Genomic DNA, 55450 nt, shown 5'->3' on the forward strand with positions numbered 1-55450 from the left:
GGACCTCCGGATGGGCCTTGCGGACGATCTCGGCACGCGCACCCAGGCAACCCGTCACGATGACGCGACCGTTGGCGTGCAACGCCTCGCCGATCGCGTCGAGCGACTCCTCGACCGCATCGTCGATAAAGCCGCAGGTGTTGACGATGACGAGATCGGCATCCTCGTAGCTCGGCGGGATGCCGTAGCCCTCCGCACGCAGCTGCGTGAGGATCCGCTCGGAATCCACCGTCGCCTTGGGACAGCCGAGGCTGATGAATCCGATCTTGGGGGTTTGCGTCATCGACATAGGGTCAACCGGGATCTAAACCGCGCCAAGCGCGATATGCGATGTTTTTGGATGGGATCGGCCCCGGCAGACTTGACGGCCGTTGGAGCCGGCGCGGTTTAAGATATTTAAAAGCATATTATCTTAAACCGCGTCTCCGCTAAGGGTCGTGGATGCACCAAACGTCGAGCGCACTCGAACATGAGCATCTCGCTCTGGACGCGGTTTAAAACGTCCAAAGAAAACCGACACGCGTCAAGGATGCCCGAATTGGATGACGGCGAAGATGGCACCCTGCGGATCGCCGAGAAAGGCGAATCGGCCGACATTCTCGACCTCCTTCGGATCCATGACGATGCTGCCGCCGAGGCGTTTGGTTGTCGCCAAGGCACGATCGCAGTCCTCGACGCCGAAATAGATCGACCAGTTCGGCGGCATCGAGCCCCATTCGGCGTCGAGCTCGATCATGCCGCCGACCTCCTTGCCGTCGAGCTCGAACAGCGTGTAACGCCCGTCCAACAAGCTCTTGCTGGTGCGTGCGGTCCAGCCGAAGAGGTCTTCGTAGAAGCGCGAGGCGGCCTTGGTGTTGCGGGTCTGCAGCTCGCTCCAGCTGCGTGCGCCGTAGGTGTTGTCCAGCTCGGCGCCGAACAGCGAGCCCGGCTCCCAGAGTCCGAGCACGGCGCCGGTGGGATCCTGAATGAAGGCCATGCGCCCGAGCTGCATCACATCGACCGCAGGCATCACCAAGCGTCCGCCCAGCTCGACGGCCTGCTCCGCGCTCGCCTGAACGTCCATCACTCGGACATAGCTCGCCCAGTAGGGAAAGGCGCCTTGCTCGGGCGCCATCTCGTAGAGTGCTGCGGCTCGCTTGCCGTCGCGTTTCAGGATGCTGTAAGGCACCTCGTAGTCGGTCGGGAGATCCTCGGAGGTCCAGCCGAAGATCTCGCCGTAAAAGGTCTTCGCGGCCTCGGGGGCATTGGTCGCCAGATCGACCCAGCAGAAGGTCCCGGGTGGATAGCTTGTCATCTCGGCCATGGAGCCTTCCTCGGTTCGGATCCTTGATTCGGATCGTTAAGGTTGAATGCTGCGGGATCAGTCGACATCCGAATCGGCACGCCGGCCTTTACGACCCGTCAAACGGCGCGGCGGCGGGTCGCCGTCCATCATCATGAGCATGCGCTCCTCCTCGGCGAGACGCTTGGCGGCGAGATGCTTCTCCTGTCGCACCCGGGCGGTGTAGCCGAGCGCAGCACCTCCGGCCGTCGTCAGGGTCAGCAGCCCGAGGGTGACGAACTGAGCCAGCATCATGGCCACGCCGAGACCCACGGCACCGCCGACGACGACGCCGGTCTTGAGGTTGGCACCCATCGAGCCGCGATGCCGGACCTTGGCCTGGAGGACCGCGTTGTCGCGTCCGACCTTCGCACGAATCTGCTCGGCCTTGACGCGGATCTTCTCGCGTTCCTTGGAGAAACGCTCGCTGACCCGCGAGACGGTGCGATGGCGATCAGCCGCAACGATGGTATTGAACCAAAAGGCGACCAGCGTGCCGATCGAGCCGCCCAACAACAGAAAGAGCGGCCAAGTCGTTTGCCAGTCGGTACTCAAGGCGGTGTAGACCAAGAGCCCCGTGACACCCTGGAGCAGAAAGATCCCGATCAGGAAACGAACCAAGCTGCCCACACCGGTTGGAATGATATTCATCGTCTTCGTCTGCACTCCCTGGCGTCGAGCGCGTCAGGCACTCGGCGGCTCGTTCTTCAAGAGGGCCGCAACGCCGAGCATCAAACGACCGATCGCCGCTCCTGCTCCGGCTCCGGATTCGCCCGGCCCCCCCAGCATAAAAAACCATACCGGCTCTGCGGTCGCCACCGTCCCCGCATTGCCGGATTGTGGCCCGCGCACGCCGCGGAGTCGATCGCGGATCGCCGCCAGACTCTCCGGGCGGCCGGCGAGCTCGGGGCCGATACCGCGATCGAAGGCATCGACGACACCGTACAGGTGCTCGATTTCGAGGCCGGAGAGATCCGCGACGAGTCTGTAAGCGCCGGCTCCGCCGGACAGGAGATCCGGCTCGAGGGCAGCAACGAGGAAGGGACCGGAGCCCTTTTGCAGAGGCGCCGCGATGTCCGCCTCGCCCTGCCCGCGCAGATCCTCGATCAACTGCTTGCGCATGCGATCCGAGAGATCCGCGGCGACCTGGTTGAACAAGGGCATCCCGCCGAGCTCTGCATCGACCGGGATGAGAAAGACGTGGGCGTCGGGGCGCGGCGCGGCCTCGGCATCGCCGCCGGACGCTGCGTAGGTCTCGACGAGTCGAAACAGCTCGCGGTGACGCGCCTGATCCGGCTGCGCAAGACGCTCGACGTTCGGGCCGACCATGATGAAGGTGTAGACGCCGAAACCAGGCACCGCACGTCGGTACAGACGATCGATGCCGTTTGAGGTCTCGATGCGCACCGCCGACCCCTCCGACGGGAAATAGGCCATCGCGTGGTCGCGCGCGAGACGCGTCGGACCGCTGCCCGAGCCGTTCAACTCAAGATTCCGCGTGAGCCCGTCGGCCGCCGCCGTCTCGATCGCGCGTCGCGCCCGAGGTGCGCTCAGTGCGCGCGCCCTCTCCGCGACGGGGGTCAGGACCTGCTCGCCCCCCTTTGCGACCATCTCGCGTACGATGTCCGTCGGCGGCGCGCAGTTGCCGAGGATCAGTGCCTCGGTGCCTTCGGCCGGATCGATCACGGACGAATAGAGACTCGCCACCAAGGCATCGAGCCCGTCCCGGATCGAGATCGACATGGATCGTGCAGACAGACACTCGGCCGCCACCTCGGCCCGCAGAATCTCGGGATCCTGGCTGAAAAGCACTGGCGGCGCGCCGGGATCGTTGAACAGGACGCCCCCGGACGGACGCGCCTCCGCCGGAGACGAACCCTCCGGAAGTACGTCGGAAGGCCGCGCGTCGTCCGCAAGGGTCTCGTCCACGCCCTGCCATCGCGGAGGTTCCGCCGCACGCACGACACTTGGAGCCGGCTCGGACTCGGCGCCGACCGGGAGATCCGGACGAACACCCGCACAACCGGCGACCGAGACGGCGAGCCCGAGCAGCCAACCCGCAGCGACGACGCCTACTCGCCCGCCCGCGCGAAAACGGCGAGGTCGCCGCACGGGTCCGGCAAGGATGTGGTGCAAAGGTGTCTCCACGATGTAACCGTCTCCCGGTATCGCGTCAGTAGAAGTCGATTCGGTGCCGACCTGCGCACCGGCGGCGCCCTTTTCGGAGGTCTGCGTTGCGCAGTCGGCGCGGTACCCAGCATAACGGATCGCGCGGACCGATCCGATGCCATTTCGTCCCGTTGCGTCGCGAAGCCGGTTGTCGATCGACCCGCGTGCCCCGACGTCCGGGATGACGCAATGGGCGACACCGCGTCCAACATGGCCCGAACATGCGAGCATCGGGATCCCGATCGATCCCCGACCCGAGTCATCCCCAACGGCGAAGACCATGTATCCGATCGATAAACCCTACTCGGAAGCCTGCGAAGAAAACAAGCGGCCGATTCTCGACGTGATCGGCCCGCTCTTTCAAGAGGCCCGTTGCCTCCTCGAGATCGGAAGCGGCACCGGTCAACACGCGGTCTTCTTCGCTGCCGCCCTGCCCCATCTGGTGTGGCAAACCAGCGACTGCGCGCACTATCTCCCCGGAATCCGTGCCTGGCTGGACGATGCCGCCCTGCCCAATCTACCGCCCGTGCGCGTGCTCGACGTCACCGGCAGCTGGCCCGACGAACGGTTCGATGCCGTGTTCAGCGCCAACACTGCCCACATCATGTCCGAGGCGCAGGTCGAGGCCATGTTCGAAGGGGTCGGCCGCGTCCTGGTCGACGGTGGTTGCTTCGTCCTTTACGGCCCCTTCAACATCGGCGGTCGCTACACCAGCGAGAGCAATGCACGCTTCGACGCCATGCTGCGCTCGCGTGACCCCGCGATGGGCATCCGGGATCTCGACCTCCTCGTCCGGATGGCCCGCGACAACGGCATGGAGTTGATCGCGGATCACCCGATGCCGGTGAACAACCGTACCCTGGTGTGGCAGAGTATCTCCTGAGGACAGCCCGTACCCGAGATGCCGAAAGACGACCCCCGAATTGCCCGCGCCCGCGCCGCCTGGCGCTTTCGCGGGCAGACACGACCCGACTTCGCCGTCGAGCCCGGTCCCAGGCAGGAGTCGGTGTGGGACTACCCTCGCCCGCCCGTGATCCTCCCGGAACCGCGCCCCGTCAGGGTCCTCGCCGGAACTCTGACCCTGGCCGAGTCGCACCGTGCGGTTCGAGTCTGCGAGACCGGAAGCCCGCCGACACTCTATGTCCCGCCGCAAGACGTCGCGATGCACCTCCTGACGGTCTCGCCGATGCGCAGCTTCTGCGAGTGGAAAGGTCAGGCACGCTATTTCCGGCTTGAGGATTCCGCCACACCAGCGACCGACGTCGCCTGGTGCTATCCGGAACCGCTCGCGGGCTTCGAGCACTCTGCCGGCTGGATCTGTTTCTATCCCGGACGCGTCGCCTGTTTTCTCGGCGGAGAGCGCGTTCGTGCACAGCCCGGCGGCTATTACGGCGGCTGGATCACCGCCGATATCGTGGGCCCCTTCAAAGGCGAGCCCGGGACATCCCACTGGTAATGGTAACGGCCTCGCGACATTCGGGATCCCGTCATAACAAGCCTGTAGAGGCGACTTAAGTCGCCCCTACACATCGGCAGAAGCCTTCTCGGAAGTCACCGAAGCTTCTGAACTAATATCCTGATCCGCGTCGACGCCGAGAGGCTTGGTACGCTCGACAGACTGGGCTACCTTAGAGAGCGATATTCACTCTGAACGCGGTTCGGCATGAAAGGCTCGAAAGCTCCCGTCACGCAAGCCATCCGCGCGCTGCGCGCCGCCAAGGTGGCCTTCGAAGACCACCCCTATACCTACATCGACGGGGGCGGAACGGCGCAGTTCGCGCGTGAGCATGGTGTCGACGAGTATCTGGTCGTCAAAACCCTGATCATGGAGGACGAGCGGGGCAACCCCATGATCGTCCTGATGCACGGCGACCGGCAGGTCTCCACCCAAGCGCTGGCGCGAACGATCGGCGTCAAGCGCATCCAGCCCTGCGCGCCCGCGATCGCGGACAAGCATTCGGGCTATCAGGTCGGCGGCACTTCACCCTTCGGCACACGTCGCGCTATGCCGGTCTACTGCGAAAGCGGGATCGCCGCGCTGCCGCGGATCTACATCAACGGGGGCAAGCGCGGCTACATCATCTCGCTCGCGACCGCCGATGCACTCGCTCTGCTCAAACCCACACTCGTCGCGATGGCAACCTGAACGCCTTTGCGTTCTTTGCGTTCTTTGCGGTTCAACAGCTGGGTCCGGTCTCAAGCGCGCCGCACCAGGCTCTGTATCGATCCGGCGCGACGCCAAAAGCGCCGAGCCGTCGATCGCGTCAGCCGATAAGCACTGCCAGCGCAGGGGTCGAGCAGGAGCTCGTCGAGACCTCCGCCTTTGAGCTGCGCTTCGAGCACGGCGATCGTCGCATCCAATGCGACCAACGCCGTCGACCAAGCCGCGAGATCCCGCTCCAGGAGCGCCGCACCGAGCCGGTTCCAGAGCACGAGATGGCGGCGTCCGGGAAGCGAATCCTGCGGCGACCATCCCTCCAGCGCGCGATGCGCAACGCTGCACCAGCACGCCAGACCCGCGGACAGCGGATCATCCCCGACCACCGCGTCCGGCGGTTCGCCAGAGCGCTCCGGCAGCCTACCGCCGCCCCAGGTCCAGATGCCATTGATCGCCGGACGCCGGGCCTGCTCGCGGAGACGGTTGACCTCGCTCCCGTAGAAGAGCATCTGGACCTCGTTCATCAGGCCGCGCCAGCGCCGGGCATCCGCACCGCTGGGGACATCGAGCGGGACAGGCCCGTCCATCACACGCTCGAGCGGCTCCGTGCGCAGGACCAAGTCCCGATCCGATCGCAGATACCAGCGGCTCGGGTGCGGCGCCGTCAGCCTCAGCCCATCGACGGCGAAATGGCTGTTGAAGAGCGCGACCAGGGCATCCGCCTCCGCCCGATCGGGCGCGACACTGGCGCCCGCGAAAAGCAGTAGACGGTCGCGATCCGGGCGCAGATGCACCGGATCGGCATGCATCCAATAGCCGTCGCAACGAACGTCCGCTGCCTCGCCCAAGAGACTGATCGAGGCCGTCGGGGTATCGTGTTCGGGGTCGGTCGAGACGCCGAAGTGACTCAGAAGGGCCGTCGCAGCGTCATGGCCGCCGGTCGGGATGGGATCCGCGCGCGCGAGCAGCCGATCGATGGCCGAGGCCTTCGGGAGTGTCTCCGGAGCCGCCGGGATCGGGCCGAGCAGACCGGGGCAGATGAGGGTCAGCATGATGATTCCGGAACAGCGGAGACGGACATGGTTTGGGCTGCGAGGGCGTGAACGGCGATAACGCGTCCCTCAGGGCCGCTCCGAGAGCCTCACCGACACCCAGCCCAGACCAAGCAGAATGGCGGCCAGCAACACCGGGAGCGGCCGCTCCAGCGCGAGGAACAGCAGACTCGCCAGACTGACCAGGATAAACACCAGCGGCGGCAGCGGATACCAGGGCACCCGAAAGGGTCGCGACAGGTCCGGCTCGCGCCGACGCAGACGGATGACACCGGCGACAGTAATGACCGCGAAGAGTGTGAGCGTGAAGCCGGCAAAGCTCAAGACGCCCTCGAACGAGCCGGTCAGGATCATCCCGAGCGCCAGACCCTGTTGCAGCAGCACCGCCCGGGTCGGTGCACCGCGCCGATTGCGGACACTGAGCGATCGGAAGAACGGGAGATCCTCGCCGATACGCTCCAGGACACGCGGTCCGGCGAGCACCATGGCGCTGACGGTCGAGACCAACAAGAGGGTCAGCACCAGGCTCATGAGATACCCGCCGACGGCACCGAAGATGGTCTCGGCGGAGAGCGCACCGACCTCGACGCGACCGACCAAGGCATCATATTCGACGGTGCGCAGGAAGGTCAGATTCAGCAGAAGATACAACAGCGTGACGATCAGCGTGCCGAGCAGCAGTGCGCGCGGGACCGCTCGGTGCGGGTCCTGGACCTCGTCCACCACATAGGCTGCGGCGTTCCATCCCGAGTAGGCATAGGCGACATAGATCAAAGACACGGCAAAGGGCGCACTCCAGACCGCCTCGAGCGTGGTCGCGGAGGGCAAGACCGAGAGGCTGCCCGAGGTCGCCGGCAACGCGAGCCCCACGGCGCAGAACAGCAGGATGACGACGATCTTCAACCAGGTCGCGGCGACCTGCACGCGCCGGCCCAGATCCAGGTCGAAGGCGTGCACGGCGGTGACCATGACCAAGGCCGTCACCGCAATCGCCGTGGGCGGCGCCGGGAGAACGGTCGCGGCATAGTGCCCCATCGCCATCGCCGCCAAGGCCACCGGGGCCGCGAACCCGACCGTCACGGAGACCCAGCCGGCCAACTGACCGAGCAGGGGATGGTAGATGCGCGACAGGAAGTGATACTCGCCGCCCGAGCGCGGCAGGGCAGCGGCCAGCTCCGCATAGGAGAGTGCGCCGCAGAGCGCGATGAGACCGCCGATCAGCCAGAGCAACAGCAAGGCCGCGCCGTCCGGGATGCCGGCCGCTTGGATGCCGAGTGTCGTGAAGACACCCGTGCCGATCATGTTGGCGACCACGATGAGGATCGCGGTGCGCTGGTCGATGAACCGGGGTCTGCTCATAGTGCCGACATCCGAGGTCGTGTCCCGATCGGCATCCCGCCGATCGCAATCGGATCAACGGACAAGACGCGGATCGAAATCGAAGGGTTGCAGGGTCGCCGTCGCGAACACCTCGGCGCACGCCCCATGAGCGGGATTCAACAGCAGGTTGCGTTGCTGCGGGATCAGGACACTCGGAACCGAGAGTGCGAGCGATTGGCCGCCGGTCAACCAAGCGGTACCGATCGCCGCGGTCGAGTCGGGTGCGGGATCCTCTCGCCAGTCCCCGGGCAGGCCTGCGTCATCCAGAATCAGCACCTCGTCATCGGGAAGATCGAGGGTGACCAGACGATACCGATTGAGCACCTCGCTGCGATGCAGATGCACCAACAGCTCCAGAGCCGCCAGCGCGATGCTGTCCGAGGCGTACACCACAGCATGACCCTTGCGGTTCCAGCGTCCGCCGTAGGCTTTCGCGCCCGAGCCGTCCAACGCCGTATCGGCGAATCGTTCCTTGACGAGCCGATAGATCCGCATCAGCTGTAGACGCCGTGCTCCAGACGTCCGATGAGGTCATGCACCTGCGTGGCACCGGCCTCGGTATCCAGGTGCTCGATCGGCGCCGTCCCGCCGAGCGCCTTCGCCGGCTCGCCGAGCCACCCGGACGCGGCGGAGGCGTCGCCCTCGAAGAGATCCAACGCATCGCTGAACGCGGCCGCGATCCGGTAGACACGGTCACTCTCTTCCGGAGACAGGCGCCCGTCTGGGCTGCGCCGACGCCGGGTCAGGGTGGATGGTGCAATCTTGGCGATCCGCAGCAGGGTCTGCTGCGGCCGATCAAGCACCTCGGCGAGCCGCTCGATCACGGCAACCGGAAAACCACGGCGACTCTCCGCAACCAGTCCCGCCCGATCGGTCGGGAGCCCAAGCCGCAGAAATACCGTCGCCCCCCCTCCGGGAGCGATATCGGCGTCGGCGACTCCGGAAAACACCGGAATCCGGAAAACTCTTGCTTGCGATTCCATGACAAACACTCCAAATGCGATATGGCATTTAGAGTACACCCAAATGGAAATAGCGCAACCGGTGACCCTTCCCGGCCTGACGGCCGGCGGGTCGATTACAGCTCTACGATCCCGGCCGAACCATTCAACCTAGATCCGGCAGTTGACCGCTTCGTGCTTCATTCAAGGTCTCGACGGCCTTGACGATCGCGCTAGTCTGACGGCTCACCGGCTGGGTGAAGGCCGCTACGGCCCCTGGAGCACGCCCCGCGCGGCGCCCGACTGCGTTGCAACTCGTTGGCGTAGAACCACTACGCCGCCTCGTCGCGCCTTGCCGGACACCGCGCGGGACGCACTCCAGGGGCCGTTCAACTGCCGGATCTAGGTTCAACACACCCCAAGCCTGATCGACTCGTCGACTGCGGACGACCACCGACCCCGCAACTCCCAAAAAATCACATAAAACGCGCCGCTCCAAGCTCGCAGAGATCGACAACGCCAAACCCATCCAACAAGATCCCATACTCCCAAGCGCGTTTTATACGGAGAACATCGCCTCGAGGTCATGCCGCGAATACGCCTTGAAGGCCAGCAGTGTATTCGTCTTCTCGATCCCCTCGATTTTGAGCAGATGGTTGGTGACCAGCTCGGCAAGATCGTCGTTGTGCACGACTCGCACGATGGCGATTAGATCGTAGTTGCCGCTGACCGAGAAGACCTCGGAGATTGAGGTCATCCCGGCCAGCTCGTCGGCGATGTCGTTGATCCTGTCGCGTGCGACATTGATGAGAACGATTGCAGTGACCATGACTCACTCCTCGCTAAAGATGTCCGAATCCGATCGAGCCCGAGTGCCCTTGAGTAACGGCTCAGAAACAACGAAGCCATTCCGGTTGATTCTCCCCCTCTCCCCAACCCCTCTCCCTCAAGGGGAGAGGGACTAAGATGGATCACTCAGCGATCGCCGCGGGGCCGACCCCACTTGGGACCGCGCGCGAAGGGGGACTCGCCGCTCGGTTGTTTGGACTGCCAAGGTTTTGCCCCGGGGCGGACCTGCCGGCGCTTGGGCACCGGCGGTGTCAGACCGGCCTGCGCCATCAAGGTCTTTTGCTCGTCCTCAGACAGGGGTCGCCAGTTCCCGGTATAGAGGCGCCGGCCGAGTTCGATATTGCCGTAGCGGATGCGGATCAGGCGACTCACCTGACAACCGGCGGCCTCCCAGAGGCGGCGTACCTCGCGGTTGCGGCCCTCGCGCAGGACGACATGAAACCAGCGGTTCGCGCCCGTGCCGCCGCGCTCGGTGACGGCGTCGAACTTAGCGAGCCCGTCTTCCAGCTCGATGCCGGCGGCGAGGCGCTCGAGCGTTCCCTCGGGCACATCCCCGAGGATGCGCACGGCGTACTCGCGCTCGACCTCGCGCGAGGGATGCATAAGCCGGTTGGCCAGCTCGCCGTCGGTGGTGAAGAGGATGAGCCCGGAGGTGTTGATATCGAGCCGACCGACCGCGATCCAGCGGCCCTCCTTGGGTTTGGGCAGACGCCGAAACACCGTCGGACGCTCCTCGGGATCGCGGCGCGTGACCAGCTCGCCTTCGGGCTTGTGGTAGGCGATGACCTGAGGAAGTTTGTCTCGCCGCCCCTTGAGCTTGACGTCTTGCCCGTCGATGCGGATCCGATCCCGGCTGGTCACCCGATCGCCGAGCTTGGCGAGATCGCCATTGACCCGGATCCGCCCCTCGCTGATCCAGCCCTCGATGGTGCGCCGCGAGCCCAGGCCCGCGTCGGCGAGGGCCTTTTGCAGGCGCACGGGCTCCTCGGCGGGAGGCGGCGGCGGGGATGGGGGCAGGCGTCGGTCGGTTTTCATGAAGGTTCTCGGGTTGGAGGATGGGTTTCGCTGTGCTCTACCCATCCTACGACTGGGTGTGGATGCCTCGCGGCGATCATACACCAGCGTCGTCTCGGGGCTTTTCATCCGCGCCGTCCCGGGTCGGCTCCTCGAGCCTCAACTCCTCGTCGATCAGGAAGTCCGGGGCGCGGATCTCGGCGAGGGTCGGCAGCTCGTTGAGCGAGCGCAGACCGAAATAATCCAGGAACTTGCGCGTTGTGGCGAAGAGTGCGGGGCGACCGGGGACGTCGCGATGGCCGACCACGCGGATCCATTCGCGCTCGGTCAGGGTCTTGACGATCTGGGTGCTGACGGCGACCCCGCGGATGTCCTCGATCTCGCCGCGGGTGATCGGCTGGCGGTAGGCAATCAGCGAGAGTGTTTCGAGCAGTGCGCGGGAGTAGCGCGGCGGACGCTCGTCCCAAAGACGTGCGACCCAGGGGGCGATGCTCGCGCGCACCTGCGTGCGCCAACCGCCGGCGACCTCGACGATCTCCAGACCGCGATCGGCATAGTCCTCCTGCAGCGCGGCGATCACCGCGAGCAGCTCCGCACGCGACGGGCGCTCGTCGTCCAGAAACAGCGCCTGGAGCTGATCCAGCGTCAGTGGCCCGCCCGCGGCGACCAGCGCGGCCTCGACAATCTGTTTAAGCAAGTTCCGCCTCGTCGAGGATTTCGCCCGCCGCGGTCTCGCGCAGGCGCACATGGATGGGCGCGAACGGCTCGGCCTGGACCAGCTCCAAGGTCGCCGCCTTGATCAGCTCCAAAAGCGCAAGAAAGCTCACCACGACCCCGGGGCGCCCCTCGGTGACATCGAAGAGATCCGTGAAGGCGAGGAATCCGCCGTCGCTCAGACGCTCGAGCACCCACGACATGCGCTCGCGCAAGGACAAGGACTCGCGCTCGACGCGGTGGCGTGTGAAGAGATCGGCGCGTGCCATGACCTCGCGCATCGCCAGGAGCAGCTCGCGGAAATCGACATCCGGCGGGACGCGCTGAACATGGCCGTGCGGCACCTCGACCCGGACGGAAAAGACATCGCGCTCGAGCCTGGGAAGTCCATCCAGGTCCTGCGCCGCCTGTTTGAACCGCTCGTACTCTTGGAGCCGACGCACCAGCTCGGCGCGCGGGTCCTCGCCCTCCTCCTCCGCCGCCTGCACACGCGGCAAGAGCATTCGGGATTTGATCTCGGCGAGCATCGCGGCCATGACCAGATACTCCGCCGCCAGCTCCAGGCGCAGCTCGGTCATGAGGTCGACATACTCGATGTACTGGGCTGTGATGGCCGCGATCGGGATGTCCAGGATGTCGAGATTCTGTCGCTTGATCAGATAGAGCAACAGATCCAGCGGTCCCTCGAAGGCATCCAGAAAGATCTCGAGCGCATCCGGCGGGATGTAGAGATCCACGGGCAAGGTCAGAAACGGCAGGCCCCGAACCATTGCGAAGGGCGCCGCCTCGAGCGGCATCTCCTGCTGTTGCCCCGGCGGCGGCTGCCGGTCCGCGCCCTCGTCCGCCATACTCAAAACCCTAATATCATTCGATTTTTAAGGTGATTTTCTGGAATGCACATTCCGACTGCGCATGCCGAAAGACCTGAATGGCTTTGTGTGTGCGAATAAATTCGCACCTACACGCCGGTGTTGCCTTTCCCTGAAATTCCCTAAACCGCGCCCCACCGTCGCCAAACGATGGCTGCAACACCGAGAGCACCTCGCGCCATCGCATGAACGCCAGGCGCGGTTTAGTTCATGACCAACGACATCGCATGCCGCACCTCTTCGAGCGTCTCGTGCGCGACATCGCGGGCACGCTCGCAGCCGTCGTTGATGACGTTGCGCAGCAGCTCCGGCTGAGCCGCGTACTCCCGGGCGCGTTGCTGCATCGGCATCAGCTCTGCGAGCACCCCGTCGATCACCGGCTGCTTGCATTCCAGACAGCCGATGCCGGCGGAGCGGCAGCCCTGCTGCACCCAGTCGCGCACCTGATCGTTCGAATAGACCAGATGGAACTGCCAGACCGGACACTTCTCCGGATCACCCGGATCGGTGCGACGCACGCGCGCCGGGTCGGTCGGCATGGTCCGCAGCGCCTTCTCCACATCGGCAGGCTCGTCGCGCAATGCAATGGTGTTGCCGTAGGACTTGGACATCTTCTGCCCGTCCAGACCCGGCATCTTGGACGCCTTGGTCAGCAGCGGCATAGGCTCGGGCAGGATGACGCGCCCGCCGCCTTCCAGATAGCCGAGCAGCCGCTCGCGATCGGCCAGGGTAATGTTGGCCTGCCCTTCCAAGAGGGCATGGGCCACGCTCAAAGCCTCTTGGTCGCCCTGCTCCTGGTACCGACGCCTCAGTCCATCGAAGAGCTTGGCGTTCTTCTTCCCCATCTTTCGCTTGGCTTCTTCCGCCTTCTCCTCGAAGCCGGACTCGCGACCGTAGATGTGATTGAAGCGCCGCGCGACCTCGCGCGTCAGCTCGACATGGGCAACCTGATCCTCGCCGACCGGCACCTGGCCGGCCTTGTACATGAGGATGTCCGCGCTTTGGAGCAGCGGATAGCCGAGGAAGCCGTAGGTCGCAAGATCGCGCTCCTTGAGCTTCTCCTGCTGGTCCTTGTAGCTCGGCACCCGCTCGAGCCAACCCAAGGGCGTGATCATGGACAGCAGCAGATGCAGCTCGGCGTGTTCGGGGACGCGTGATTGGATAAAGAGTGTCGCCGAGCCCGGATTGATCCCGGCGGCCAGCCAGTCGATCACCATCTCGCGGGTGCTCGTCGGGATGATCGAGGGATCCTCGTAGTGCGTCGTCAGGGCGTGCCAATCGGCGACGAAGAAGAAACACTCGTACTCGTGCTGCAGCTCCAGCCAGTTCTTCAGGACACCGTGATAGTGACCCAGGTGGAGACGACCCGTGGGACGCATCCCGGAGAGGACGCGCGAATGGTGTGCGGAGACGGAAGTCAAGGGTTCGCAGCCTCGTAATCAGACGAAGAAGAGCTCTCTCACGATCGCCGAGCCGGGGAGCAGGCCCACGGTCCCGATCACGATCGGAAGCAGGACGGCACCCAGGAGCCCGGTAATCAGCAGCGCCAGCAGGATGATGAGACCGAAGGGTTCAAGCCGCGAGAAGTGTGCGGCCACCTTCGGCGGAAGCAGGGCATTCAGCACCCGCCCGCCGTCGAGCGGCAGCAGCGGGACCAGATTCAGGACCATCAAGAAGACGTTGATCAGGATTCCGGCGGCGCCCATGTAGACGAGCGGCAGGGCAATCCATTCGCTGACCGGCACCAGCAACACACCCAGCTTGATCATGCCGCCCCAAAAGAGCGCCATCAGCAGGTTCGCGCCGGGACCCGCGATCGCCACCAAGGCCATGTCGCGACGCGGATGTTGCAGGTTGCGCCAGTTGACCGGCACCGGCTTGGCCCAGCCGAACAGGAAACCCACCAAAAAGAAGGTCGCGAGCGGGACGACGATGGTCCCGATCGGATCGATGTGCTTGATGGGATTGAAGGTGACACGCCCGAGCATCAAGGCGGTTTGATCGCCGAGCTTGCTCGCGACCCAGCCGTGCGCGGCCTCGTGCACCGTGATTGCAAACAGCACCGGGATGGCGAGGACGGCCAGCAATTGGTAGGGGTTCAGGGCTTCCATCGCGGCATTATACCCGGCACACCTCGGTGCCGCGGGTCATTCCTCGAAAAGGGTCGCATCGCCCTTGCCGAGCCGTACCAGGCTCGGCGGCTCCGCGGTCATGTCGACCACGGTGGTCGGCTCGAGTCCGCAGAACCCCCCGTCGATGATGAGATCGACCTGCTTGTCGAGCAGCTCGCGCATCTCCTCGGGATCGGTCAGGGGTCGATCGTCGCCCGGCATGATCAGCGTGGTGCTGAGGATAGGTTGGTCGAGCTCGCCGAGCAGAGCACGGCAGATCTCGTTGTCCGGCACCCGGATGCCGATCGCCTTGCGCTTGGGATGAAGCAATCGCCGCGGGACCTGCTTGGTCGCCTCGTGGATGAAGGTGTAGGGGCCCGGCGTCAGACTTTTAAGCAAACGAAATGCCTGGTTGTCGATCTTGGCATAGGTCGTGATCTCGGAAAGATCTCGGCAGACGAGGGTGAAGTTGTGCTTGTCGTCGAGTCTGCGGATGCGGCGGATCCGCTCCATCGCCGATTTCTCGCCAATCTGACAGCCGAGCGCATAGGAGGAGTCTGTCGGGTAGAGGATAACGCCCCCCTCCAACAGGATCTCGACCGAGCGCCGGATCAGGCGCGTCTGCGGGTTCGCAGGATGGATCTGAAAGAACTGCGCCATGGCCCGAAATCAACCGGCTGCGACTCGACGGAGACTCGGCTCCTCGTCGAGCTCGGGCCAGTCGTGCCAGATCGGCGTACAGACGGGCGGCAGGGCGGGCAGACGTCCCAGATCGATCCAAGGATTTTCAGGACCGTGGTAGTCGGAACCGGCGGAGGCAAGCATGCGGTGATCGCGTGCAACGCAACCGAAATTGAAGACCTCGTCCCGACTGTGGCTCCCGGAGACCACCTCCAGACCCACACCGCCGCACTCGCGAAACTCGCCGAGCAGCTTCAGCAAGCGGGTGCGCGTGAGCTTGTAGCGCGCCGGATGCGCGATGACGGCCTGGCCGCCCGCGCCCGTGATCCAATGCGTCGCCTCTTCGAGTGTCGCCCATTCGCCGCTGACATGACCGGGCTTGCCGTTGACCAGATAGCGGTTGAAGACATCCCGAAGGTCGAGCGCATGGCCCTGCGCGACCAGGAAGCGGGCGAAATGGGTGCGGCCGATCAGGCGGCCGTTCGAGAAGGCCTTCGCGCCCTCGTAAGCGCCCTCGATGCCCTGTTTGGCCAGACGGCGCCCGATCTCCTCGGCGCGCCAGCCGCGATAGGCGAGCAGCCGGCTCAGTCCGGTCTGAAGTGCGACATTCTCGGGGTCGATGTTGAGCCCGACCATATGAACGGTGCGGCCGCCCCAGGTCACCGAGATCTCCACCCCCGGGATGAGACGAAGGTCGAGCGCGTCGGCCGCGACTCGCGCCTCGGCCAAGCCCTCGGTGGTATCGTGATCGGTGAGGGCGATGACCCGTACACCGGACGCACACGCGCGCTGCATCAGCGCGCCGGGGGAGAGCGTGCCGTCGGAGGCCGTCGAGTGACTGTGAAGATCGGGGCTTTTTATCATGGCTCTAGTCTAACTGATCCAGCGGGCGCATGCCTCGGGCCGGCGTAGGGTCGCGCACGAGACGGGGATGGACGCTCTTGCTATATTTTCCAGGTAGGGCGGTCGGAGTTCGCTTGCAACAACTCGACGCAGCGCAGCTCCAGGACGCAGGCCGGATCGGTCGATCCGACCTCGGTTATTTCATGTTGCCAGGATGATCAGCCCATGCTCCCGAAGGTCGACCTCAGCGATATCGCAGAAGAGCTCTCGCGACTCGGCGACGAGATCCAGCGCGCCTACGACGACTCGGAGCAGACGGTAGAGCCCGCACCGCAGGTACCGCTGAGCGGACTTGCACAGTTGCTCGACACCGTCCGTGCGAGCGAGGCCGAATCGCGCGGCGAATCGGCGCAGGCGTTGCGCGCGGCGACAGGCGCGGAGCCCGACGCCCTGATCGACCACGGACTCGGCCTGCTGCGACAGATCGCCGAGGTCGCCCGTCGCCTGAACCTCAAGTTGCAGGCGCAAGCCGTCGAGGTCCTCGCCGTGCCTTTCGCGTGCTGGATGCTGCGCCGGGGCTGCGAGCTGCAACACCCGGAGGAGGTGGTCAATGCCTTGGCCACCCTCGCAAACCAATTAGAACAACCGGATGAGCTGGCCGAGCTCTATGGCCTGATGGGGGAGATTGCAGAGGGCATCGGCGCGGACCGCGTCCAAGGTATGGACCCGACCGACCCGACCGACCCCTGGCTCGTCCTCCTGATCAACCGCGGGATCGTCGCCACGCGCAGTCATGAGCCCGTCCTGATGGAAGAGGCGTTCGACGCCATCGGGGAGCAACTGCCCGATCACGCCCCCTATTTCTTCCGCGAGGGCATGGGGCAAATGGAAGCTCTGGATTATCCGCCGCACGTCCGCGAGGTGATGCAGCGGTATTTCGACAAATGGTGCAGCGGTCAGCGACTCCATTGAACCCTGCTGAACCGCGCTGAGCCGCGTCGGCGGTACATGCATCCTTTCGAGCGGTCTCTCGGCGAGGCGCGTTCCGGCATCGCCGGAGAGGACGCGGCTCAGGAATCGAATTTTTCTATTGTTCTATCTCCTAAACCGCGTCCGGCGCCGACTGTCGGGAACCGCTCCAATCGTCGCATCACACAGCAACATCGCCGGAGCACAGCGGGACGCGGTTTAGCCGGTGATCAAGTGTTTTTGGAGCCGATACAAGAGCGTATCCCGAGTCAGCCCGAGCAGGCGTGCGGCCCGGCTCTTGTTCCCGCCGGCCAGCGAGAGGGCTTGGCGGATCAGCTCCGCCTCGAGGTCGTTGAGATCGATCCCGTGCGGCGGGAGCGAGAAGCCGATGTCCGTCTCTGTCTGCGGTGTCCCCCGCACCACCTCGCCGGGCAGGTTCTCGGGACCCACCTCGGTGCCGGGCAGGAGGATAACCAAACGCTCGCACAGGTTGGCAAGCTCGCGAAGATTGCCCGGCCAGGTGTAGCGGCGCAGCAGGCGCTCCGCACCGGACTTCAGCCGCGGCGGGTCGAGACGATGCCGGGCCGCGGCCGTCGCGATGAAGTGCTGCGTCAACGCAGGGATATCGAGCGCCCGTTCACGCAAGGGCGGCACCTCCAGCGGAACGACGCAGAGCCGCAGATAGAGATCGCGCCGAAACGCGCCCTGCTGAACCAAGCGATCCAGATCCAGAGCCGAGGCCGCGATGATACGCAGCCCGGATCCGGAGGGAGCCCCGTCGCGGGCAGCGTCTTGTTCCACGATGAGGTGCAGCAGGTGTGCCTGATCCGCCGCATTCAGATCACCGACCTCGTCCAGAAAGAGTGTTCCCGGAGCGTCCTGCGCAAACGTCGACAAGCACCGATCGAGCGCGTCGGGCGGCGCTCCCGTGCAGGCGAGCACGCCGAATCGGCCATCACGACGGGTGCTGCTCGCATGGATCTCGCGCGCAAGGGTCTCTTTTCCGGTGCCGGGCTCACCCAGCAACAAGACACCCACGTCGGTCGCGGCAACCATCGACAGGGCATTGCGGAGTCGGGTAAAGGCGGGGGAGCGGCCAATCAGTGTCGTCATGAAACCACGTCCGAAATCGCTTGCGTTGTTCTCGTGTGGGCCCGAATGCGCTCGAGGCGCTCTCTCGGGCACGTCCGGTTTTCCGTGCTGATTCTAGGTCACATTCAGGGTCGCGATCAGGGTCAAGAGTCCGAGCAGGATCACACCGAGGCCTGCGATGGCCTGAAAGCGTCGGTCCTGCCCGAACCGAAAGAGCTGCCCGGCAAAAACACCGCCCAGCGCCAAGATCGGCAAGGTTCCCGCGCCGAACAGGGCCATGTAGAGCGCCCCGGCCAGAACCCCGCCTTGCGCAGGCGTGCTCAGAAGCATGCTGTAGACCAGCCCGCAAGGCAACCACCCCCAGACCATACCGAACAGCACGGAGCGCGGCAGCGTGGTCACCGGCAAGAGGCGTCGGCCGAGCGGCTCCAGTCGCCGCCAAAGGGGAACACCGACGCGCTCGATTGTCGTGAATCGCGGAAACCAACCCCCGATATAGAGCCCGATGCCGATCATGATGCCGGCGGCCAGCCAGCGCACGCCCTCGAAGAGCCAAGGAGATGCGCCCGAGCCGAGCAGCGCGGCGCCGAACGCGCCCCAAACCGCTCCGGCTGCGGCATAGCTGGCAATCCGCCCCAGGTTGAAGGCCAGCACGAACAGACCGAGCCGTTTACGATCGTTGCGCGTCTCGGGCGGCAGCGAGTAGCTCAAGGCACCGGTAATCCCGCCGCACATGCCGATACAGTGCATGGCACTGAGCAGCCCGACGACGAATGCGAGCGCGTAAGCTGATCCCGTCATCGTCGAGAAAACCGTCCGACCCGATCAGCCCTCATCCTGCCCGCCTCCATCGCAACACCGCTTGCCCGGATCGCATCCCGGCAAGAGGCCAGGCTAATCGGAAGATTCAGTGCCCGCGATGACATCGATCAGGCACCGAACGCCTCCAACTGGAGATTTCTCTCCCGAACGCCTTATATTGTCGATTCAGTGTCGACTGAAATACTGAAATAACGAGGACGGGACTCATGGCATCACTGAACCTGGACCACATCCGACCCCTGCAGGAACAGCTCAACGCTCATCCGATCTACGGCGCCATCGAGCGCATCGAGGACCTCCAGGTCTTCATGAGTCACCACGTCTTCTCGGTTTGGGACTTCATGTCCTTGATCAAGTACCTGCAGGCACGGGTTGCGCCCGTCACGGTGCCCTGGATGCCGCACGGCGACGCGAGTGTGCGCTATTTCATCAACCAACTGGTCCTCGAAGAGGAGTCCGACAGCATGCCGCTCCCCGGCGGCGGCGTCGAGCACGCCAGCCATTTCGAGCTCTACTGTCGCGCCATGAACGAGATCGGCGCCGACGGCGAGATGCCGAGGCGCTTCCTCGATCTGGTCACCGAGCAGGGTGTCGACAAGGCCCTTTACGCGTCGATGGTCCCGCTGCCGTCGCGCTATTTTTCCGAGACCACCTTCTGCTTCATCCGCGAGGACAAGCCGCATCTGGTCGCAGCCGCACTGGCCCTCGGACGCGAGAAGCTGATCCCCGGCATGTTCCGACAGTTTCTGGAACAGATGCGGATCACCGAGGCGCAGGCGCCCGTCTTCCATTACTACCTGAACCGCCATGTCCATCTCGACGAGGACTTCCACGGCCCCCTGTCGATGAAGCTCCTCGAGCAGCTCTGCGGCGATGACCCGCAACGGATCGACGAGGCCGAGACCGCCGCCGAAGAGGCGATCTGCGCCCGCATCCGGTTCTGGGACGGCGTGCTGGAGGCGATCCAGGCGGGCCGGGCGGGCTGACGAGGCAAGTGACGTAACAACTTGAATCGGGACGCGTCGCCACAATTCTTCTGAAGGTTCCCACATCCTGGCAAGACATAATCCCGGAGCCGTACCCATGACCGAAGCACTGAGCGTCCCACTCGACAACGAAGGTTTTCTCCTCAACCGCGACGACTGGAGCGAGGAGGTCGCCATCGAGCTCGCCAAGGCGGATGACTTCGAGATGACCGATCAGGTCATGGGCTTTATCCGCGAGGCTCGAGCCATGTACGAAGCCGACGGCGTCGTCCCGCCCATCCGCATCTTCGCCAAGAAGCAGAAGGTCTCGACCAAAGACCTCTACGACATCTTCAGAAAGGGACCCATGAAGCTGATCTGCAAATGGGGTGGACTGCCCAAACCGACCGGCTGCGTCTAAGCCGTTTCCGGACAAAGCAACAACCAGGTAGGGGCGACTTCAGTCGCCCAAACCTTACCGCCCGGACCTTGCAGGAATCAGCCCGCGGGAGGTCGAACCCCGCAAATCGCCGCCCGCCGGACCGAGCGCAGCTATCCCCGCCGCCGGCGATTCGCGTTTCAAGCGGTCATGGCAAGCCGCAGGTCCCCTTCGGCATCATTCCCGCTCAAACGCAGATCGAATCGCTCCTGCAGGATCGCGAAGACGTTCGGCGAGACGAAGGCCGGCGCGTTCGGACCCAGCGTGATCCCCTTCACCCCGAGGCTCAGCAAGGTCAGAAGGACAGCGACGGCCTTTTGCTCGAACCAACTAATCACCAGGGTCAGCGGCAGCTCGTTGACGCTGCAGTCGAAGGCTTCGGCCAACGCGGACGCCACCGCGATGGCGCCGTAGGCATCGTTGCACTGCCCCATGTCCATCAAACGCGGGAAGCCCAGATGCTCGCCGTACTCGTGGTCGCGGATCCGATACTTTCCGCAGCCCAAGGTCAGGATGAATGAATCATCCGGCGTGCCCCGCGCGTAATCGCTGAAATAGTTGCGCCCCGGATCCGCGCCGTCGCAGCCGCCGATGACGAAGAAGCGGCTGATCTGCCCGGCCTTGACCGCGTCGACGATCGTCTGCGCGTGATCCAGCAGCACCGTGCGGTGGAAACCGACGGTCGACTCGCCCGTGATCGCCTCCTCGCAGGGCTCGCACCGCAGCGCCTCGGCGATCACCGCGCTGTAATCGCCGTCGGAGATGCACTGGCCGCCGGGCACAGCCGTGCCGCGGGTGGTGAAGAGCCGCCCCTTGTAGCTCTCGGGCGGGATCAGGACGCAGTTGGTGGTCGCCACCACCGGGCCGGGGAAGGCCGCAAACTCCTGCTTCTGATTCTGCCAGGCGCCGCCGTAATGCCCGACCAGGTTCGGATGGTTTTGAAAGAAGGGATACATGTGCGCCGGGAGCATCTCGCCGTGCGTATAGACCTTGATCTCGGTCCCTTCGACCTGTCCGAGCAGATCCCGCAGGTCCGCCAGATCATGACCCGTGACCAGGATCCCGCGTCCCGCCTGCGTGCCTTCCTTCACCTTGGTCGGCGCCGGCTTACCGAAGGCTTCGACATGACCTTCGTCGAGCATCTGCATCACCCGCAGATTCATCCGCCCGCACTCGAGACAGTATTCCAGCAAGCTCTTCACGTCGAAGTTGACGTTGGTCATGGTCGCGAAGAGCGCCTCCTCGATGAAGGCGGACACCGTCTCGTCAGACTTGCCCAAGCGCCGCGCATGGTGGGCGTAAGCAGCCATCCCCTTTAGACCATAGAGCAGCATCTCCTGCAGGGATTGGACATCGGCGCTCTTGCCGCACATCCCGGGCGAGGTAACGCAGGCGGTCTTACGGAAGGTCTGTTCGCATTGGTTGCAGTGCATGGGTGCCTCTGAATCGAATCGGAATCTAAGGTGTCCTTGTCGCGCCGACGGACCGATGGACCGACGTCGATCGTTGGGGCCAATCAAGGGGCCGACAGTCTGGCGAGAGCGCACGGGCGTATCCTTGACTTAGATCAAGGCGCATAGACTCAAAGAACGCTGAGGGCGCCTTCACACATCTCCAAGACTCAGTCGAGCATCGCTTTTCGAGCAGAAACACCGTTATGCTTCGCAGCATCGTCGAGCCGTTTGACGCCGACGCCATCCAAGCCGGCCATCGGCAACCTGGCCGGCGCTCGATTCACCCTTCCATGACGAGACACACCATGAAGCGCACGGCGATCGCGACCTTGACCTTGATCCTCGGCACCGGAGTCGCCTGCGCGGGCGAGGGGCCACACTGGGGCTACTCCGGCGCCCACGGTCCGGAACACTGGGGCGAGATCGACCCGCATTTCAACGCCTGTAAGACCGGCAAGGCGCAGACGCCGATCGACATCGCAAGCCGGATCGACGCCGATCTGCCTCGGATCGGCTTCCACTACAAGCCGGGCGGGCATGACGAGGTCAACAACGGACACACCATCCAGGTGGACTACGACACCGGCAGCACCATCACGCTGGACGGGCGCGAGTTCACCCTGAAGCAGTTCCACTTTCACACCCCCAGCGAAAACCACATCGACGGCCACGCGTTCCCGATGGAGGCACATTTAGTGCACGCGGACGCCGAGGGCCATCTCGCGGTCATCGCAGTCATGTTCGAGGAAGGCCCGGAGAATCTGGCCCTCGCCACGCCGTGGGCGGCCATGCCCCGGGCGCAGGGCCATACGGCTCACCTTGCGAGCAAGGCCTCCGCCGAGGCGCTGCTTCCCGCCGATCGAGCCTACTACCGTTTCGACGGCTCGTTGACGACGCCGCCGTGCACCGAGGGCGTGACCTGGCTGGTCATGAAACATCCGGTGAGCGCATCGCACGGACAGCTCGTCAAGTTCGCGCGGGCGATGGGCCACCCGAACAACCGGCCGATTCAGCCGCTGAATGCGCGGGTCGTTCTGGAGTAAGTTGCCGAATCAAAAGACAGGCGGCGCACCCGGGATCCAAAGCCGGGAGCGTCTCCTGATCTGGTGCTTCGAATCCGTCGCCCGGTCCGGCGCTCGCCCCCAGCGCAGTCCTCCACCCGGATCGGACATCTCAATGACCACGATGGACCGCCCCATTGACCAGCCCGGGTGTAGCGATGAACGACAACCCCATCGAAGTGCTCAATACCCCTTATTCGGACGTGCACTATTACGAGTGCAAGATCATCCTGCAGGCCCACCACTTCATCACCGCCAAGGCATTCAAAGACTTCTGGTCGATCGTGCGTCATACGGCGAAGAAGTTCGACGTGAATGTGAAGGAGGCCGAGGGTGCATTCGACAATCATGTGCGCGAGGTGCTCTTCTTCGATACGCCGGGGTGCGATCTCTACAACAACCATTTCATCGTACGGCTGCGCAGCTTCTACAAGAACGGTTGGCCGGACGGTCTGCCCGAGTTGACCGTCAAGTTCAGACACCCGGATTTCGAGACGGCCGCCGCCGTCGATGTGCGCCCGGCCACGCCCGGTGCACGGGTCCGCATCAAGTTCAAACAGGAGCTGCTGCCTTTGCGCGAGGGGCTCGGCGGGCTGCGCTCGATCTATTCGCACAACTGCGTTCTGGCCACGCCGCGCGAGCAGATCGACATGGCCGTGGAGGATCTCACGCGGGCCTTCCCTGCCCTGCTTCAAGCAAAGGCCAAGTCGGACGAGCGCATCGCGTTGGTGAAGGATCTTGCCGTCGAGGAGGTGCAGGTCAACGTCGGCGAGCTGCATTTCGGCCACGGCATCAATGCGAAGGCGACCATCGCGGTCTGGCGCAATCGCCAGCACGAACGCCCGCTCTGCGGCGAGTTCGCCTTTCAGTACAAATTCGATCGTCGCGAGGATCTGAACCGCGGAAGCATCGAGCGCGCGGCCGAGTTCTACAAGACACTCCAATTGGACGCCTACGAATGGGTGACCCTTGGAACCACCAAAACCGGCATCGTCTACGGACTAGGGAATAATGCCTCGACCAATCGCGAATGAGCCGAGCGCGGCCGCCGCGCCGCCCTCGATCGGAAAGATCTTCACCGCCTTCGCCCTGATCGGGATCTCCAGCTTCGGCGGCGGGCTGGTCGCCTACCTGCGCGACGTCGTCGTCGATCGCGAGCAGTGGCTCTCGAAGGATGAGTTTCTGGGCGCCCTCGAGATCGGCCAGACCCTGCCCGGCCTGAACTCGACCAATGTCGCGATTATCGTCGGGCGCAAGCTGCGGGGACCGCGCGGGGCGACGGCCGCGGCACTCGGACTCATCCTGCCCGGAGTCGCGGTCCTGATCATACTGGGGCTCCTCTACGTGCGGTTCCACAACAATCCGGATGTCGCGGCGGCCTTGGCCGGAGTCGCGGCTGCGGCGGTCGGTCTGTTGCTGCAGGTCACGCTCAAGATCGGCGGTCGCAGTTTTCTCAGGCCGAAGGACCTGATGTTCATCATCCCGACCTTTCTCATGGTCGGGGTTTTTCACGTGTCGCTCGCCGCGACGCTCTTTTTGCTGGCGCCGATCGCGATCTGGCTCAATCGGCCGGAGTCTTTGAAGAAAAAGGCCCCGGCGCCCTCCTCCGACCCGGAACCCTGACGCCATGAAAGAGCTCATCGAGTTGCTGAACGTCTTCGCCATGCTCTCGCTGATGGCTGTCGGCGGCGGCACCGCCGTCATCCCGCAGATGGAGCACGAGACCGTCGCCGTCCATCAATGGGTTAGCTCCACCCAGTTTGCGTCTATCTACAGTCTGGGCCAGCTCGCGCCCGGCCCCAACATGAGCATGGTCGGGATCATCGGCTATCACGCCGCAGGCGCAGCCGGGTTCTTCCTGGTGCTCTTCGCCTTCTATTTCCCCGCCTGCATGCTTACCTACGTCGTGAGTCACATCTGGGACAGCTATCGCGACAACCCCTGGCGCGACGCCGTCCAGCGGGGGCTCGCACCCATCACGATCGGTCTGATGCTGGCGGGTGTCTATGCCGTGGGCAAGACGGCCAGCTTCAATCTGGACCGACCGCTCTGGTTCAACGGCGTGACCCTGGGCTTCGGCCTGGCGATCGTCCTGTTGCTGTTCTGGAAACGCATCAACCCGGCCATCCTGATCCTGGCGTGCGGGGCGATCGGCTGGTTTGTGCTGCGTTGAGCGGAAAACGAGGTTGGCAAGCAGGCTGGAAACGACAGCGCCCTGCTGATCTGACAAGGCAAGTCGTCGGTAGGGCGAGCGGCGCGAACCCCGATTTCGGCGGCCGGGTTATGCGGGAGTTTGCACCCGGAGCTACGCCCGGCGGAAGCGCTCGATGCGCAGTCGGTCAGCATGAGGTCAAGGTTGTCGCTCGCATCGTTCGGAGCAATCGGGTGACCGAGATCGAAAGGAGGCTTGCCTTACCGGAGGACATCCATCGCGAAGCATGGGTAGGTCGCCAAGACCAAAAAACGCCCATCACGCTGCAGATCGAAAGGCGGAAAGACCCATGAGCTGGTCTTAAGGTCCTGCGCCGCCGAGGGAAATGGTGGCTACGCCCTGACTCGAACAGGGGACCCTCGCATTATGAGTGCGATGCTCTAACCAACTGAGCTACGTAGCCAAACAAGACGCGGAATAATACGTTCCAGACTCGGCGCCGTCAACCGCCGGAAATCCCCTAGGCTCCGGAGACTCGCCCGGTGCGTTATGCGTCATGTGTTGGAGTGGTTTGGCCGCGCCAGCTTCGACGACTGTCGGAGCTGGTGCGGTTTAAAGTATTAAGAATACTAAATTCTAAACCGCGTCTCACCGGGATCGAGGACATCTCCGAAGCCAAACGCAAAGTGAAAACTACGCATGTCGCTCTGGACGCGGTTTATACGTTGAACCTGAAATGGACCACGTCGCCGTCCTTGACGATGTACTCCTTCCCCTCCGACCTCAGCTTGCCAGCCTCTTTGGCGCCCTGCTCGCCTTTGCAGGCGACGAAGTCGTCGTAGGCGATGACCTCGGCGCGGATGAAGCCACGCTCGAAATCGGTGTGGATGACGGCGGCGGCTTGCGGGGCGCGCACGCCGGACGGAATTGTCCAGGCGCGGACCTCCTTCTCGCCGGCGGTGAAGTAGGTTTCGAGGCCCAGCAAACGATAGCCGGCGCGTACGACGCGGTTCAGACCCGGCTCGGTCAGTCCCAGCTCGGCGAGGAATTCGTCGCGCTCCTGATCCTCCAGGTCGAAGATCTCCGCCTCGATGGCCGCGCAGACGGGTACGACCTCGGCGCCCTCCTCCGCGGCGAGCGCGACGACCTTATCCAGGATCGGATTGTCGACGAAGCCGTCTTCGGCGACGTTGGCGATATAGAGGGTCGGCTTGGCCGTGAGCAGGAAGAGATCGCGGACCTCGCGCAGCGCCTCGGCATCCAAGCCCATCGAGCGGACCGGCTTGCCGGCGTCGAGCTGATCGCGAATCTGCTCCAACAGGGCCTTGCGCACCAGGATCTTCTTGTCGCCCGTCTTGACCATGCGCTCGGCGCGATCGAGGGCCTTGGTCACCGAGTCGAGATCCGCGAGGGCGAGCTCCGTGTTGATGACCTCGATGTCGTCCAGCGGATCCACGCGCCCGGCGACATGCACCACGTCGTCGTTCTCGAAGCAGCGCACGACATGCGCAATGGCATCGGTCTCGCGGATGTTGGCGAGAAACTTGTTGCCGAGCCCCTCGCCCTTGGACGCACCGGCGACCAGGCCGGCGATGTCCACGAACTGCATGGTCGTAGGCAGAACCCGCTGGGGCTTGACGATGGCGGCGAGGACATCGAGGCGCGGATCCGGCAAGGGCACCACGCCGACGTTCGGATCGATCGTGCAGAAGGGGTAATTCTCCGCCGCGATCGTCGCCTTGGTCAGGGCATTGAAGAGGGTCGACTTACCGACGTTGGGCAGGCCGACGATCCCGCATTTGAATCCCATGGCTGTTAGGGTCCGCTCGGAAAAACCCACGATTCTACAGGAGCCGGGGCGTCCTCGCCCCGGTTTTCAAGACATCGTTACCGGACGCCCGGCCGGCGGACGATCAGTGCGTCTCCTTCGCCCCGCGGTTGTAGCGATCCTCGAAGCGCACGATGTCGTCCTCGCCGAGATAGCCCCCGGACTGGACCTCGATCAGCTCGAGCATGATGGTGCCCGGATTCTCCAAGCGATGCGATGAGCCGACCGGGATGTAGGTCGATTGATTCTCGGTGAGCAGAAACGTCTTGTCGTCGCAGGTCACCCGCGCGGTCCCCGAGACAACGATCCAATGCTCGGCACGATGGTGGTGCATCTGCAGCGACAGCGATTCGCCCGGCTTCACGATCAGTCGCTTCACCTGGTAGCGCGGCCCCTGCCCGATCGCCTCGTAGGAGCCCCAGGGACGATGGACCCGCTGGTGGTGGCGATACTCGTTGCGCTGCTCATGCTGCAGGAACTGGGTCACCGCCTTGACGTCCTGCGCATGCTCTTTGGACACGACCAGGACCGCATCCGGGGTCTCGACCACGATCAGATCCTCGACCCCGACGGCGGCGAGCATCCGGTGATGGGCGATCAGCAGATTGTTGCGGGCATCGTGGACGAAGGCATCGCCGTCGAGCACATTGCCGGCCGCGTCCTGATCACGGACCTCCCAGAGCGCCGACCAGGCGCCGACGTCGGACCAGCCGACGTCCAAGGGCACGACCACCGCGGGCGGATTGGCACCCCCGGTGTCGCGGGCCAGAGGCTCCATCACGGCGTAGTCGATGGAATCGCCCGGACAGGCGCCGAAGTGATCCGCGTCGAGACGGAGAAAGTCCCCGTCGTGCGTGGCCGCTTCGAAGGCTTTCGCCACGGCTTGGGAGATATCCGGACGGAACCGCTCGATCAACCCGAGCCAGAGCGATGCACGCAGGACGAAGATGCCGCTGTTCCACAGGTATTGGCCTGACTCCAGATAGTCCTCGGCCGTCTCGGCATCCGGTTTCTCGACAAAGCCGTTGAGCAGATAGGCGTTGCCGGAGAGCCCCTCGACCTCATAGGCCCGACCCTGCCGGATATAGCCGTAACCCGTCTCGGGCTTGCTCGGAACGATCCCAAAGGTGACCACCGCGCCCTCGCGCGCGATCACGCAGGCATCGGCGACGGAAGCTCGGAAACCGACCTCGTTGCGGATGGTATGGTCGGCCGGCATCACCAGCAGGACCGGGTCCGTACCGCCTCGGGTTGCAGCAAGAGCCGCCAGAGTCAGTGCCGGCGCGGTATTGCGGCCCTTGGGCTCGAGGATGATCTCCGCCGGACGCCGCCCCAACACGCGGAATTGCTCGGCGACCAAGAAGCGGTGTGACTCGTTGCAGACCACGATGGGATCGATCTGGCCTACCGCCTGGCGCGGATGCTCCTCGTCGAGCCCGTCGAGGCGACGCACCGTCTCCTGAAGCATGGTGTGCTCGCTGGTGAGCGCCAAAAACTGCTTCGGGTAGGCCTCTCGCGAGAGCGGCCAGAGCCGCGTTCCCGAGCCACCGGAAAGGATGACGGGTTGTAATGGCATCGACGCACTCCTGGTCAAGGATTCCGGATCGTTTACAAGCCTCCAAGATTAACGCAATTCGGCCGACTCGACCTCCGAAGACGTCTGCTCGACCTCGATCGTCAGACCGACCCGTCGCGCCGGCGTGCGCTTGCAACGTGCGCCGAGCACGCCGTCCTCGCCGGTGAGCGGGATCGCGCGTGGTTGCATCTTCCCCGCGACCGCCTCACCTGTGCCGTCAAGGAGAGTCTCGGGCAACTGCCCTCGGACATGCGCATGAACACCGAGTCAACCAGAGATCCAAGATGACACCCGACCCGAATCTGATCGGCGACCTCCTGCGCGAAGCCGCAGCCACCGAGATCATGCCCCGCTTTCACAGTATCCTCGCCGAGCGCAAAGCCGACGGCAGCCTGGTGACCGAGGCGGATCTCGCGACTCAGGCACGGATCGTCGCAGCCATCGCGCGGGAGTTCCCGAGCACACCGCTGTTGGGCGAGGAGATGACCGCGGAGGATCAACGCCGCCTCCTCGCCGAGGCCGACGCCGGCGTCTGGATCCTGGATCCGCTCGACGGAACCGGCAACTACGCCAGCGGATTTCCCGGTTTTTCGATCTCCTTAGCCTTCGTCGAGCGCGGACAGGCCATGTTGGGCGTCATCTACGACCCGGTGCGCGACGAGTGTTTCTCCGCCGTGCGCGGAGGGGGTGCGACGCTCAACGGCGAATCCATCCGCCCCTTCGCACCCGGGCCGAATCTCGGCGATTGCCTGGCGATGATCGACATGAAACGTCTCCCGCCAGAGCGCATTCCAGCACTATTTCGGCCCGGCGGCTTCCGCTCCCAGAGAAACCTCGGCTCGGTCGCGCTGGACTGGTGCTGGTTGGCCGCGGGCCGTTACCAACTCTATCTGCACGGCGGCCAGAAACTCTGGGACTATGCCGCGGGGCATCTGATCGCCTCCGAGGCCGGCGCCGCCTCGCGGCTCTACACCGATCGAGGCGCCACGGAGGCCACGGAGCTCGACCTGTCCCCGAGACTCGCCGTCGCGGCGTCCGACGACGCACTGCTGCATCGTTGGCTCGATTTCGTCGGCCTGCCGATGCACGCGACCTGAGCGGGACACGCCATCGCGGGGACGCGCCCGCATCCACCGACACCATCACGACGAGGAATCCTCCATGACCGAAGAGATCAGCGACCTTGACATGGCCCTGTCGAGCGGCATTACCGCCTTCGAATACAAACAATTCTCCCGCGCGGCGGGCCTCCTCTCCCCGCTCGCCGAGCAGGGCATCCCGGACGCCCAGTATCGGGTCGCCATCATGGCCCAGAACGGCCTCGGCATGCTGCCCAACCCGCTGCTCGCCTACACCGCCATGAAGCGCGCAGCGGAAGCCGGCCTCGCCCTCGCCCAACACGGGCTCGCCTTCATGTATATGGAGGGCGAATGCACCGACAAGAATCCGGAAAAGGCCGTGCATTGGTTCAAGAAGGCCGCCGAACAGGGCTTGGTCGGCTCCCTCACCACGCTTGCCATGATGTACGAGCAAGGCCACGGCGTGGAAAAGGATCTCGACGAGGCCAATCGGCTCTATCGGCTTGCGGGTTTCGACGAACGTTGATCCGGGCCGAGGGGATCGTACGGCTCGACGCCGCTGCGAGCATACCGACTGGGGAGCATCCACGGGCTTCTCCGACGGGGTACCCATCATCACGGACAGCGGGTATACTGCACAGCTGCGTTGCCGGGGTGGCGAAATTGGTAGACGCATCAGACTCAAAATCTGACGGGAGCGATCCCATGCCGGTTCGAGTCCGGCCCTCGGTACCAATCAAAGACAAAGGGTTAGGCGAAAAACCTAACCCTTTTTTTGTTAAGCGAAGATATGCGGGGAACCCCCGGGGAACATCCGCTCACGCCGCCGACGTAGCCACGCCCCGGGATCCGCTCGGGGTCAAACCCTCGAAAGGTTGTGAATGGCGGCGACAGCCGCTTTCCCGGCGGCATCGATATCGGCTTCGCGTCCGGCCAAGGTCAGGCGTCCGAAAGCGCCGACCGCACGCACGTCGATGAGCGTCACGTTCGACGCCTTCTCCGCCTCGTTGGCGGCGTAAACGACATAGCCGGCGGGTTCGGTCTCCAGGAAGAACATGCTCTGGCCGGGCAGGATCATGGATCCGCGTCGATCCTGCCGATTGATCAGGACCGCGTGGTCGGGCGTGATCGAGCGGATCGTTTCTTTCCAAGCGATCCGACAGGACTTGCGGGCGCCCTCGGTCGTATCGAGCGCGTTCAAGACTGCTCGACCGGCGTCCATGACGTCGCTCTGATCGCGGTGGTGGATAACCATGGACCCGAAGGCGCGCTCGACGACCTGCTGCCCCAGATGGACCCGCGTCGCCTTCAGTGCGATATCCGTCAGACGATGGACCGCCATCCCTGGCGCGACTTCGATCCAGAGACAGGCATCGCCCGGCACAGGCAGGAAGCCTTGCGAGACGGTACCTAAATACTCGGCGAGCTGCGGCTGAAGCGAATCGATGAAGACGTAGGTCCGAAGCTCGATCATGGGGTCTCTTCCGATGCTGCTGTCCCGCGCCGACGCCTCTGCGACATGCGCGATAAATTGGATGAATCCGAGGCACTCGCCGCTGCCGCGGCGCAGGCCCGGCGCAGTGCGCAACGCTCGCATGCGGGACGTGTCCGACAGACCTCTTTGCCCTGCGACACGATGAGCGCATGGTACTCCTTGAGCATTGGCACGTCAGGGCCGAGTGCCTGCTCGAAGGCGCGACGAATGCCCTAGTAGGTCTCCCCGCCGGCGAGCAGACCCAGTCGTTCGAAGATCCGGCGCGTATAGGCATCGACGACGAAGACGGGGCGGTCGAATGCATACAGGAGGATATCGTCCGCGGTCTCGGGGCCGATCCCTTTGATCGCCAGGAGCCGAGCGCGCAGATCGGGCGTCGCCAGTGCATCCAGGCCCGGATGACCGCCGGCCTGCAGATACGCCTCGCAAAACGCCCGGACCCGCTGCGACTTGACGTTGAAATAGCCGGAGGGTCGCAGCGCATCGGCGAGCTCGAGCGGATCCAGGGCGAGGATCGACTCAGCGCCGAGCGGGATGCGCGAGCGCAGACGCTCCAATGCGCGCTCGACGTTCGTCCAGGCGGTATTTTGCGTCAGGATCGCCCCGATCATCACCTCGAACGCGGTCTGCGCGGGCCACCAGTCCTGCTCGCCGAAGACGTCGAGCAGCCTCGCATAGACAGCTCTCAGCGCCTCGGCGTCCACTCAGGGAATCTTGGTGACGACCACCACCCCCTTCTCGGAGACGGTGAAGCGCTCGCGGTCGGCCTTCAGATCGTGACCGATCTGCATCCGCGGCGGGATCTCCACGTCCTTCTCGACGATGCAGTTGCGTAGATGCGCGCCCTGCCCGACCGTCACGCCGCTGAAGAGGATGGAAGCCTCGACGATGGCCCCGTCCTGCACCCGCACCTTCGGAAAAAGCACCGAATGATTGACCCCGCCGCCGCTGATCACGGTGCCCGCAGCCAACATGGAGTTGACGAAGATACCCTCGTTCCCGCTCGTCGCGCCCGGGACCGTACGGGCCGGCGGATACTGGCCTTGGTAGGTGTGGATGTTCCAGTCGGCCTGATAGAGATCCAGAGGCGGCTCGGCACGTAAAAGGGCCATATTCGCCTGGTAATAGGCGTCGATCGAGGCAAGATCGCACCAGTAGCGATCCGGGGTTACTCGCCCGCGGTCCTGGCCGAAACGATAGGCGACGACGCGATGATCCGCGACGACGGGTGCGACGATATCCAGGGCCAGATCCGTATCGGCAACCGCGCCTTCATCGCGGCGCGCCTGATCCAGACGCGCCATCTCTTCGAGCAGAAAACCACGGTCGAAGACATAGACACCCATGGTCTCCAAGCGCTCGGTCTCGTCCGGCGGCGGCGCGGCAAGCGTATTCTCGACCGGCGCCGCAGCCGGTCGACTGAAACCGGCGATGCGCTCGTCCTCGGTCAGCTCCACACGCGCCTGTGTGCCGGAGCCACGCCCGTTGACCGCACGTACCGCGACGGTGATCTGCGCCTTCGACTCGGTATGCGCGCGCACCAGCTCGGCATAATCCATGCGGTAGACGGCACCCCCGTCCAAGACCAGGATCTGGCTGGCGCGGCTGCGCTCGATCAGATAGCGATTCTGACGGATGGCATCGAAGGGACCGGCGTACCACTCCTGACTCTCGCGCATCTGCGGCGGGACCGGGGTGATGAACTCGCGCAGCTCCGGATTGAAGATCGACCAGCCATCGCGCAGATGTTTATGCAGTGAGTGACTCTTGTACTGGGTCAGCACCAGGACCTGTCGCAATCCGGAATGCAGACAGTTGGCCAAGGTGAAGTCGATCACGCGAAACTTGCCCCCGAAGGGCACGGCCGCTTTCGTGCGGTGCTCCGTCAGCGGAGCGGGGCCCGCACCGCGATCGATGGCAAGGACAAGAATAAGCGTCTCGGTAGGCATAGCGCAGCGGAATCACCGACGGGACCCCTCGTCCCGCCGCACAGTCTAAACCGCACCGAGTGCGGTATGCGATGTTTTTGGATGGGATCGGCCCCGGCAGACTTGACGACCGCTGGAGCTGGCGCGGTTTAAGAGATTAAAAATTATAAAATTTTAAACCGCGCCCCCGCTAATCGAGACGGTCGAGGCACGCGCATCAGGATCCCGCAGCCACCGCCGCATCGATCACGCCCTTCATGTCCCGAACAGCTTGATCGAGACCCGAGAAGATGGCGCGGGCGATGATGGCATGTCCGATATTGAGCTCGCGCACGCCCGGAATGGCTGCGATCGCCTTGACGTTGTGGTAATCGAGACCGTGTCCGGCGTTGACCTGCAAACCGAGAGAGATCCCGAGGTTCACCGCGCGTCGAATGCGGGCCAGCTCATCGGCGCGCGCCGATGCGGTCTCGGCGTCGGCATAGTGCCCCGTGTGGATCTCGATCACGGGCGCACCGACGGCATGCGCGGCCTCGATCTGTTCCGGATCGGCGTCGATGAACAGCGAGACACGGATCCCGGACTCGGCCAGGCGCGCGCAAAAATCACGAAGGTGCGGCCGATTCCCGTACACGTCCAAGCCGCCTTCCGTGGTGAGCTCCTCGCGACGCTCCGGCACCAGGCAGCAATCGGCCGGTTTCAGCCGGCAGGCGATGTCTCCCATCTCGGCGGTCGCCGCCATCTCGAGATTCATACGGGTCTGCAGGATGCCGCAAAGCAGCTCGACATCGCGCTCCTGGATGTGGCGACGATCCTCGCGCAGATGCAGCGTGATCGAGTCGGCGCCCGCCTGCTCGGCAACCAGGGCGGCCTGGATCGGCTCCGGATAACGCGTCCCGCGGGCACGGCGAATGGTCGCGACATGATCGATGTTGACGCCGAGCAGGACCCCGGCAGCGGTTTGACTGGTCAAGATTCAAGACTCCGATTCGTGATTCCGATAGGCGTCGAGTCGCGCGACGTGCCCGGCCTCTGTTCCGAACCCGATCCGGGTACCGGGCTCGGGACGGACGCGACGGCAAAGCGCCGAAAGAGCTCACGGCTTTTCAACGGACGCCCACCCAGGTAAGGCTCCAGAAGGCGTCGCAGAAGTGCCCGCGCCTCGCGCAGCTGATGCGAGGCCAAGCGATCGCCCTGCGCCAATGCGAGCAAGGTCGCGCCGGATACGCGCTCGGCGCGATCATCCGGCTGCGCCTGCAACATGCCCCGTCCGGGGACCAGCACATAGACCCCGTCGGGCACGACCGGCCGATCGCAGTCGGCCTCGACATCCAAAGCGAGCGCATAGCCCAGCTCGTCGAGCAGCCGAATCTCGAACTGCCGGAGCAGGCTTTCAAGGTCGTCGCCGCCCGCCAAACCCATAAGCGCGGCATGATAGAAGGCGAACAGCGGATCGTGCGGATCATCGCGACCGAGCAGGCGAACCAGCAGCTCGTTGAGATAAAAGCCGCACAGCAGCGGGCGCCCGTGAAGACCGATCGCCGGCCCGGCAGCCTCGACCCGCGTCAGGGTCAAGACCTCGCCGCGGCCGACGGCATCCAACCACAGGGGCTGGAACGGCTGGAGCACGGCACTGGTCGGATGGCGCGCTCGGCGGGCACCCTTGGCGATCGCGGGGAATCGCCCTCGCCCGGCGGCGAAGACCTCGAGCAGGAGACTGGTGTTGCCGTAATCGCGCCGATGCAGCACGAAGGCCTGAAACAAAGACCCGCGAGCGTTCACGGCACGGACTCAACTGCCCCCGCGCCCGTCCAAGGGTCCGTCTCCATAGCCGAGACGCCCCAAGGCGGCCTCGTCGCTCGACCAGCTCTTCTTCACCTTCACCCAGACCTCCAGGTGCACCGGGCAGCCGAAGACCTTCTGCATCTCCAGGCGTGCCTGGGTGGCGGCGGCCTTCAGGGCCTCGCCCTGGCGACCGATGATGATGGCCTTCTGGCTCTGGCGCTCGACCCAGATCAGCGCGTTGATCTTGTAGCGCCCGCCTACCTCCTCGAAGCGCTCGATCTCCACGGTCGTGCGATAGGGCAGCTCCTCGCCGTAGCGCTGCACGAGTTGCTCGCGCACCAGCTCGGCGGCAAAGAAGCGCTCTGAGCGATCGGTGATCTGATCCTCGGGAAAGACCGGCTCGCCCTCGGGCAGGCCGCGCAGCAGGGCGAGCTCGAGCACCTCGACCTGATCCCCGTTCGCCGCGGAGACCGGGATCAGGTCCACGAAGGCGTGACGCTGCCCGAGATCCTGCAGATAGGGCAGCAGATCCTCCTTGTTCGAGATGCGGTCGACCTTGTTGACGGCCGCGATGACGGGCACGCCCGCGGTCGCGATGGCCCCGAGGGCGGCTGCGTCCTCGTCGGTCCAGCGCAGCGCCTCGACTACGAAGAGCGCCAAGTCGGTATCGCTGATCGCCGTGCGGGCCGCACGATTCAGATAGCGGTTGAGTGCGTTCGCCCCGCGCTGATGGATACCCGGGGTGTCGACGAAGAGAATCTGCCCCTCGGGGCGTGTCTTGATGCCCAGGATCGAGTGGCGCGTGGTCTGCGCCTTATGCGAGGTGATGGCGAGCTTTTGCCCCATCAGCCGGTTGAGCAAGGTCGACTTGCCGACGTTCGGCCGCCCGATGATGGCTACGGTCCCGCAACGACCGACGATGTTTTCAGACATTCTTGAGCTGCTCCAGCATGGCGTGTGCCGCCGCTTGTTCCGCACCACGTCGGGTGCCGCCCTCGGCGCGGGTACTGAGATCCGCGTCGGCGAGCGCGCAGCTGACGACAAAGGTTTGGGCATGTTGATCGCCGCCGGTGGCCACGACCGTATATTCGGGGAGCGGCCGGCGCTGGGCCTGGAGCCATTCCTGCAGTTGGGTTTTGGGGTCCTTCCCGGCGTGGGTCGCGCTGGTCTGCGCCAACCGTGTGGCGAACAGACGCAAGACCAGCTCGCGTGCGGACGCAAATCCCGCGTCCAGGTAAACGGCCCCCCAGAGGGCCTCGAAGGCATCCGCGAGGATCGAGTCGCGGGCATAGCCGCCGGTGCGCAGCTCCCCGGCCCCTAGATGCAGGTAGTCGCCGAGATCCAGCCCGCGCGCCAACGCGGCCAGGGTCTCGCGCTTGACCAAAGACGCACGCATGCGACTCAAGGTCCCCTCGTCCGCCTCGGGGAAGCGCTGCCAAAGTGCCTCGGCGATCACGAAGCCGATCAAGGCATCGCCGAGAAACTCCAAGCGCTCGTTGTTGGCGGATCCTGCGCTGCGGTGGGTCAACGCCTGAAGGAGAAGCTCCTCGCGCGCGAACTTGTGTCCGATGACCCGAGCGAGCCTGAGCGGGTCGGCATTCACGGACCGACCTTTGCGCGATCGTCCATCATTGGCCCTTGACCTGCACCTGATAGGCGAAGGTCAAGACCGTATCGATGTTGAAAAAAAGGTGCTGACGCTGCTCGTAGTCGAGCGTCACATCGTAGAGGTTCTCGCCGGCACGCCGAATCTTGAAATCCTTGGCGCTCACCTGGCCCACGTTGTTGATGTCGAGCCGCTTACCGATCTGATTGGCGATCTCGCGCGCGCCGCCGGTGATCGGTGTCGATTGCTCGGCAACGTTGTCCATGACGGATTTGACCGTCCAGAAGCCCAAGTAGGCCGGACCCAGCTTGAACGCAAGGGTCACGAAAAAGATCACCAGGGAGAGGATGACGAGGATCGACAGCATCCCCGCTCCGCCTTGACGGCTATGCAATCGCGAGCTCACAGGTACCTCCGCGCGAACCGGCCCCCTTGGTCCGGGCCATTGTGAACCGATCAATTGATCCCGTCGCCCAGTCGACCCCAGGCGATCGGGGAACCATCGCGACGCCCGTCCCAATGCATCCAGATACCGAATGCTTTGCCGACCAGGTTGTCCTCCGGCACGAAACCCCAACAGCGACTGTCGTTACTGTTGTCGCGGTTGTCGCCCATGACGAAATACTGGCCTTCCGGGACCTTGATCGGACCATAGGCCAAGACACGACAACCTGGAGGCAAGTCGGGTGCGTTCTGTCGAGTCAGGATGCGATGCTCGACCTCGCCGAGCTGCTCGAGCGCCTCGCGCGCACCGGTCATCTCGGCCCCCGAGCCGACACCCGTATAGCGCCCGATCGGCAACTGCGCGACCGGCTCGCCGTTGCGATAGAGCGTTTTGTTTTGATAAGCGATCTCGTCGCCCGGAACGCCGATCACACGCTTGATGTAATCGACCGAGGTGTCCTGCGGAAACTTGAAGACCACCACGTCGCCGACCTGAGGGTCGCCGATCTCGAGGAATTTGGAGTTGAGTACAGGCCAGCGCAGCCCGTAGGCAAACTTGTTGACCAGAATAAAGTCCCCGGTCAGCAGCGTCGGCATCATGGAGTTCGACGGGATGCGAAAGGGCTCGACCAAGAAGGAGCGCAACACCAAAACGGCGAAGATGACCGGAAAGAATGAGCGCGCATACTCGACCAGTACGGGCTCCCTGTATGCCGGCTTCGTCCGGTCGGAGACCCCGCCGCTACCGACAGCAGCCGCGGCCAGCCGACGCCGACGCGGCGCGAAGATCACCGCATCGACCAGCCAGATCCCGCCGGTCACGACGGACGCCAACACCAAAAAGGCAGGGAAATCGAAATTCATGGTTAGGTTTATGAAGTCTCTCGGTGATCCATGGATAGCGCTGCGACGATGCGATCGGTTCTCGGCTCTCAGCGTTGAAAATACCGATCGACCATCCAATAACGCATCGAAAAAATAGTAAGGTGATTTTCGGGAACAAGCGTCTCGGCTGCGGATGCCCGGAAGACATCAAGGGCTGTGCGTGCGAATAAATTCGCACCTACAGGCCGGTCGTTCATTTCCCTGAAGTCCTCTCATCACTTGAACCGCGTCGACTCAAACGTTCATTCGCCCCGGCAAGGCCGATCCAACGCGAAATAACGCATGTCGCTCCAGACGCGGTTCAATGCTTAATTATCTTTGCCGACTTGCAACACCGCAAGAAACGCCTCCTGCGGGATCTCCACACGTCCGACCTGCTTCATGCGCTTCTTGCCGGCCTTTTGCTTTTCCAACAGCTTGCGCTTGCGGCTCACGTCGCCGCCGTAACACTTGGCCGTGACGTTCTTGCGCAGCGGCTTGACCGTGGTGCGTGCAATGACCTTGGTGCCGATCGCGGCCTGAATCGCCACCTCGAACATCTGGCGCGGGATCAGATCCTTCATGCGCACGGTGATGTCGTGACCGCGGTTCTGCGAGAGTGCGCGGTGCACGATCGAGGAGAGCGAGTCCACCTTGTCGCCGTTGATCAGCACATCCAGCTTGACCAGGTCGGCGGCCTGGAAGCGCTTGAACTCGTATTCGAACGACGCGTAGCCGCGACTGACCGATTTGAGTCGATCGAAGAAATCGAGCACCACCTCGCTCAAGGGCAGCTCGTAGCTCACCTGCACCTGACCGCCGAGATACTGGATCTGCTTCTGCACCCCGCGCTTTTCGATACAAAGCGTAATCACTGAGCCCAGATAATCCTGCGGCACCAGGATGTGCGCCTCGATGATGGGCTCGCGAACCTCGCGGATCTGACCGGGGTCCGGCAGGTTGGCCGGGTTATCGATCTTGATGAGCTCCCCGTCCGAGCGCAGCACCTCGTAGACCACGGTCGGCGCGGTCGTGATCAGGTCCAGGTCATACTCGCGCTCGAGTCGCTCCTGGATGATCTCCATGTGCAGCATCCCGAGGAAGCCGCAGCGAAAGCCGAAGCCGAGCGCCTGGGACACCTCCGGCTCGTAGTTCAGAGCCGCATCGTTGAGCCGCAGCTTGCCGAGTGCCTCGCGCAGGTCCTCGTAGTCGTCGGAAATGACTGTGTAGAGCCCCGCGAAGACCCGCGGGCGCACCTCCTTGAAGCCCGGCAGCTTGGGGGCCGGGGAGTCGGGACGGGTGATGGTGTCGCCGACCGGCGCACCGTCGATCTCCTTGATGCCAGCGATCATGTACCCGACCTCGCCCGCGCCCAAGCGATCGCGCTCGGTCTTCTTCGGGGTAAAGACGCCGACCGCATCGACCTGTTGCGTGCGTCCGGTCGACATGATCAGGATCTTGTCGCGACGGCGCATCTCGCCGTTCATCACGCGCACCAGCGAGACCACGCCCACATAGGGGTCGAACCAGGAATCGATGATCAACGCCTGCAGGGGTGCATTCACGTCGCCGCGCGGCGGCGGGATGCGCTGGACCAGGGCTTCGAGCAGCTCCGGGATCCCCTCGCCCGTCTTGGCACTGACCCGCAGCGCATCTTCGGCATCAAGACCAATGATCTCCTCGATCTCCTTAATGACGCGCTCGGGCTCTGCCGAAGGCAGGTCGATCTTGTTGAGCACCGGCAGGACCTCGAGCCCCTGCTCGATGGCGGTGTAGCAATTGGCGACGCTTTGCGCCTCCACGCCTTGAGCGGCATCCACGACCAGAAGTGCGCCCTCGCAGGCGGCCAGCGAGCGCGAGACCTCGTAGGAGAAGTCGACATGCCCAGGCGTGTCGATGAAGTTCAGCTGATAGATCTCGCCGTTGCGCGCCTTGAAGTCGAGCGTAACGCTCTGGGCCTTGATCGTAATCCCGCGCTCGCGCTCCAGATCCATCGAATCGAGCACCTGGCTCGACATCTCGCGATCGGTCAAGGCGCCGCTGTGCTGGATGAAGCGGTCGGCGATGGTCGACTTGCCGTGATCGATATGGGCGATGATCGAGAAGTTTCGGATATGACTAAGGTCTGTCATGAAGCTGAAGGTCGCCCGGGGATAGGGTGAAGAGCGCGCGGCAGGCGTACACGCAAGCCGATTCGATCGGCCGGGCGCGCGAGCGGGTGTCTGAAATGAGGGCGAATCATAGCAGACGCGGGGGCGATGGGCATGTGCAGCAAAGCGCCGGTCAAAAGGCAGAGCTCGCAGCCTCCGGGATCGCCGACCTGCGCATGCCTCCAGCGCCCCACCCGCCCGCAAGGGAAGAAGGGAGACGCTTGACCAAGCGCTTAGCTATCCCCCTCCCCTGGCGGGAGGGGGTTAGGGGGAGGGGGTCTAAACGGTTATCGTCGACCTGCTGGCCCGAAGGATGGCGGAAGAGGTCGACTGCAAGTCGACTATCCCGGGGGAATCGGCATTAGAGCGCCAGCTCGAGCACCTGGCGCGAGCGCGCGAGATCGACATCCTGCCGCTCGCCGAGCGCGGTCATGCCGTGACGCTCGAGCTGATCGACCAGCGGCGGGATCGCCTCGGCGCCTATCCCGTAGCCGGAGAGGCGTGTCGGGACCTGGAGCGACTCGAAGAAGTCGCGGGTACGCTCGATCGCGGCACCGATGCGCGCGTCCACGTCGCCGTCACGCAGACCCCAGACCCGTTCGGCGTATTGCAGGAGCTTCCCGCGTTTGTCGAACCGTCTGACCTGCAACATCGCCGGCAAGACGACGGCCAGGGTCTGGGCATGATCCAGCCCGTGCAGCGCGGTGATCTCGTGGCCGACCATGTGGGTCGCCCAGTCCTGCGGTACGCCGGCGCCGATGAGTCCGTTCAGCGCGAGGGTCGCGGTCCACATGAGGTTGGCGCGCACCGCATAGTTCTCGGGCTCGGCAAGCGCCTTGGGGCCTTCCTCGATCAGGGTCAGCAGCAGTCCTTCGGCGAAGCGGTCCTGCACCTTGGCATCGGCCGGGTAGGTCAGATACTGCTCGGCGATGTGCACGAAGGCATCGACGATGCCGTTGGCGACCTGACGCGGCGGCAGCGTATAGGTCTTGGTCGGGTCCAGCACCGAGAAGCGCGGGAAGACCAGCGGGTGGATGAAGGCGAGCTTGTCGTGCGTGGCACGCCGCGTGATGACCGAGCCCGCGTTCATCTCCGAGCCGGTCGCCGGCAACGTCAGCACGCTGCCGAAGGGTACCGCGGAGGTGATCGGCGCCTGCTTGGCGAGGATATCCCAAGGCTCGCCCTCGAAGGGGATGGCCGCGGCAATGAACTTGGTCCCGTCGATCACCGAGCCGCCGCCGACGGCGAGCAGGAAGTCGACCTTCTCGCGCCGGGCGAGCTCGACGGCCTGCATCAGGGTCTCGTAGGTCGGGTTCGGCTCGATGCCGCCGAATTCCAGATAGTCCGTCTCGCCCAGCGCCGCCTTGACCTCGGCCAGGGTGCCGGTCTTCACGACGCTGCCGCCGCCGTAGGTGATCAGCACGCGGGCGCCGCTCGGGATCTCCGGGCCGATCGCTGCGATTTGACCTTCACCGAAGAGGATTCGGGTGGGATTGTGGAAGACAAAGTTCTGCATTCATAGGCTCCGTTGTGGCGCGTACTCGTCGCTCAGGCGAGACGCCCGGCACTGTAGTCACGCACCGCTTGTTGAATCTCTTGCATGGTGTTCATGACGAAGGGGCCATGCTGGACGATCGGCTCGCGCAGCGGGTGGCCGGCGATCAACAGGACTCGCGCTTCGCCCTCCGTCTCCAGAACGACGCCATCGGCGCCCGCAGCGTTGGCGAGGATCGCCATGCGCTGCGACGGGACTGATTGCCCGGCGACACCGACCGCCCCTCGATAGACATAGATGAAGGCATTCTGCTCGATCGGAAGCGCCTGCTCGAACCGCGTACCTGCCGGCAGATGCAGATCGAGAAACAGCGGCGCCGTCGTCTCGCGCGTCACCGCGCCGGTCACGCCGTGAGTCTCTCCGGCGATCACCGTCACCGCCACACCCCTCTCGGTCCGGAAACGCGGCAACTCGCTCGCGGTGAAGTTGCGATACCAGGGCGGGATCATCTTCTCGCGCGCCGGCAGATTGAGCCAAAGCTGGAAGCCTTCCATCCGCCCTTCCGCCTGCTGCGGGATCTCGGAATGGACCAGACCGCTGCCGGCGGTCATCCACTGAACGCCGCCGGTTTCAATCAAACCTTCATGGCCTGCGCTGTCGCGATGCAGCATGCGCCCGGCGATCATATAGGTCACCGTCTCGAAGCCGCGGTGCGGGTGATCGGGAAAACCGGCGATATAGTCGTCCGGATCATCGCTGCCGAAGGCATCGAGCATGAGGAAGGGATCGAGCCGCTGCTGCAGCGGCTGGGTCAGTACCCGGATCAGGTTCACGCCGGCACCGTCGGTGGTGGCCTGGCCGACGACCAATCGCTCGATGGTGCGGGACTGCCGCACGGACTCGGTTTGGATAAGAGTTGTCGTCATCTGGATCACTCCCGGGTTGAAGCGCCGCGGCGCTTTGACTCTAAGACCTCTTCAAGCCGCCAAGGCTCAGGCAAAGGCCGCCTTGAGATCGGCCTCGGCCTCGGCGAAACCCCGCTCGGCCGACTCGGGTCCCATGTTGAGTCCTTCGGCATAGATGAACCGCACATCGGTCATGCCGAGAAACCCGAGCAGCGTTTTCAGATAGGGCACCTGGCTGTCGGCCGGGGTATCGCGATACCGACCGCCGCGCGCGAGTGCCACATAGACGCGCCGACCCGCGAGCAGACCGACCGGCCCCTGCTCCGTGTAGCGGAAGGTCACGCCGACACGGGCGATGGCGTCGATCCAGTTCTTCAACTGCGCCGGCACGCCGAAGTTGTACATGGGCACGCCGAGCACGATCGCATCGGCCGCCTGCACCTCGGCGATCAGTGCATCGTCGAGTGCCACGCGCGCGGCCTGCTCGGGTGTACGCTGCTCGGGCGGCGACGAGAGTGCGACGAGCGCGGTCTCGTCCAGAATCGGATGGGGTTGGCTGGCCAGATCGCGGACATGCACGCGCGCCGTCGGATTCTCGGCGCGCAGGCGCTCGACGACGGCCTCGGCGATTCGGGTGGAGTTGGCGCCCTCGCTGCGCGCGCTGGCATTGATCTGAAGGATGTTCATCGTATTGGTCTCGGCATCAGGTTTAATCTGACTGCAGATATATTGATGCCGAGACGCTGAGAGTAGGCGTCGAATCGGATAACATTGTCCCGTCTATGGAACAATTTGAACCCAACGACCTCCTGATCTTCGCCCATGTCGCCGAGGCGGGGAGCTTCAGCCGTGCCGCCGAGCGGATCGGTCTGCCCAAATCGACCGTCTCGCGCCGGATCTCCGTGCTCGAAGACCGGCTGGGCGAACGCCTCATGCTGCGCACCACACGGCGCCTGACCTTGACCGAGCTCGGCGAGCATCTGCTGGCGCATGCCCGGCAGGTCGCCGACGAGGTCGACGCGGTGCGTGCGCTCGCCGAGCATCGCCAAGCCCGACCCACCGGACGGCTGCGGGTCTCGATGCCGGGCGATTTCGCCACCCTGCTGTTGAGCGAAATGCTGGCGGCCTACATCGCACGCCACCCGGCCGTCATGCTGGAGCTGGACCTGTCCCCGCGACGCGTGGATCTCCTCGGCGAGGGCTTCGACATTGCGGTGCGCACCGGCGCACTGCCGGACGATGCACTGCTGGCCGCGCGCCGTCTCGCGCTCTTCCCGATCGGTCTCTATGCGGCCCCGAGCTACCTGTCCGAGCACGGCGACCCGGCGATCCCGGACGATCTGCTCCCACACCGCGCCCTCTGTCTCGTCGGGCGCGACGGGGAAACCGCTCCTTGGGACCTGACCGCCGGGACGGCACACTGGGAAGGTCTGCCCGAGGGTCGCATCGCCGCGAACTCGCCCGACATCCTGATCCGCTTGGCCGGCACCGGGGTCGGGATCGCCGCCGTCCCGGACTGTTACGCCGCGCGCGATGTCGAGCAGGGCCGCCTGCGGCGCGTGCTTCCGGCGTGGTCGCTCCCGGCGCAGACGGCTTGGGCGGTGTTCCCCGGTCGCCGCCTGATGCCGGCGAAGACGCGCGTCTTTATCGACATGCTCGAAGCGGCGCTGGGCGGTGCGCCTGGAAATATCAGGCCGAGCAATCTTCGGCCCGGATGATCGGTCGGAGTTGATCGGTCGGGTTTGACCCGCGGAATCGGGGTCCGGATACTTCGGCGAAGCCTCTTCAATGGATCGCTCCACGGCGCTCCGATCACCCGCTCGCATGACCCGCAATCATGGCCGCTCGAAAAAAACGCTCTCGGAAAATGCTGTTGCGCCGGATCGCGCTCGTGCTCGCGGGCATGATGGCGCTGTCGGTCGTGTTGGTTTTCATTCTGCGCTGGGTCGACCCGCCGACCTCCGCCTTCATGATTCAGCGCTGGATCACTGCCCATTCCGAACCCGGCGACCCGCCTTACGTCTATCACGAGTGGGCCGACTGGGACGCCATCCCGGCGGCCGTCAAGCTCGCCGTCATCGCCGCGGAAGACCAGCGCTTCCCGGGTCACGGCGGATTCGACACCATCGAGATCGAGCGCGCTTGGGAGCGCTATCGTGCCGGGGAGCGGCTGCGCGGGGCGAGCACCATCAGTCAGCAGACGGCAAAGAACCTCTTCCTCTGGTCCGGCCGCGACCCGATTCGCAAGGGACTCGAGGTCTGGTACACGCTCCTGATCGAAACGCTTTGGCCCAAGGAGCGTATCCTCGAGGTCTATCTCAACATCGCCCAGCTCAGCCCCGACACCTTCGGCGTCGGGGCCGCGAGCTGGCGCTATTTCGACCGCCCGGTGATGGCGCTGAGCAGCTCGGATGCCGCCCTGATCGCCGCCGTGCTGCCGAATCCCAACATCTATCGGCTCGAAACACCCTCGGCGACCGTACAGCGTCGCGCCACCTGGATCCGACGTCAGATGGCCCAGCTCGGCGGCGTGTCCTATCTCAACAAGCTCTGATCGCGCCGACCTATCGGTTCAGGTACCCCAACTGGTCGACACCGAACGGCGTCGGGGTCAGGCCAAGCCGGGCGAAACTGTCGTTCTCGTAGCAGACGTTCCCCTCCATCAACATCCGGATCTGATCGCGTGAGATGGGAAACCAGGGATAGCGGTCGAGCAGACTCGCGGTCGCCTTGATGGCCATCGCCGGGGCCGGCAGCATCAGCTTGGTCTTGCCGGACGCCGCGGCGATGGTGGTCAAAATCGCCTTCCAGCTCAGACGTTGAGGACCGCACAAGCTGTAGATCTGGGACTCGGTTCGCGCCTGGGTGACGGCCAGCACGAAGGCCGCCGCGACGTCGTCGATATGGACCGGCGCCAGCTCGAAACCGCCCGCATTCTTGGGAAACAGGCCACTGTAGAAGAGCGGCGCCGGCATCGGGCTATCGATGATGTCCTTCTTGAGCTGGGAGCAGAACTCCATGCGACCGTCCGGGTCGCCGAAGACGACCGAGGGGCGGAAGATGGTCCAGCGCAGCCCGGATGCCTTGAGCGCCGCCTCGGCGAGTGCCTTACTGCGCTGATAGGGCGTGCCCTCGACGTGGACCCCGTTGGCGCTCATCAGGATAAAACGGTCCAACCCCTGTCGCTTCGCCGCCGCGATCGTGTCCTCGACACCGACACGCTGCAGCGCATCGAAGGTAATCCCGCGGCTCGGAAACTCGCGCAGGATGCCGATCAGATAGATCACCGCATCCGAGCCCTCCAGGCAACGATCGAGCGCCCCCGGATCGGCGACGTCACCCGGGACGATATCGCAATCCTCCGGCTGCGCGACCTTCTGCTCGCTGCCCGGCCGGACCAGAAGCCGCGGCCGATGACCGGCGGCGATCAGATGCCGAGAGATGTTGGTGCCGACAAAGCCGGTACCGCCGATGATGGCAACCTTCATATGAGCCTCCTTTCGCGTTGATGGGGTGTGGCGGACGACGTACCGTCATCCGGTTTAAACCGCGCCGGGTGCGGTATGCATCGTTTGCTGGATTGGCTTGGCCGCGCCAGCTTCGACGATCGTCGGAGCTGGCGCGACTTAAAGCATTAAAAAATATTAAATTTTAAACCGCGCCGACTCCAGCGGTCGTCAAAACTGCCGGGGCCGGTCCCATCCGAAAACCTCGCATACCGCACAGGGCGCGGTTTAAGTCGAGAATATCGGGGCGATCCGGACCGAGACGAGCCCCTTCCGAAGGTGCGTATCTTGTCCAGGATCGCAAGGCGCGCTGTCCAGGTCTTGCAAAACTTTCGCCCCGCCTGAACCTGCCCTGCTACACCTCAACCCGTTTCATAGGGGCTCGAAATGTCAAAAACCTATTTGATCGTCGGCGGCACCTCCGGCATCGGCGCCGCACTGCTCAATAAGCTTATCGAGCGCGGCCATCGTGTGATTCAACTCTCGCGTCACCCGGAAGCGGCGCCGGATCACCCGGCGGTCACCAGTCTGCATTGGGACGTCCGAACGAACGACTTCCCCGCCGATGCGCTGCCGGGGAAACTCGATGGCCTCGTCTACTGCCCCGGCACCATCCGCCTTCGCCCCTTCGAGCGGCTGGCCGAGAAGGAGTGGACGGAAGACCTCGAGATCAATCTGCTCGGTGCGGTGCGGGCGCTGCAGGGTGCGATGAAGGCGCTCAAAGCGGCAGACTCCGCCAGCATCGTGCTGTTCAGCACGGTCGCCGTCGGAACCGGATTGCCGTTTCACGCCTCGATCGCGAGTGCGAAGGGCGCGGTGGAGGGCCTGACGCGATCGCTTGCCGCCGAGCTCGCGCCGCGCATCCGGGTCAACGCCGTCGCGCCGACCCTGACGGCGACACCGCTCGCCGAACGTCTGCTCGGAAACGAGTCCAAGCGTACCGCTGCGGCCGAACGGCACCCCTTGCGAACGATCGGAGAGCCCGAAGACGTCGCGGGTGCCGCACTGTGGCTGCTGGAGGACGCCCGCATGACCACGGGTCAAGTGATCCGAGTCGATGCCGGTTTAGCCACCCTGCGATCGACCTGACGCACTCCGAAGCGGTTCGACGAGGACGTGAACCGCTTCGAGACGCCCCCCGCTTCAAAGGGCGTCGGCGATTGGTGGGATCAGGACTCGGGAATCAACCTCCGATGGCGTGCGTTCCCGTGCTCAGGGCGCCGTGCGGTGGGGTGCGGGGGATACTGATTTGACGGCGCGCCCGGCGCAGATTGCGACGTGCGAGTCCGAAGACCTCGTCGATGGCTTCCTTCGCCGTTTTGCGTGCGTCCCGGACGACGATTTGGCGCCCATGGGCGATCTTGGCGGAGAGCTCGCAGCGGACGCGGTGTCCGTGGAGCGGGTCGAATTCCTCTTGGATGGTGGCCTTCGCCTCCAGGTCTTCGCCGGGGAAGCGTGCCGCAAGCTTGGCCACTTCGGTCTCGATATGACGGCGGATATCCCCGTCCAAGGCGAGGGTATCCCCGCCGATTTTGATCAGCATACTCTTCGAATCTCCGAAGACCCTGTCCAAGCGGACAACCGAGGTTACCTCGTTCGGTCGGGTCGGTCTGTGGGGGGCGAGCGGTGCGGATGAGTGTGTCCCGGATGAGACTCCGAATCGGAGGGGACACAACGCGGCGTTTTCGCTCGCGGGGAGATCATGGCGTTGCACGCGCCGAAAAGCAAGGCACGGGAGCGCCGCAGACGCGACGGGCCTTGCCGGACGCGGCCGTGCAGTCGATCTCCGGGGGCGACATCAACCCCGGGGCGGCGCATTCAGACGTTGCCGAAAGATCCGAAGCTGGCGGCTGGCGGCTCATCACGCCATCAACACCATCTCCGTGGAATTTCCGACCAGATTCTGTCGAACTTTTCACGCGCGTCCGTCTCGAAACCTGCGAGCCTCCTCGGAGGCGGTCTGACTCCTTGTCGTGTTCCCCGCCTCCGGCGGGGTTTTTTTGTCCGCAGCGATCAGCGCGGATCGCCGCAACGCGGCGTCACACCCGGCCGCACGTGCCGATCCGACGGGGCGTCGGATTCGGGAACCCTTCGACGTCTTCGGACTCAAAGCGAACGCAACGATGAGTTCTCCTTAGTTCGCTCGCCCCGCATCGCGGGGCGTCTTTTTGTCCGTCGGATCTCGATTCACCCCATGCCCGAAGGCGACACCATCCACAAGCTCGCGACCTTCCTGTCCGGCGCTTTGGTTGATCAGCGTCTCGACGGCGCCCGTCTGCAGGGTCGCGCCATCCCGGCGCTCGCACAGGATCGCATCCTGCAGGTGACCAGCAAGGGCAAACATCTCTTCATCGACTTCGAAGGCGGGGCCTCGCTTCGGGTCCACCTCGGGATGTACGGTTCCTGGCATCGTTACCCGATCGGACAGACCTGGCAGAAGCCCGCACATCGGGCAACCCTCGTCTTGAGCGCCGCAGGACAAGACTACGTCTGCTTCAACGCAAAAGAGGTCGAGATCCTCGACACCCACGGGTTGCGAAGACGCGATCGGACCGACCGCCTCGGGCCGGATCTGAGTCGCGATGCACCGGCCGCCGAGTCCCTGCTTCACCGCGCACGCGATCTCTTATGCCCCGACACCGAGCTCGTCGATCTGCTGCTCGATCAGCGCATCGCCAGCGGCATCGGCAACGTCTACAAATCCGAGGTCCTCTTCCTGGTGCGCTGCGCACCAAGCACCCGCTTGGGCGACATCTCGGAAGAGACCTTCGCCGCGCTCTACCGGACCGCGGAACGCCTGCTCCTGAACAACCTCGGCGGCGGTCCCCGCGTCACGCGCACCGTCGACGACGGTCGCGGCATCCTCTGGGTTTACGGCCGCGCCGGACAGCCCTGCTTTCGCTGCAGGGCGAGCCTGCTGCGGGAACGTCTCGGGCAACACGCAAGATCCACCTACTGGTGCCCGGCCTGCCAGTCAGGACAAGGCGTTTCCCGGGAAAGAATCGACCGACATGTGGGGGCAACTTGAGTCGCCACGTCAGTAATTCGCAGACCAAGAGGAATGGGCGACTCAAGTCGCCCCACACTCGCCCCAACAGTCCCGTTTAGAAACGCTCGGTACGTCTGCCGGGGCAAACGTGCGCGTCCCGGGATTCCCGGCCGACGCTCAAGGCCCCGTCGGAAGTTCAACCTTCAAGGTCGCGACATCACCCAGCACGGCGCGGATCTCGGCAAGCGTCGGCGCCCGTGTATAGGCCGGGTCATCGAGCCGCCCCAAACAGGTCATGCGCATCAGATTCGGGTCATGGCTGTCGTCGAGCCAAAAGTGATAGCCCGGACGAATCATCTGCGACCCGCCGCTGTCGCCGTGACCGGCCAGTTGGAAGCGAACGCCTTCGCTTGGGCCCAGCGTTGGAACACGGCCGGACACCAATGCAAGATAGTTCTGCACGCGGGTGATCGGGATCTCGCCGGCCGGGATGCTCTGGGTGCTCGCGTCATCGATCCGGCGGACCTCGAGGACACAGCTCGTCCCGCCGCCCGCACCTCGCGCGTCCCGATCCGACAGGAAGACCCGCGCCCGTCCGGGCGGGATCGACACCGGCCGGTTCAGTGTCAGAGTGCTGCCCGCGGGGACCTCCACCCAGCCCGTCTCCACGGATTCACGCACGAGGGTTTGACAACCGCCGATCAGAAAGACCAACGCGCCGAGGACGCTTGATCGGATCAGGGTGTTCGCAGTCATGAGTTTTGTCCCGGTTGGTTGCCTTATCCTGACCGATATAGTGGCGATCGCCTCGGAGATCACGCCGAGCCCCCTGGTCAACAGTGTTCGTCGACACTGGAAAATTACACGAAATGTATTCATACTCAATCGTACACGCGATGACACGGAAACCGACGCCACGACCCCATCGGCGCGGTCACTCGCACCACCCGGCTCGATGGCAAGGACGCGCGAATGGCAAGGACACTCGAAAAACCCCGAACCGGCTTCACCCTCATCGAGCTCCTGATCGTCATCGCGGTGATCACCATCCTCGCCACCGTGGCCTTCCCCGCCTATCAGGACCAGATCCGCAAGGCACGACGCACGGACGGACAAACAGCCCTCGTCGGCATCGCGATGGCTCAGGAGCGCTTTCGCGCCAATTGTAGCCGCTATGCAGGGACACTGGACCCCGATACATCCGGGATGGTTTGCAGTCCCGGAAACGGTTACAGCCTGCAGCTTCCGACAAAAAGCCCCGAAGGCTGGTATGACCTGACCCTGAGCGACGCGAACGCGTCCGGCTTTACCGCGACCGCGACAGCGCTGAACGCCCAAACGGCGGATCGATCGGGCGGGGTCGCCTGCAAGGTTTTGACGATCGACCAAGAAGGCGCGAAGACGCCGCGCGAATGCTGGCGTTGAGACGCACCGCAATGGTCGGCGTTGCACGCATCCGCAAGACAAGCACGGACGGACGAGCGAGCATCGCCTGCGCGCGACGAGCCGCTCACTCGAAGACCTCGCCCGGGTTCACCCTGCTTGAGCTCATGTTCACGGTGTCGGTGCTCGCCATCCTGGCGTCCTTGGGCGTTCCGGCGATGCAGGAAATGCTTGAGCGCAACCGGTTGAAGGGCGCAGCCCAAGCGTTTGCGGAGGATCTGCAATGGGTTCGCGGCGAGGCCATTCGGCGAAATCGTGATCTGCATTTGATCTTCGATGCCGGTTCGCCGTGGTGTTACGGCATCAGCGAGGCGAGCGCGTGCGACTGCCATCTCACCGATCCGGATAACGCGAATGCCTGCACCCTGTCGATCAACGGCACGACGGTGCTCAAGCACGTCCCTGCCGCAAACTATGCCGGGGTCGGCGCGACGGCGACCTTCGATCTAGGATTGACCGGATTCGAAAGACGACGCGGAACCACGATGCGCATGGGCTCCGGATCGGCAGGCTCGGAGCGTCACGGCAACGGGAGCGTCACCTTCAACAACCCGCGCGACGAACAGCTCAAGGTCATTCTGAGCATGACCGGCCGCGTGCGGGTGTGCTCGCCGGATCAGTCCGTACCGGGATTCCGCCGATGCGACTGACTCTCCCTTCGCCCTCGATCAACATCGCGGAAGGGTCGCTCCGGCGACAGGCGGGAGTGACCCTGACGGATCTCCTAGTCGGCACGACCGTCGGCGCGCTGGTCCTCATCGGGATCTCGACCACCTATGTCCTCGGTGCACGCTCCACCTCGCAGAACGTCGAGCAGGCCCGATTGAACCAAGAGCTGCGCGCCGTGCTCGAGATCATGCAGCAGGATATCCGTCGCGCCGGTTTCTGGGATATGTCGGTGGTCGCAGATCCGGATCCGGCGAAAAACCCATTTGAGAGCACGATCGACGGCATCGATCGCAGGCTTCGCACCGGACAGGTCGGCGGGGAGTCGACCGGAAGCTGCATCCTCTACAGCTACGACCTGGAACACGGCAACCCGACCGCGATGACGATGTTCGGGTTTCGCCTGCGTGATCAATCCGTTCAGATGCGCACCGGCCCCTCAAGCGTCGGCGACAAGACCTTCGAGTGCACGATCGGCAGCGGCAGCTGGGAGCGGATCACCAGCGAGGATGTACGCATCACGGACTTGCGTTTCACCATCGTGACCGCGCAGACGAACCTGGCTCCCGGAAAGGAAGACGTCGCCTGTGCAACCGACGAGCTTTGCCGGGAATCGCGACGGGTCGCGATCCTGATGGCCGGCCGAATTCGTAACGATCCAGCCGTACGACAAAGCCTGCAAGCGACCGTCGCCGTGCGGAATGACCGCTATTTCATCAAGGAGTGATCGGCATCCGCCGATGAGGGAGACCAATGACCTCGCGGAAAATCAAACAGCAGCGCGGTGCGCTTACGCTCATGCTTGGCTTATTGCTGCTCATGGGCTCGACTATTCTGACGCTCAGCTCCGTTCGTGTCGGCATCATGGAGCAGCGGATCGCAAACAACGAATTGCGCGCCAAAGAGGCGCAGCAGGCGGCACAGGCGGGACTCGACTATGCGCTCGCCCGGATCGCCCAGGGTAACAACGTCGACACCCCGCCCCCGGTCACTGCCACCGGCGACGCCACTTACGACATCGTATTGACTGAAAACGAGCGCAACAATGAGATCTGTGTTTTATCCCGGGCCAGTGCTCGCGGGGATGACAGCATCGAGGCAGTTGCTACAGAGTGCTTTCAGCAACAACGCTTGCTCAAGGGCGGAACCGGCACCGGCCATGCGCCACTCGTTCTCAACGGCTGCCTGAGCGGCGCGACCGGCGATCCGGACATCTACCCCCGTGACTGCACAGGCGTAGACGAGGGCGAGGACTGCGCTTCGGTCGCCATTACCTCGTCGGCCGAGATGTCATGTTTGGACACGGGGCATCTCGACCTGCATGGAGGTGACATCGAGGACGATGACTTCACCGGCAGCGCCTGGGATCAGGTCTTCGACATCAGTAAGGACGAGTTCAAGGCGATCGCCGACACCGGCGACCCGCAATTCCTCTGGATCAACTCATCAAGCAATTGGCACCAGAGTCTCGGCTCACCCGCGAAACCTGTATATCTCGTCTTCAGCGCGGCGGCCGATTGTCCGAAGCTAAACGGCAATCCGACGATCTACGGGATTGTCTATTTCGAGAACGCGGCCGGCTGTCGCAGTCAGGGCTGGGGCGGGGCCACTGTTTACGGTACGGTCGTTTTCGACGGGGATCTGAATAAACTGACGGCAAACAGTCGGTTCTATCATTGGAGTCGAGCCGGCACCGACGGAGAACGGGCGAACCTCGATCGGGTCCGATCAGCCAGTCGTATCCCCGGCAGCTGGCGTGACTGGGATTGACGGGGACGACTGGTGATATTACTGCAAGCACAACGTCAAAGTGGCTTCACACTGATCGAGGCATTGATCGCGCTTATCGTGCTTTCTCTCGGACTCTTTGGCCTAATGCAGATTCAAACCCGCGTCATGACGGAAACCGGTGACAGCAAGACGCGCACGACGGCAGTGAACATTGCTCAGGAGAAATTAGAGGAGCTTCGCAACGGGAGCTACGCTTCAATTGTGAGCGGGGGCGACACCGTTCAAGCTGCGGCTGGCGGTACATCCACTGTCACGCGATCCTGGACGGTTACCTCAAAGACGAATCCGAATTACAAAGAGGTGTCAATTATCGCGTCTTGGGCCAGTCCACGTCAGGATGAACTAGGGGCAGAGGCCGAGACAGTAACCCTTACGACCTATATCGCCGAGTCGATACCTGTCGAGCTCAAGGTACCCGGAAAAGCCCCCCCTAAACCAGAACCGGAACCAGAACCGGAACCGGAACCGGAGCCCGAACCGGAGCCCGAACCGGAGCCCGAACCGGAGCCCGAACCGGAGCCCGAACCGGAGCCCGAACCGGAGCCCGAACCGGAGCCCGAACCGGAACCGGAACCGGAACCTGAACCCGAGCCCGTGCTGATCACCTACACCTGCACGTGCAAGTACAAGAACAATCCGGGCTATACCCTCGAAGCTGTAAAGCCTTCCGGACATGAAAAGAGTTGCTGTTCCACCACCGCGTGCGAACAAAACAAGCCCAACGCAGCGAACAACACGCTTTGGGATATGACTTGTACCCAACAGGAGTGATCGTTGCGCGAACTTACGCCGCACGGCTATCGAGTTATTGCCGGCGCCGAACGTTCCTGAAACAAGCACTAAAACAGAGAGTCCGCATACATGGTCTGGATCGACACCCGAGCGTCGAAACGGTTAAGGATGCGAACTCAGAGAGCGCCCTGTCTCCAGACCGAGCGCCAAGTCGCGCTGAATATCCTCGACCTCTTCCAACCCCACGGCCACCCGCACCAGCCCTTCGCCGATGCCGACGGCGGCGCGCTCTTCCGGCGTGAGCCGACCATGCGTGGTGGTCGCCGGATGGGTGATGGTGGTCTTCACATCGCCGAGATTGGCCGTGATGGACAGAAGGCTGGTCGAGTCGATCAGATGCCAGGCACCGGCGCGACCGCCGCGCACGTCGAACGCGACGATGCCGCCGCCGGTGCGCTGCTGGGAGCCGACCAGATGATGCTGGGGGTGATCAGGCAAGCCGGGATAATAGACCCGCTCGATACCCGGCTGCGCGAGCAGCCATTGCGCGAGTGCCGCCGCAGATTGCGCATGGGCAAGCATCCGCAGCTGCAGCGTTTCGAGCCCTTTGAGAAAGACCCAGGCGTTGAAGGGACTCATGGTCGGGCCAGCCGTTCTCAACACGCCGAAGACCGCCTCGCCGACCAGCTTGCGATCGCCGACAACGGCGCCGCCGACACAACGCCCCTGTCCGTCCAGGTACTTGGTGGCGGAATGGATCACCAGGTCGGCGCCGAGCTCGAGCGGGCGTTGCAGGGCCGGGGTGCAGAAGCAGTTGTCGACCGCCAGAAGACAGTCTCGGCGATGCGCAACCTCGGCCAGACCCCGGATGTCGACCATCTCGGTCAATGGATTGGACGGCGTCTCGCAGAACAGGAGCCGGGTCTCGGGGCGAATAGCAGCGTCCCATGCCTCTAGGTCGCCGAGCGGCACATAGCTGGTCGCGATGCCGAACCGGGAGAGGTATTTGTTGAAGAGGAGCGTGGTGCTGCCGAATAGGCTGCGCGAGGCGACGATGTGGTCGCCGGCCTCCAGCAGACCCATGCAGACGGCCAGGATGGCGGACATCCCGGAGGCGGTCGCGACACAGCGCTCGCCGCCTTCGAGGCTGGCCAGACGCTCCTCGAAGGCCGAGACCGTCGGGTTCGTGAAACGCGAATAGATGTTTCCCGCTTGATCGCCGGAAAAACGCGCGGCGGCCTGGGCGGCGCTTTCGAAGACGAAGCTCGAGGTCGTGAAGATCGGCTCGCCGTGCTCGCCTTCCGGGGTGCGGTGGTGGCCGATCCGCACGGCGCGGGTTGCGAAACCGGACTCGGCCAAAGGCTGCGCTTCAGCCGCCTCGTCCGCGGTCGATGACCCGTCAGGCGGAATTGTAGAGGTCAATGACGTTCTCGCTGAAAGAGCCGTAGGCGGTCTTGGCAACGTCGTTGCGGTTCGCTTCGAGCGTCTGAAGATATTCGGGGGTGACGTCCCCGGTCACGTAGATGCCGTCGAAGACCGAGGTATCGAAGCGGTCTACATGGCTTTTGCCCTTCTTCTGAACAGCGTCGATCAGGTCATCGAGCTCTTGAAAAATGAGTCGGTCCGCACCCAGCTCGCGTGCGACTTCCTCCTCGGTCCGACCGTGGGCGATAAGCTCGCTGGCCGCGGGCATGTCGATCCCGTAGACGTTGGGGAAGCGCACCGGCGGGGCCGCGGAGGCGAAATAGACCCGATGCGCCCCGGCATCCCGCGCCATCTGAATGATCTGCTGCGAGGTCGTCCCGCGCACGATGGAGTCGTCGACCAACAGGACGTTCTTTTTGCGGAACTCCAGGTCGATGGCGTTGAGCTTCTGCCGCACCGACTTTTTGCGAACCTGCTGCCCGGGCATGATGAAGGTGCGCCCGATGTAGCGGTTCTTGATGAAACCTTCCGAGTAAGGCACGCCGAGCTGATTGGCCAGTTGGAGTGCGGCCGTCCGGCTGGTGTCGGGGATGGGGATCACGACGTCGATGTCGTGATTGGACCACTCGCGTTTGATCTTGGCGGCGAGTTTCTTGCCCATGCGCGAGCGCGCCTTGTGCACCGAGA

At 64.1% G+C, this 55450-nt stretch carries 60 protein-coding genes, 2 tRNA genes and 1 pseudogene (2 of these 63 only partly in view); 22 read left to right on the forward strand and 41 right to left on the reverse strand.

Translation table 11 applies throughout. The features are described 5' to 3' along the window. From rimO to BLV04_RS06405, 4 genes are all read right to left on the reverse strand, one after another. A protein-coding gene (rimO, locus tag BLV04_RS06390; protein ID WP_175534515.1) for a 30S ribosomal protein S12 methylthiotransferase RimO crosses the window boundary here: on the reverse strand, window positions 1-289 show its beginning. The gene continues 1037 nt to the left of window position 1, outside the view; 289 of the gene's 1326 nt are visible here — the first part of the coding sequence; it begins with the start codon at window positions 287-289; its stop codon lies beyond the left edge, outside the window. A gap of 234 nt (window positions 290-523) precedes the next feature. Beyond that, window positions 524-1303 carry a VOC family protein gene (locus BLV04_RS06395; RefSeq protein ID WP_093029222.1) on the reverse strand — a complete coding sequence of 260 codons (780 nt, stop codon included), beginning with the start codon at window positions 1301-1303 and terminating at the stop codon, window positions 524-526. Window positions 1304-1360: 57 nt separating this feature from the next. Beyond that, the gene (locus BLV04_RS06400) at window positions 1361-1972 is read right to left on the reverse strand and encodes a hypothetical protein (protein ID WP_093029224.1); all 612 of its coding nucleotides are present in this window, start codon (window positions 1970-1972) and stop codon (window positions 1361-1363) included. Window positions 1973-2005: 33 nt separating this feature from the next. After that, a complete protein-coding gene (locus BLV04_RS06405; RefSeq protein ID WP_139191867.1) occupies window positions 2006-3469 on the reverse strand; it encodes a hypothetical protein in 1464 nt (487 codons plus the stop codon). Window positions 3470-3770: 301 nt separating this feature from the next. Between BLV04_RS06405 and BLV04_RS06410 the strand changes: the two genes are divergently transcribed. From BLV04_RS06410 to BLV04_RS06420, 3 genes are all read left to right on the forward strand, one after another. Then, the gene (locus BLV04_RS06410) at window positions 3771-4373 is read left to right on the forward strand and encodes a DUF938 domain-containing protein (RefSeq protein ID WP_093029228.1); all 603 of its coding nucleotides are present in this window, start codon (window positions 3771-3773) and stop codon (window positions 4371-4373) included. Between the two features lie 18 nt (window positions 4374-4391). Beyond that, window positions 4392-4946 (forward strand): DUF427 domain-containing protein, encoded by a 555-nt coding sequence (locus BLV04_RS06415; protein ID WP_093029230.1) that lies wholly within the window; start codon window positions 4392-4394, stop codon window positions 4944-4946. 207 nt (window positions 4947-5153) lie between these two features. Then, the gene (locus BLV04_RS06420; protein WP_093029232.1) at window positions 5154-5636 is read left to right on the forward strand and encodes a YbaK/EbsC family protein; all 483 of its coding nucleotides are present in this window, start codon (window positions 5154-5156) and stop codon (window positions 5634-5636) included. A 50-nt stretch (window positions 5637-5686) separates the two neighbouring features. Here the strand turns inward: BLV04_RS06420 and BLV04_RS06425 are convergent, their stop codons facing one another. The 12 genes from BLV04_RS06425 to BLV04_RS06480 form a co-directional block, all read right to left on the reverse strand. Continuing rightward, on the reverse strand, window positions 5687-6700 hold the full coding sequence (locus tag BLV04_RS06425) for a phosphoglycerate mutase (protein ID WP_093029234.1): 1014 nt from the start codon (window positions 6698-6700) through the stop codon (window positions 5687-5689). 69 nt (window positions 6701-6769) lie between these two features. After that, window positions 6770-8059 (reverse strand): APC family permease, encoded by a 1290-nt coding sequence (locus BLV04_RS06430; RefSeq protein ID WP_093029236.1) that lies wholly within the window; start codon window positions 8057-8059, stop codon window positions 6770-6772. 54 nt (window positions 8060-8113) lie between these two features. Next, window positions 8114-8575, reverse strand: coding sequence for an RES family NAD+ phosphorylase (locus BLV04_RS06435; RefSeq protein WP_093029238.1), 462 nt, complete (start codon window positions 8573-8575; stop codon window positions 8114-8116). After that, entirely contained in the window at window positions 8575-9063 is a 489-nt protein-coding gene (locus BLV04_RS06440) for an Xre family toxin-antitoxin system antitoxin (RefSeq protein ID WP_093029239.1), read from the reverse strand. Before BLV04_RS06440 ends, BLV04_RS06435 begins: the two co-directional genes overlap by 1 nt. Window positions 9064-9580: 517 nt before the next feature. After that, window positions 9581-9850, reverse strand: a complete 270-nt coding sequence (locus tag BLV04_RS06445; protein WP_093029241.1) for an Lrp/AsnC family transcriptional regulator — start codon at window positions 9848-9850, stop codon at window positions 9581-9583. A 146-nt stretch (window positions 9851-9996) separates the two neighbouring features. Further along, on the reverse strand, window positions 9997-10905 hold the full coding sequence (gene rluB, locus BLV04_RS06450; protein ID WP_093029243.1) for a 23S rRNA pseudouridine(2605) synthase RluB: 909 nt from the start codon (window positions 10903-10905) through the stop codon (window positions 9997-9999). Between the two features lie 76 nt (window positions 10906-10981). Beyond that, window positions 10982-11581: an SMC-Scp complex subunit ScpB gene (gene scpB, locus BLV04_RS06455; RefSeq protein ID WP_371828633.1), complete on the reverse strand. Its 600-nt coding sequence runs from the start codon at window positions 11579-11581 to the stop codon at window positions 10982-10984. After that, a complete protein-coding gene (locus tag BLV04_RS06460) occupies window positions 11574-12446 on the reverse strand; it encodes a segregation and condensation protein A (protein ID WP_371828634.1) in 873 nt (290 codons plus the stop codon). Before BLV04_RS06460 ends, scpB begins: the two co-directional genes overlap by 8 nt. 224 nt (window positions 12447-12670) lie before the next feature. Then, window positions 12671-13888 carry a tryptophan--tRNA ligase gene (locus tag BLV04_RS06465; RefSeq protein WP_093029247.1) on the reverse strand — a complete coding sequence of 406 codons (1218 nt, stop codon included), beginning with the start codon at window positions 13886-13888 and terminating at the stop codon, window positions 12671-12673. 18 nt (window positions 13889-13906) lie between these two features. Beyond that, window positions 13907-14578 (reverse strand): site-2 protease family protein, encoded by a 672-nt coding sequence (locus BLV04_RS06470; RefSeq protein ID WP_093029249.1) that lies wholly within the window; start codon window positions 14576-14578, stop codon window positions 13907-13909. 36 nt (window positions 14579-14614) lie between these two features. Beyond that, the gene (locus BLV04_RS06475) at window positions 14615-15238 is read right to left on the reverse strand and encodes an L-threonylcarbamoyladenylate synthase (RefSeq protein WP_093029251.1); all 624 of its coding nucleotides are present in this window, start codon (window positions 15236-15238) and stop codon (window positions 14615-14617) included. Window positions 15239-15247: 9 nt separating this feature from the next. After that, complete coding sequence (locus BLV04_RS06480; RefSeq protein WP_093029253.1) at window positions 15248-16123, reverse strand: PHP domain-containing protein; 876 nt, start codon at window positions 16121-16123, stop codon at window positions 15248-15250. Between the two features lie 204 nt (window positions 16124-16327). Between BLV04_RS06480 and BLV04_RS06485 the strand changes: the two genes are divergently transcribed. Continuing rightward, on the forward strand, window positions 16328-17074 hold the full coding sequence (locus BLV04_RS06485; RefSeq protein ID WP_093029254.1) for a hypothetical protein: 747 nt from the start codon (window positions 16328-16330) through the stop codon (window positions 17072-17074). 216 nt (window positions 17075-17290) lie between these two features. On the opposite strand, the gene BLV04_RS06490 is transcribed toward BLV04_RS06485, so the two are convergent. Together BLV04_RS06490 and BLV04_RS06495 are read right to left on the reverse strand one after the other, a co-directional pair. Beyond that, window positions 17291-18184 carry a sigma 54-interacting transcriptional regulator gene (locus BLV04_RS06490; RefSeq protein ID WP_093029256.1) on the reverse strand — a complete coding sequence of 298 codons (894 nt, stop codon included), beginning with the start codon at window positions 18182-18184 and terminating at the stop codon, window positions 17291-17293. A 93-nt stretch (window positions 18185-18277) separates the two neighbouring features. Beyond that, the gene (locus BLV04_RS06495) at window positions 18278-18964 is read right to left on the reverse strand and encodes a sulfite exporter TauE/SafE family protein (RefSeq protein WP_093029258.1); all 687 of its coding nucleotides are present in this window, start codon (window positions 18962-18964) and stop codon (window positions 18278-18280) included. Window positions 18965-19191: 227 nt separating this feature from the next. Here BLV04_RS06495 and BLV04_RS06500 point away from each other — a divergent pair, with 227 nt between their 5' ends. Together BLV04_RS06500 and BLV04_RS06505 are read left to right on the forward strand one after the other, a co-directional pair. After that, complete coding sequence (locus tag BLV04_RS06500; RefSeq protein WP_093029260.1) at window positions 19192-19971, forward strand: DUF3050 domain-containing protein; 780 nt, start codon at window positions 19192-19194, stop codon at window positions 19969-19971. Between the two features lie 97 nt (window positions 19972-20068). Beyond that, window positions 20069-20371 carry a TusE/DsrC/DsvC family sulfur relay protein gene (locus BLV04_RS06505; protein WP_093029262.1) on the forward strand — a complete coding sequence of 101 codons (303 nt, stop codon included), beginning with the start codon at window positions 20069-20071 and terminating at the stop codon, window positions 20369-20371. Window positions 20372-20529: 158 nt separating this feature from the next. On the opposite strand, the gene hcp is transcribed toward BLV04_RS06505, so the two are convergent. Beyond that, on the reverse strand, window positions 20530-21822 hold the full coding sequence (hcp, locus tag BLV04_RS06510; RefSeq protein ID WP_093029264.1) for a hydroxylamine reductase: 1293 nt from the start codon (window positions 21820-21822) through the stop codon (window positions 20530-20532). Window positions 21823-22133: 311 nt separating this feature from the next. Between hcp and BLV04_RS06515 the strand changes: the two genes are divergently transcribed. The 4 genes from BLV04_RS06515 (at window position 22134) to BLV04_RS06530 (ending at window position 25077) form a co-directional block, all read left to right on the forward strand. Further along, the gene (locus BLV04_RS06515; RefSeq protein ID WP_245731761.1) at window positions 22134-22886 is read left to right on the forward strand and encodes a carbonic anhydrase; all 753 of its coding nucleotides are present in this window, start codon (window positions 22134-22136) and stop codon (window positions 22884-22886) included. Window positions 22887-23062: 176 nt separating this feature from the next. Beyond that, on the forward strand, window positions 23063-23938 hold the full coding sequence (locus BLV04_RS06520; protein WP_093029266.1) for a hypothetical protein: 876 nt from the start codon (window positions 23063-23065) through the stop codon (window positions 23936-23938). Beyond that, window positions 23916-24527, forward strand: a complete 612-nt coding sequence (locus tag BLV04_RS06525) for a chromate transporter (protein ID WP_093029268.1) — start codon at window positions 23916-23918, stop codon at window positions 24525-24527. The genes BLV04_RS06520 and BLV04_RS06525 overlap by 23 nt, the downstream gene beginning before the upstream one ends. A 4-nt stretch (window positions 24528-24531) precedes the next feature. After that, a complete protein-coding gene (locus BLV04_RS06530; RefSeq protein WP_093029270.1) occupies window positions 24532-25077 on the forward strand; it encodes a chromate transporter in 546 nt (181 codons plus the stop codon). A gap of 365 nt (window positions 25078-25442) precedes the next feature. On the opposite strand, the gene BLV04_RS06535 is transcribed toward BLV04_RS06530, so the two are convergent. From BLV04_RS06535 to BLV04_RS24830, 4 genes are all read right to left on the reverse strand, one after another. Then, a tRNA-Met gene (locus BLV04_RS06535) sits at window positions 25443-25519 on the reverse strand. A gap of 255 nt (window positions 25520-25774) precedes the next feature. Continuing rightward, window positions 25775-26866 (reverse strand): redox-regulated ATPase YchF, encoded by a 1092-nt coding sequence (gene ychF, locus BLV04_RS06540; protein ID WP_093029272.1) that lies wholly within the window; start codon window positions 26864-26866, stop codon window positions 25775-25777. A 103-nt stretch (window positions 26867-26969) separates the two neighbouring features. After that, window positions 26970-28460 (reverse strand): mannose-1-phosphate guanylyltransferase/mannose-6-phosphate isomerase, encoded by a 1491-nt coding sequence (locus BLV04_RS06545; RefSeq protein ID WP_093029274.1) that lies wholly within the window; start codon window positions 28458-28460, stop codon window positions 26970-26972. 48 nt (window positions 28461-28508) lie between these two features. Then, window positions 28509-28649: a hypothetical protein gene (locus tag BLV04_RS24830; RefSeq protein WP_175534516.1), complete on the reverse strand. Its 141-nt coding sequence runs from the start codon at window positions 28647-28649 to the stop codon at window positions 28509-28511. A gap of 95 nt (window positions 28650-28744) precedes the next feature. Here BLV04_RS24830 and BLV04_RS06555 point away from each other — a divergent pair, with 95 nt between their 5' ends. From BLV04_RS06555 to BLV04_RS06565, 3 genes are all read left to right on the forward strand, one after another. Further along, on the forward strand, window positions 28745-29557 hold the full coding sequence (locus tag BLV04_RS06555; protein ID WP_093029278.1) for an inositol monophosphatase family protein: 813 nt from the start codon (window positions 28745-28747) through the stop codon (window positions 29555-29557). A 64-nt stretch (window positions 29558-29621) separates the two neighbouring features. Next, window positions 29622-30065 (forward strand): tetratricopeptide repeat protein, encoded by a 444-nt coding sequence (locus tag BLV04_RS06560; protein ID WP_093029280.1) that lies wholly within the window; start codon window positions 29622-29624, stop codon window positions 30063-30065. 122 nt (window positions 30066-30187) lie between these two features. After that, a tRNA-Leu gene (locus BLV04_RS06565) sits at window positions 30188-30274 on the forward strand. Window positions 30275-30398: 124 nt separating this feature from the next. Here BLV04_RS06565 and BLV04_RS06570 read toward each other — a convergent pair. The 13 genes and pseudogenes from BLV04_RS06570 to BLV04_RS06630 form a co-directional block, all read right to left on the reverse strand. Next, entirely contained in the window at window positions 30399-31013 is a 615-nt protein-coding gene (locus tag BLV04_RS06570; RefSeq protein ID WP_093029282.1) for a BMC domain-containing protein, read from the reverse strand. Beyond that, window positions 31010-31738 (reverse strand): annotated as a pseudogene (locus tag BLV04_RS06575) (endonuclease III domain-containing protein). Before BLV04_RS06575 ends, BLV04_RS06570 begins: the two are co-directional and overlap by 4 nt. Beyond that, window positions 31739-32983 (reverse strand): GlgC family sugar phosphate nucleotidyltransferase, encoded by a 1245-nt coding sequence (locus BLV04_RS06580; protein WP_093029284.1) that lies wholly within the window; start codon window positions 32981-32983, stop codon window positions 31739-31741. Between the two features lie 196 nt (window positions 32984-33179). Beyond that, a complete protein-coding gene (pdxJ, locus tag BLV04_RS06585) occupies window positions 33180-33935 on the reverse strand; it encodes a pyridoxine 5'-phosphate synthase (RefSeq protein ID WP_093029286.1) in 756 nt (251 codons plus the stop codon). Next, the gene (gene recO, locus BLV04_RS06590) at window positions 33932-34744 is read right to left on the reverse strand and encodes a DNA repair protein RecO (protein ID WP_093029288.1); all 813 of its coding nucleotides are present in this window, start codon (window positions 34742-34744) and stop codon (window positions 33932-33934) included. Before recO ends, pdxJ begins: the two co-directional genes overlap by 4 nt. 9 nt (window positions 34745-34753) lie before the next feature. Then, complete coding sequence (gene era / locus BLV04_RS06595) at window positions 34754-35680, reverse strand: GTPase Era (RefSeq protein ID WP_093029290.1); 927 nt, start codon at window positions 35678-35680, stop codon at window positions 34754-34756. Beyond that, window positions 35673-36350 (reverse strand): ribonuclease III, encoded by a 678-nt coding sequence (gene rnc, locus BLV04_RS06600; protein ID WP_093029292.1) that lies wholly within the window; start codon window positions 36348-36350, stop codon window positions 35673-35675. The genes era and rnc overlap by 8 nt, the downstream gene beginning before the upstream one ends. 25 nt (window positions 36351-36375) lie before the next feature. Beyond that, the gene (locus tag BLV04_RS06605) at window positions 36376-36720 is read right to left on the reverse strand and encodes a DUF4845 domain-containing protein (RefSeq protein WP_245731762.1); all 345 of its coding nucleotides are present in this window, start codon (window positions 36718-36720) and stop codon (window positions 36376-36378) included. Window positions 36721-36809: 89 nt separating this feature from the next. Then, complete coding sequence (lepB, locus tag BLV04_RS06610) at window positions 36810-37661, reverse strand: signal peptidase I (protein WP_093029296.1); 852 nt, start codon at window positions 37659-37661, stop codon at window positions 36810-36812. Between the two features lie 329 nt (window positions 37662-37990). Further along, the gene (lepA, locus tag BLV04_RS06615; protein ID WP_093029298.1) at window positions 37991-39793 is read right to left on the reverse strand and encodes a translation elongation factor 4; all 1803 of its coding nucleotides are present in this window, start codon (window positions 39791-39793) and stop codon (window positions 37991-37993) included. A 379-nt stretch (window positions 39794-40172) separates the two neighbouring features. Beyond that, window positions 40173-41327, reverse strand: a complete 1155-nt coding sequence (locus tag BLV04_RS06620; RefSeq protein WP_093029300.1) for an iron-containing alcohol dehydrogenase — start codon at window positions 41325-41327, stop codon at window positions 40173-40175. A gap of 32 nt (window positions 41328-41359) precedes the next feature. Then, window positions 41360-42232 carry a pirin family protein gene (locus BLV04_RS06625; protein WP_093029302.1) on the reverse strand — a complete coding sequence of 291 codons (873 nt, stop codon included), beginning with the start codon at window positions 42230-42232 and terminating at the stop codon, window positions 41360-41362. A gap of 66 nt (window positions 42233-42298) precedes the next feature. After that, window positions 42299-42898: an FMN-dependent NADH-azoreductase gene (locus BLV04_RS06630; protein WP_093029304.1), complete on the reverse strand. Its 600-nt coding sequence runs from the start codon at window positions 42896-42898 to the stop codon at window positions 42299-42301. 95 nt (window positions 42899-42993) lie between these two features. Here BLV04_RS06630 and BLV04_RS06635 point away from each other — a divergent pair, with 95 nt between their 5' ends. Next, a complete protein-coding gene (locus tag BLV04_RS06635; RefSeq protein ID WP_093029306.1) occupies window positions 42994-43929 on the forward strand; it encodes a LysR family transcriptional regulator in 936 nt (311 codons plus the stop codon). A 149-nt stretch (window positions 43930-44078) separates the two neighbouring features. Continuing rightward, the gene (gene mtgA, locus BLV04_RS06640; protein ID WP_245731763.1) at window positions 44079-44765 is read left to right on the forward strand and encodes a monofunctional biosynthetic peptidoglycan transglycosylase; all 687 of its coding nucleotides are present in this window, start codon (window positions 44079-44081) and stop codon (window positions 44763-44765) included. A 10-nt stretch (window positions 44766-44775) separates the two neighbouring features. Here mtgA and BLV04_RS06645 read toward each other — a convergent pair whose 3' ends face one another. Continuing rightward, complete coding sequence (locus BLV04_RS06645; protein ID WP_093029310.1) at window positions 44776-45699, reverse strand: NAD(P)H-binding protein; 924 nt, start codon at window positions 45697-45699, stop codon at window positions 44776-44778. A gap of 405 nt (window positions 45700-46104) precedes the next feature. Here BLV04_RS06645 and BLV04_RS06650 point away from each other — a divergent pair, with 405 nt between their 5' ends. After that, a complete protein-coding gene (locus BLV04_RS06650) occupies window positions 46105-46806 on the forward strand; it encodes an SDR family NAD(P)-dependent oxidoreductase (RefSeq protein ID WP_093029312.1) in 702 nt (233 codons plus the stop codon). 94 nt (window positions 46807-46900) lie between these two features. On the opposite strand, the gene BLV04_RS06655 is transcribed toward BLV04_RS06650, so the two are convergent. Further along, window positions 46901-47260, reverse strand: a complete 360-nt coding sequence (locus BLV04_RS06655) for an HPF/RaiA family ribosome-associated protein (RefSeq protein ID WP_093029314.1) — start codon at window positions 47258-47260, stop codon at window positions 46901-46903. Window positions 47261-47911: 651 nt separating this feature from the next. On the opposite strand from BLV04_RS06655, the gene BLV04_RS06660 reads away from it, so the two are divergent. Next, on the forward strand, window positions 47912-48745 hold the full coding sequence (locus BLV04_RS06660) for a DNA-formamidopyrimidine glycosylase family protein (protein WP_093029316.1): 834 nt from the start codon (window positions 47912-47914) through the stop codon (window positions 48743-48745). A 138-nt stretch (window positions 48746-48883) separates the two neighbouring features. Here BLV04_RS06660 and BLV04_RS06665 read toward each other — a convergent pair whose 3' ends face one another. Beyond that, entirely contained in the window at window positions 48884-49462 is a 579-nt protein-coding gene (locus BLV04_RS06665; RefSeq protein WP_093029318.1) for a hypothetical protein, read from the reverse strand. Window positions 49463-49678: 216 nt separating this feature from the next. Between BLV04_RS06665 and BLV04_RS06670 the strand changes: the two genes are divergently transcribed. The 5 genes from BLV04_RS06670 to pilV are packed head-to-tail and all read left to right on the forward strand — an operon-like array spanning window position 49679 to window position 53377. Further along, window positions 49679-50131: a type IV pilin protein gene (locus tag BLV04_RS06670; protein ID WP_093029320.1), complete on the forward strand. Its 453-nt coding sequence runs from the start codon at window positions 49679-49681 to the stop codon at window positions 50129-50131. Continuing rightward, complete coding sequence (locus tag BLV04_RS06675) at window positions 50119-50799, forward strand: GspH/FimT family pseudopilin (RefSeq protein ID WP_245731764.1); 681 nt, start codon at window positions 50119-50121, stop codon at window positions 50797-50799. Before BLV04_RS06670 ends, BLV04_RS06675 begins: the two co-directional genes overlap by 13 nt. Then, entirely contained in the window at window positions 50790-51542 is a 753-nt protein-coding gene (locus BLV04_RS06680) for a hypothetical protein (protein ID WP_093029322.1), read from the forward strand. The genes BLV04_RS06675 and BLV04_RS06680 overlap by 10 nt, the downstream gene beginning before the upstream one ends. A gap of 26 nt (window positions 51543-51568) precedes the next feature. Continuing rightward, the gene (locus tag BLV04_RS06685; RefSeq protein WP_093029324.1) at window positions 51569-52585 is read left to right on the forward strand and encodes a PilX N-terminal domain-containing pilus assembly protein; all 1017 of its coding nucleotides are present in this window, start codon (window positions 51569-51571) and stop codon (window positions 52583-52585) included. 12 nt (window positions 52586-52597) lie between these two features. Then, a complete protein-coding gene (gene pilV / locus BLV04_RS24835; protein ID WP_093029326.1) occupies window positions 52598-53377 on the forward strand; it encodes a type IV pilus modification protein PilV in 780 nt (259 codons plus the stop codon). Between the two features lie 123 nt (window positions 53378-53500). Here the strand turns inward: pilV and BLV04_RS06695 are convergent, their stop codons facing one another. Then, window positions 53501-54760 carry an O-succinylhomoserine sulfhydrylase gene (locus BLV04_RS06695; RefSeq protein WP_371828635.1) on the reverse strand — a complete coding sequence of 420 codons (1260 nt, stop codon included), beginning with the start codon at window positions 54758-54760 and terminating at the stop codon, window positions 53501-53503. Continuing rightward, on the reverse strand, window positions 54738-55450 hold the end of the coding sequence (gene purF / locus BLV04_RS06700; RefSeq protein ID WP_093029330.1) for an amidophosphoribosyltransferase. 802 nt of this gene lie beyond the right edge of the window; 713 of the gene's 1515 nt are visible here — the last part of the coding sequence; the start codon falls outside the window, past its right edge; the stop codon is at window positions 54738-54740. Before purF ends, BLV04_RS06695 begins: the two co-directional genes overlap by 23 nt.

Source organism: Thiocapsa roseopersicina (assembly GCF_900106925.1).
Taxonomy (GTDB): Bacteria; Pseudomonadota; Gammaproteobacteria; order Chromatiales; family Chromatiaceae; genus Thiocapsa; species Thiocapsa roseopersicina.

Coding starts and splice junctions, on each gene's coding strand:
- BLV04_RS06620 (WP_093029300.1), bottom strand. CDS start 41,327: ATGCAGAACTTTGTCTTCCACAATCCCACCCGAATCCTCTTCGGTGAA.
- BLV04_RS06485 (WP_093029254.1), top strand. CDS start 16,328: ATGCTCCCGAAGGTCGACCTCAGCGATATCGCAGAAGAGCTCTCGCGA.
- BLV04_RS06680 (WP_093029322.1), top strand. CDS start 50,790: ATGCGACTGACTCTCCCTTCGCCCTCGATCAACATCGCGGAAGGGTCG.
- BLV04_RS06650 (WP_093029312.1), top strand. CDS start 46,105: ATGTCAAAAACCTATTTGATCGTCGGCGGCACCTCCGGCATCGGCGCC.
- BLV04_RS06685 (WP_093029324.1), top strand. CDS start 51,569: ATGACCTCGCGGAAAATCAAACAGCAGCGCGGTGCGCTTACGCTCATG.
- BLV04_RS06635 (WP_093029306.1), top strand. CDS start 42,994: ATGGAACAATTTGAACCCAACGACCTCCTGATCTTCGCCCATGTCGCC.
- BLV04_RS06480 (WP_093029253.1), bottom strand. CDS start 16,123: ATGATAAAAAGCCCCGATCTTCACAGTCACTCGACGGCCTCCGACGGC.
- BLV04_RS06430 (WP_093029236.1), bottom strand. CDS start 8,059: ATGAGCAGACCCCGGTTCATCGACCAGCGCACCGCGATCCTCATCGTG.
- BLV04_RS06395 (WP_093029222.1), bottom strand. CDS start 1,303: ATGGCCGAGATGACAAGCTATCCACCCGGGACCTTCTGCTGGGTCGAT.
- BLV04_RS06460 (WP_371828634.1), bottom strand. CDS start 12,446: ATGGCGGACGAGGGCGCGGACCGGCAGCCGCCGCCGGGGCAACAGCAG.
- BLV04_RS06660 (WP_093029316.1), top strand. CDS start 47,912: ATGCCCGAAGGCGACACCATCCACAAGCTCGCGACCTTCCTGTCCGGC.
- BLV04_RS06645 (WP_093029310.1), bottom strand. CDS start 45,699: ATGAAGGTTGCCATCATCGGCGGTACCGGCTTTGTCGGCACCAACATC.
- BLV04_RS06555 (WP_093029278.1), top strand. CDS start 28,745: ATGACACCCGACCCGAATCTGATCGGCGACCTCCTGCGCGAAGCCGCA.
- BLV04_RS06545 (WP_093029274.1), bottom strand. CDS start 28,460: ATGCCATTACAACCCGTCATCCTTTCCGGTGGCTCGGGAACGCGGCTC.
- era (WP_093029290.1), bottom strand. CDS start 35,680: ATGTCTGAAAACATCGTCGGTCGTTGCGGGACCGTAGCCATCATCGGG.
- BLV04_RS06655 (WP_093029314.1), bottom strand. CDS start 47,260: ATGCTGATCAAAATCGGCGGGGATACCCTCGCCTTGGACGGGGATATC.
- rluB (WP_093029243.1), bottom strand. CDS start 10,905: ATGAAAACCGACCGACGCCTGCCCCCATCCCCGCCGCCGCCTCCCGCC.
- BLV04_RS06470 (WP_093029249.1), bottom strand. CDS start 14,578: ATGGAAGCCCTGAACCCCTACCAATTGCTGGCCGTCCTCGCCATCCCG.
- BLV04_RS24830 (WP_175534516.1), bottom strand. CDS start 28,649: ATGCAACCACGCGCGATCCCGCTCACCGGCGAGGACGGCGTGCTCGGC.
- BLV04_RS06670 (WP_093029320.1), top strand. CDS start 49,679: ATGGCAAGGACACTCGAAAAACCCCGAACCGGCTTCACCCTCATCGAG.
- BLV04_RS06580 (WP_093029284.1), bottom strand. CDS start 32,983: ATGCCTACCGAGACGCTTATTCTTGTCCTTGCCATCGATCGCGGTGCG.
- BLV04_RS06625 (WP_093029302.1), bottom strand. CDS start 42,232: ATGACGACAACTCTTATCCAAACCGAGTCCGTGCGGCAGTCCCGCACC.
- lepA (WP_093029298.1), bottom strand. CDS start 39,793: ATGACAGACCTTAGTCATATCCGAAACTTCTCGATCATCGCCCATATC.
- BLV04_RS06490 (WP_093029256.1), bottom strand. CDS start 18,184: ATGACGACACTGATTGGCCGCTCCCCCGCCTTTACCCGACTCCGCAAT.
- BLV04_RS06445 (WP_093029241.1), bottom strand. CDS start 9,850: ATGGTCACTGCAATCGTTCTCATCAATGTCGCACGCGACAGGATCAAC.
- BLV04_RS06560 (WP_093029280.1), top strand. CDS start 29,622: ATGACCGAAGAGATCAGCGACCTTGACATGGCCCTGTCGAGCGGCATT.
- BLV04_RS06515 (WP_245731761.1), top strand. CDS start 22,134: ATGACGAGACACACCATGAAGCGCACGGCGATCGCGACCTTGACCTTG.
- BLV04_RS06435 (WP_093029238.1), bottom strand. CDS start 8,575: ATGCGGATCTATCGGCTCGTCAAGGAACGATTCGCCGATACGGCGTTG.
- BLV04_RS06570 (WP_093029282.1), bottom strand. CDS start 31,013: ATGATCGAGCTTCGGACCTACGTCTTCATCGATTCGCTTCAGCCGCAG.
- hcp (WP_093029264.1), bottom strand. CDS start 21,822: ATGCACTGCAACCAATGCGAACAGACCTTCCGTAAGACCGCCTGCGTT.
- BLV04_RS06630 (WP_093029304.1), bottom strand. CDS start 42,898: ATGAACATCCTTCAGATCAATGCCAGCGCGCGCAGCGAGGGCGCCAAC.
- BLV04_RS06525 (WP_093029268.1), top strand. CDS start 23,916: ATGCCTCGACCAATCGCGAATGAGCCGAGCGCGGCCGCCGCGCCGCCC.
- BLV04_RS06520 (WP_093029266.1), top strand. CDS start 23,063: ATGAACGACAACCCCATCGAAGTGCTCAATACCCCTTATTCGGACGTG.
- BLV04_RS06665 (WP_093029318.1), bottom strand. CDS start 49,462: ATGACTGCGAACACCCTGATCCGATCAAGCGTCCTCGGCGCGTTGGTC.
- BLV04_RS06410 (WP_093029228.1), top strand. CDS start 3,771: ATGTATCCGATCGATAAACCCTACTCGGAAGCCTGCGAAGAAAACAAG.
- lepB (WP_093029296.1), bottom strand. CDS start 37,661: ATGAATTTCGATTTCCCTGCCTTTTTGGTGTTGGCGTCCGTCGTGACC.
- BLV04_RS06475 (WP_093029251.1), bottom strand. CDS start 15,238: ATGGCGCAGTTCTTTCAGATCCATCCTGCGAACCCGCAGACGCGCCTG.
- BLV04_RS06420 (WP_093029232.1), top strand. CDS start 5,154: ATGAAAGGCTCGAAAGCTCCCGTCACGCAAGCCATCCGCGCGCTGCGC.
- BLV04_RS06400 (WP_093029224.1), bottom strand. CDS start 1,972: ATGAATATCATTCCAACCGGTGTGGGCAGCTTGGTTCGTTTCCTGATC.
- BLV04_RS06500 (WP_093029260.1), top strand. CDS start 19,192: ATGGCATCACTGAACCTGGACCACATCCGACCCCTGCAGGAACAGCTC.
- BLV04_RS06495 (WP_093029258.1), bottom strand. CDS start 18,964: ATGACGGGATCAGCTTACGCGCTCGCATTCGTCGTCGGGCTGCTCAGT.
- BLV04_RS06505 (WP_093029262.1), top strand. CDS start 20,069: ATGACCGAAGCACTGAGCGTCCCACTCGACAACGAAGGTTTTCTCCTC.
- BLV04_RS06415 (WP_093029230.1), top strand. CDS start 4,392: ATGCCGAAAGACGACCCCCGAATTGCCCGCGCCCGCGCCGCCTGGCGC.
- ychF (WP_093029272.1), bottom strand. CDS start 26,866: ATGGGATTCAAATGCGGGATCGTCGGCCTGCCCAACGTCGGTAAGTCG.
- mtgA (WP_245731763.1), top strand. CDS start 44,079: ATGCTGTTGCGCCGGATCGCGCTCGTGCTCGCGGGCATGATGGCGCTG.
- BLV04_RS06425 (WP_093029234.1), bottom strand. CDS start 6,700: ATGCTGACCCTCATCTGCCCCGGTCTGCTCGGCCCGATCCCGGCGGCT.
- BLV04_RS06530 (WP_093029270.1), top strand. CDS start 24,532: ATGAAAGAGCTCATCGAGTTGCTGAACGTCTTCGCCATGCTCTCGCTG.
- BLV04_RS06675 (WP_245731764.1), top strand. CDS start 50,119: ATGCTGGCGTTGAGACGCACCGCAATGGTCGGCGTTGCACGCATCCGC.
- BLV04_RS06440 (WP_093029239.1), bottom strand. CDS start 9,063: ATGGAATCGCAAGCAAGAGTTTTCCGGATTCCGGTGTTTTCCGGAGTC.
- BLV04_RS06605 (WP_245731762.1), bottom strand. CDS start 36,720: ATGCTGTCGATCCTCGTCATCCTCTCCCTGGTGATCTTTTTCGTGACC.